54 protein-coding genes, 1 other RNA gene and 1 pseudogene (1 of these 56 cut by a window edge) are annotated in these 54172 nt (G+C 68.4%); 39 read left to right on the top strand and 17 right to left on the bottom strand.

What is annotated here, in order from left to right; translation table 11 throughout:
- Together Q0379_RS12910 and trmFO are read right to left on the bottom strand one after the other, a co-directional pair.
- Window positions 1-1033, bottom strand: partial view of a cyclopropane-fatty-acyl-phospholipid synthase family protein gene (locus Q0379_RS12910; protein ID WP_299009247.1) — the 5' portion only. The gene continues 11 nt to the left of window position 1, outside the view; 1033 of the gene's 1044 nt are visible here — the first part of the coding sequence; the start codon lies at window positions 1031-1033; its stop codon lies off the left edge, out of view.
- A gap of 78 nt (window positions 1034-1111) precedes the next feature.
- A complete protein-coding gene (trmFO, locus tag Q0379_RS12905; RefSeq protein ID WP_299009243.1) occupies window positions 1112-2512 on the bottom strand; it encodes a methylenetetrahydrofolate--tRNA-(uracil(54)-C(5))-methyltransferase (FADH(2)-oxidizing) TrmFO in 1401 nt (466 codons plus the stop codon).
- Between the two features lie 99 nt (window positions 2513-2611).
- Between trmFO and Q0379_RS12900 the strand changes: the two genes are divergently transcribed.
- From Q0379_RS12900 to Q0379_RS12890, 3 genes are all read left to right on the top strand, one after another.
- Window positions 2612-3550: a hypothetical protein gene (locus Q0379_RS12900; RefSeq protein ID WP_299009240.1), complete on the top strand. Its 939-nt coding sequence runs from the start codon at window positions 2612-2614 to the stop codon at window positions 3548-3550.
- Window positions 3551-3617: 67 nt separating this feature from the next.
- Window positions 3618-4373, top strand: a complete 756-nt coding sequence (locus tag Q0379_RS12895; RefSeq protein ID WP_299009237.1) for a hypothetical protein — start codon at window positions 3618-3620, stop codon at window positions 4371-4373.
- Window positions 4374-5258: a hypothetical protein gene (locus Q0379_RS12890; RefSeq protein ID WP_299009234.1), complete on the top strand. Its 885-nt coding sequence runs from the start codon at window positions 4374-4376 to the stop codon at window positions 5256-5258.
- Window positions 5259-5267: 9 nt separating this feature from the next.
- On the opposite strand, the gene Q0379_RS12885 is transcribed toward Q0379_RS12890, so the two are convergent.
- A complete protein-coding gene (locus Q0379_RS12885; RefSeq protein WP_299009232.1) occupies window positions 5268-5882 on the bottom strand; it encodes a glutathione S-transferase in 615 nt (204 codons plus the stop codon).
- Window positions 5883-6029: 147 nt separating this feature from the next.
- On the opposite strand from Q0379_RS12885, the gene Q0379_RS12880 reads away from it, so the two are divergent.
- Window positions 6030-6938, top strand: a complete 909-nt coding sequence (locus tag Q0379_RS12880; RefSeq protein ID WP_299009230.1) for a hypothetical protein — start codon at window positions 6030-6032, stop codon at window positions 6936-6938.
- Between the two features lie 169 nt (window positions 6939-7107).
- Here Q0379_RS12880 and uvrA read toward each other — a convergent pair whose 3' ends face one another.
- A complete protein-coding gene (gene uvrA / locus Q0379_RS12875; RefSeq protein WP_299009228.1) occupies window positions 7108-10014 on the bottom strand; it encodes an excinuclease ABC subunit UvrA in 2907 nt (968 codons plus the stop codon).
- Window positions 10015-10295: 281 nt separating this feature from the next.
- On the opposite strand from uvrA, the gene Q0379_RS12870 reads away from it, so the two are divergent.
- Both Q0379_RS12870 and Q0379_RS12865 read left to right on the top strand, forming a co-directional pair.
- Window positions 10296-10457 (top strand): hypothetical protein, encoded by a 162-nt coding sequence (locus tag Q0379_RS12870; protein WP_082769637.1) that lies wholly within the window; start codon window positions 10296-10298, stop codon window positions 10455-10457.
- Window positions 10458-10834: 377 nt separating this feature from the next.
- The gene (locus tag Q0379_RS12865; RefSeq protein ID WP_299009223.1) at window positions 10835-10984 is read left to right on the top strand and encodes a hypothetical protein; all 150 of its coding nucleotides are present in this window, start codon (window positions 10835-10837) and stop codon (window positions 10982-10984) included.
- A gap of 8 nt (window positions 10985-10992) precedes the next feature.
- On the opposite strand, the gene Q0379_RS12860 is transcribed toward Q0379_RS12865, so the two are convergent.
- Window positions 10993-11457 carry a DUF1203 domain-containing protein gene (locus Q0379_RS12860; RefSeq protein ID WP_299009221.1) on the bottom strand — a complete coding sequence of 155 codons (465 nt, stop codon included), beginning with the start codon at window positions 11455-11457 and terminating at the stop codon, window positions 10993-10995.
- Window positions 11458-11580: 123 nt separating this feature from the next.
- Between Q0379_RS12860 and Q0379_RS12855 the strand changes: the two genes are divergently transcribed.
- The 4 genes from Q0379_RS12855 to Q0379_RS12840 are packed head-to-tail and all read left to right on the top strand — an operon-like array spanning window position 11581 to window position 15237.
- Entirely contained in the window at window positions 11581-11694 is a 114-nt protein-coding gene (locus Q0379_RS12855; RefSeq protein WP_299009317.1) for a hypothetical protein, read from the top strand.
- Window positions 11651-13237, top strand: coding sequence for an ABC-F family ATP-binding cassette domain-containing protein (locus tag Q0379_RS12850; RefSeq protein ID WP_299009219.1), 1587 nt, complete (start codon window positions 11651-11653; stop codon window positions 13235-13237). Before Q0379_RS12855 ends, Q0379_RS12850 begins: the two co-directional genes overlap by 44 nt.
- Window positions 13238-13293: 56 nt before the next feature.
- A complete protein-coding gene (locus Q0379_RS12845; protein ID WP_299009217.1) occupies window positions 13294-14583 on the top strand; it encodes a DUF3422 family protein in 1290 nt (429 codons plus the stop codon).
- A gap of 18 nt (window positions 14584-14601) precedes the next feature.
- Window positions 14602-15237: a 50S ribosomal protein L11 methyltransferase gene (locus tag Q0379_RS12840; protein WP_299009215.1), complete on the top strand. Its 636-nt coding sequence runs from the start codon at window positions 14602-14604 to the stop codon at window positions 15235-15237.
- On the opposite strand, the gene Q0379_RS12835 is transcribed toward Q0379_RS12840, so the two are convergent.
- From Q0379_RS12835 to Q0379_RS12825, 3 genes are read right to left on the bottom strand one after another with little or no spacing between them, the layout of a single operon-like run.
- On the bottom strand, window positions 15234-15683 hold the full coding sequence (locus Q0379_RS12835; protein ID WP_299009213.1) for a flagellar basal body protein: 450 nt from the start codon (window positions 15681-15683) through the stop codon (window positions 15234-15236). The two genes, Q0379_RS12840 and Q0379_RS12835, sit on opposite strands and share 4 nt — an antisense overlap.
- Window positions 15684-15687: 4 nt before the next feature.
- Entirely contained in the window at window positions 15688-16056 is a 369-nt protein-coding gene (locus Q0379_RS12830) for a rod-binding protein (protein WP_299009211.1), read from the bottom strand.
- Entirely contained in the window at window positions 16056-17180 is a 1125-nt protein-coding gene (locus tag Q0379_RS12825; RefSeq protein WP_299009209.1) for a flagellar basal body P-ring protein FlgI, read from the bottom strand. The genes Q0379_RS12830 and Q0379_RS12825 overlap by 1 nt, the downstream gene beginning before the upstream one ends.
- Before the next feature lie 219 nt (window positions 17181-17399).
- Between Q0379_RS12825 and Q0379_RS12820 the strand changes: the two genes are divergently transcribed.
- The 3 genes from Q0379_RS12820 (at window position 17400) to Q0379_RS12810 (ending at window position 21401) form a co-directional block, all read left to right on the top strand.
- Window positions 17400-17834 (top strand): flagellar assembly protein FliX, encoded by a 435-nt coding sequence (locus Q0379_RS12820; RefSeq protein WP_299009207.1) that lies wholly within the window; start codon window positions 17400-17402, stop codon window positions 17832-17834.
- Window positions 17835-18037: 203 nt separating this feature from the next.
- Window positions 18038-18466 (top strand): RNA polymerase-binding protein DksA, encoded by a 429-nt coding sequence (gene dksA / locus Q0379_RS12815; RefSeq protein WP_013078283.1) that lies wholly within the window; start codon window positions 18038-18040, stop codon window positions 18464-18466.
- A gap of 160 nt (window positions 18467-18626) precedes the next feature.
- Window positions 18627-21401, top strand: a complete 2775-nt coding sequence (locus Q0379_RS12810; RefSeq protein ID WP_299009205.1) for a pitrilysin family protein — start codon at window positions 18627-18629, stop codon at window positions 21399-21401.
- 72 nt (window positions 21402-21473) lie between these two features.
- Here Q0379_RS12810 and Q0379_RS12805 read toward each other — a convergent pair whose 3' ends face one another.
- Both Q0379_RS12805 and Q0379_RS12800 read right to left on the bottom strand, forming a co-directional pair.
- The gene (locus Q0379_RS12805; RefSeq protein ID WP_299009204.1) at window positions 21474-22085 is read right to left on the bottom strand and encodes a pyridoxamine 5'-phosphate oxidase family protein; all 612 of its coding nucleotides are present in this window, start codon (window positions 22083-22085) and stop codon (window positions 21474-21476) included.
- 49 nt (window positions 22086-22134) lie between these two features.
- Window positions 22135-22497 carry a response regulator gene (locus Q0379_RS12800; RefSeq protein WP_299009203.1) on the bottom strand — a complete coding sequence of 121 codons (363 nt, stop codon included), beginning with the start codon at window positions 22495-22497 and terminating at the stop codon, window positions 22135-22137.
- Between the two features lie 181 nt (window positions 22498-22678).
- On the opposite strand from Q0379_RS12800, the gene Q0379_RS12795 reads away from it, so the two are divergent.
- From Q0379_RS12795 to Q0379_RS12785, 3 genes are read left to right on the top strand one after another with little or no spacing between them, the layout of a single operon-like run.
- Entirely contained in the window at window positions 22679-23482 is an 804-nt protein-coding gene (locus Q0379_RS12795) for a crotonase/enoyl-CoA hydratase family protein (RefSeq protein WP_299009202.1), read from the top strand.
- A 2-nt stretch (window positions 23483-23484) separates the two neighbouring features.
- The gene (locus Q0379_RS12790; protein WP_299009201.1) at window positions 23485-24081 is read left to right on the top strand and encodes a DUF3052 domain-containing protein; all 597 of its coding nucleotides are present in this window, start codon (window positions 23485-23487) and stop codon (window positions 24079-24081) included.
- Between the two features lie 45 nt (window positions 24082-24126).
- Window positions 24127-24669, top strand: a complete 543-nt coding sequence (locus Q0379_RS12785) for a hypothetical protein (RefSeq protein ID WP_299009200.1) — start codon at window positions 24127-24129, stop codon at window positions 24667-24669.
- A gap of 22 nt (window positions 24670-24691) precedes the next feature.
- Here Q0379_RS12785 and Q0379_RS12780 read toward each other — a convergent pair whose 3' ends face one another.
- Together Q0379_RS12780 and Q0379_RS12775 are read right to left on the bottom strand one after the other, a co-directional pair.
- Window positions 24692-25609 (bottom strand): oxygenase MpaB family protein, encoded by a 918-nt coding sequence (locus Q0379_RS12780; protein WP_299009199.1) that lies wholly within the window; start codon window positions 25607-25609, stop codon window positions 24692-24694.
- 215 nt (window positions 25610-25824) lie between these two features.
- On the bottom strand, window positions 25825-27330 hold the full coding sequence (locus Q0379_RS12775) for an NAD(P)/FAD-dependent oxidoreductase (protein WP_299009196.1): 1506 nt from the start codon (window positions 27328-27330) through the stop codon (window positions 25825-25827).
- Between the two features lie 195 nt (window positions 27331-27525).
- Here Q0379_RS12775 and Q0379_RS12770 point away from each other — a divergent pair, with 195 nt between their 5' ends.
- The 15 genes and pseudogenes from Q0379_RS12770 to Q0379_RS12700 all read left to right on the top strand — a co-directional run bounded on the left by Q0379_RS12770 (window position 27526) and on the right by Q0379_RS12700 (window position 42907).
- Window positions 27526-28419, top strand: coding sequence for a DMT family transporter (locus tag Q0379_RS12770; RefSeq protein WP_299009194.1), 894 nt, complete (start codon window positions 27526-27528; stop codon window positions 28417-28419).
- The gene (locus tag Q0379_RS12765) at window positions 28416-29144 is read left to right on the top strand and encodes an N-acetylmuramoyl-L-alanine amidase (protein WP_299009192.1); all 729 of its coding nucleotides are present in this window, start codon (window positions 28416-28418) and stop codon (window positions 29142-29144) included. The genes Q0379_RS12770 and Q0379_RS12765 overlap by 4 nt, the downstream gene beginning before the upstream one ends.
- Window positions 29144-29746 carry an FMN-binding negative transcriptional regulator gene (locus Q0379_RS12760; protein WP_299009189.1) on the top strand — a complete coding sequence of 201 codons (603 nt, stop codon included), beginning with the start codon at window positions 29144-29146 and terminating at the stop codon, window positions 29744-29746. The genes Q0379_RS12765 and Q0379_RS12760 overlap by 1 nt, the downstream gene beginning before the upstream one ends.
- A 178-nt stretch (window positions 29747-29924) precedes the next feature.
- Window positions 29925-30307, top strand: an RNA gene (rnpB, locus tag Q0379_RS12755) — RNase P RNA component class A.
- An 18-nt stretch (window positions 30308-30325) separates the two neighbouring features.
- Window positions 30326-30509: pseudogene (locus Q0379_RS12750) on the top strand (hypothetical protein); the annotation flags it as partial.
- 185 nt (window positions 30510-30694) lie between these two features.
- Entirely contained in the window at window positions 30695-31162 is a 468-nt protein-coding gene (locus tag Q0379_RS12745; protein WP_299009187.1) for a division/cell wall cluster transcriptional repressor MraZ, read from the top strand.
- Entirely contained in the window at window positions 31159-32094 is a 936-nt protein-coding gene (rsmH, locus tag Q0379_RS12740) for a 16S rRNA (cytosine(1402)-N(4))-methyltransferase RsmH (RefSeq protein WP_299009185.1), read from the top strand. The genes Q0379_RS12745 and rsmH overlap by 4 nt, the downstream gene beginning before the upstream one ends.
- Window positions 32091-32528 carry a cell division protein gene (locus Q0379_RS12735; protein ID WP_299009183.1) on the top strand — a complete coding sequence of 146 codons (438 nt, stop codon included), beginning with the start codon at window positions 32091-32093 and terminating at the stop codon, window positions 32526-32528. Before rsmH ends, Q0379_RS12735 begins: the two co-directional genes overlap by 4 nt.
- Window positions 32525-34297, top strand: a complete 1773-nt coding sequence (locus Q0379_RS12730) for a penicillin-binding protein 2 (protein ID WP_299009181.1) — start codon at window positions 32525-32527, stop codon at window positions 34295-34297. Before Q0379_RS12735 ends, Q0379_RS12730 begins: the two co-directional genes overlap by 4 nt.
- Window positions 34294-35754 carry a UDP-N-acetylmuramoyl-L-alanyl-D-glutamate--2,6-diaminopimelate ligase gene (locus tag Q0379_RS12725; protein WP_299009179.1) on the top strand — a complete coding sequence of 487 codons (1461 nt, stop codon included), beginning with the start codon at window positions 34294-34296 and terminating at the stop codon, window positions 35752-35754. Before Q0379_RS12730 ends, Q0379_RS12725 begins: the two co-directional genes overlap by 4 nt.
- Window positions 35747-37207, top strand: coding sequence for a UDP-N-acetylmuramoyl-tripeptide--D-alanyl-D-alanine ligase (gene murF / locus Q0379_RS12720; RefSeq protein ID WP_299009174.1), 1461 nt, complete (start codon window positions 35747-35749; stop codon window positions 37205-37207). The genes Q0379_RS12725 and murF overlap by 8 nt, the downstream gene beginning before the upstream one ends.
- Window positions 37207-38319, top strand: coding sequence for a phospho-N-acetylmuramoyl-pentapeptide-transferase (gene mraY / locus Q0379_RS12715; RefSeq protein ID WP_299009171.1), 1113 nt, complete (start codon window positions 37207-37209; stop codon window positions 38317-38319). The genes murF and mraY overlap by 1 nt, the downstream gene beginning before the upstream one ends.
- Before the next feature lie 13 nt (window positions 38320-38332).
- Window positions 38333-39745 (top strand): UDP-N-acetylmuramoyl-L-alanine--D-glutamate ligase, encoded by a 1413-nt coding sequence (gene murD, locus Q0379_RS12710; RefSeq protein ID WP_299009168.1) that lies wholly within the window; start codon window positions 38333-38335, stop codon window positions 39743-39745.
- Between the two features lie 6 nt (window positions 39746-39751).
- On the top strand, window positions 39752-41605 hold the full coding sequence (locus Q0379_RS12705; protein WP_299009164.1) for a chloride channel protein: 1854 nt from the start codon (window positions 39752-39754) through the stop codon (window positions 41603-41605).
- 150 nt (window positions 41606-41755) lie between these two features.
- Entirely contained in the window at window positions 41756-42907 is a 1152-nt protein-coding gene (locus Q0379_RS12700) for a surface-adhesin E family protein (RefSeq protein WP_299009161.1), read from the top strand.
- 44 nt (window positions 42908-42951) lie between these two features.
- Here the strand turns inward: Q0379_RS12700 and Q0379_RS12695 are convergent, their stop codons facing one another.
- From Q0379_RS12695 to Q0379_RS12685, 3 genes are all read right to left on the bottom strand, one after another.
- The gene (locus Q0379_RS12695) at window positions 42952-43968 is read right to left on the bottom strand and encodes an HWE histidine kinase domain-containing protein (RefSeq protein ID WP_299009156.1); all 1017 of its coding nucleotides are present in this window, start codon (window positions 43966-43968) and stop codon (window positions 42952-42954) included.
- 84 nt (window positions 43969-44052) lie between these two features.
- Complete coding sequence (locus tag Q0379_RS12690; RefSeq protein ID WP_299009153.1) at window positions 44053-44184, bottom strand: hypothetical protein; 132 nt, start codon at window positions 44182-44184, stop codon at window positions 44053-44055.
- A gap of 3 nt (window positions 44185-44187) precedes the next feature.
- Entirely contained in the window at window positions 44188-44547 is a 360-nt protein-coding gene (locus Q0379_RS12685) for a DUF6481 family protein (protein ID WP_299009150.1), read from the bottom strand.
- A 227-nt stretch (window positions 44548-44774) separates the two neighbouring features.
- On the opposite strand from Q0379_RS12685, the gene Q0379_RS12680 reads away from it, so the two are divergent.
- The 4 genes from Q0379_RS12680 (at window position 44775) to Q0379_RS12665 (ending at window position 47880) form a co-directional block, all read left to right on the top strand.
- Window positions 44775-45050, top strand: a complete 276-nt coding sequence (locus Q0379_RS12680) for a hypothetical protein (protein ID WP_299009147.1) — start codon at window positions 44775-44777, stop codon at window positions 45048-45050.
- Between the two features lie 100 nt (window positions 45051-45150).
- Window positions 45151-46323, top strand: a complete 1173-nt coding sequence (gene ftsW, locus Q0379_RS12675; protein WP_299009144.1) for a putative lipid II flippase FtsW — start codon at window positions 45151-45153, stop codon at window positions 46321-46323.
- 1 nt (window position 46324) lies between these two features.
- Window positions 46325-47410, top strand: coding sequence for an undecaprenyldiphospho-muramoylpentapeptide beta-N-acetylglucosaminyltransferase (murG, locus tag Q0379_RS12670; RefSeq protein ID WP_299009141.1), 1086 nt, complete (start codon window positions 46325-46327; stop codon window positions 47408-47410).
- Between the two features lie 158 nt (window positions 47411-47568).
- Window positions 47569-47880, top strand: a complete 312-nt coding sequence (locus tag Q0379_RS12665; protein WP_099538549.1) for a hypothetical protein — start codon at window positions 47569-47571, stop codon at window positions 47878-47880.
- 105 nt (window positions 47881-47985) lie between these two features.
- Here Q0379_RS12665 and Q0379_RS12660 read toward each other — a convergent pair whose 3' ends face one another.
- Entirely contained in the window at window positions 47986-48510 is a 525-nt protein-coding gene (locus tag Q0379_RS12660) for a hypothetical protein (protein WP_299009136.1), read from the bottom strand.
- On the opposite strand from Q0379_RS12660, the gene murC reads away from it, so the two are divergent.
- From murC to Q0379_RS12645, 3 genes are all read left to right on the top strand, one after another.
- Window positions 48509-49927 carry a UDP-N-acetylmuramate--L-alanine ligase gene (gene murC, locus Q0379_RS12655; protein WP_299009133.1) on the top strand — a complete coding sequence of 473 codons (1419 nt, stop codon included), beginning with the start codon at window positions 48509-48511 and terminating at the stop codon, window positions 49925-49927. The two genes, Q0379_RS12660 and murC, sit on opposite strands and share 2 nt — an antisense overlap.
- Before the next feature lie 151 nt (window positions 49928-50078).
- Window positions 50079-50984: a UDP-N-acetylmuramate dehydrogenase gene (gene murB / locus Q0379_RS12650; protein ID WP_299009130.1), complete on the top strand. Its 906-nt coding sequence runs from the start codon at window positions 50079-50081 to the stop codon at window positions 50982-50984.
- Window positions 50985-51132: 148 nt separating this feature from the next.
- On the top strand, window positions 51133-51429 hold the full coding sequence (locus tag Q0379_RS12645; RefSeq protein WP_299009128.1) for a hypothetical protein: 297 nt from the start codon (window positions 51133-51135) through the stop codon (window positions 51427-51429).
- Window positions 51430-51438: 9 nt separating this feature from the next.
- Here Q0379_RS12645 and bioB read toward each other — a convergent pair whose 3' ends face one another.
- Window positions 51439-52446 (bottom strand): biotin synthase BioB, encoded by a 1008-nt coding sequence (gene bioB, locus Q0379_RS12640; protein ID WP_299009125.1) that lies wholly within the window; start codon window positions 52444-52446, stop codon window positions 51439-51441.
- A gap of 120 nt (window positions 52447-52566) precedes the next feature.
- Between bioB and Q0379_RS12635 the strand changes: the two genes are divergently transcribed.
- Window positions 52567-54060, top strand: a complete 1494-nt coding sequence (locus Q0379_RS12635; protein ID WP_299009122.1) for an inorganic triphosphatase — start codon at window positions 52567-52569, stop codon at window positions 54058-54060.
- The last annotated feature ends 112 nt before the right edge of the window (window positions 54061-54172 follow it).

Raw genomic sequence — 54172 nt, 5'->3', positions numbered from 1 at the left:
TCTCCATGGCGACGGGACGCATGCGGTAGTGGCTGACGCCCCATTCCTCGCCGCCGCGGTGGCCGAACAGGCCGGCCGTGGCCAGGAAGAACAGCCGCCAGCGGCGACGCCAGACGGTGGCGTGGGGGCCGTAGACTTCAGCCAGGATCGGATCGATCGTCGCGCGCTTGGCGTCAAAGTTCTCAAGCCACTGGCGGGCGGTGCGGGCGTAGTGCTCACCGCTCCAGCGCCAGTCGGTCTCGACCGTGAACAGGTCCGGGAACTGGCGCGGCAGGTCGTGGCTGGGCATGACGCCGCCGCTGAAGAAGTACTGGGCGATCCAGTCGGCCGGATCATCGACCTCGAAGCGGTAGGGCGTGTTCCTGTGCGTGAAGACGTGCAGGAACAGCAGGCCGTCCGGCTTCAGCCAACCGCGCACGCGGGTCAGCAAGGCGCGCCAGTTGGACATGTGCTCGAACATCTCGACCGACACCACGCGGTCGAAGCGCTCGCCGGTCTGGAAGTCGTTCATGTCGGCCGTCACGACCGTCAGGTTGTCGAGACCCCGCGCCGCTGCTCGGCCCTCGATGAAGGCGCGCTGCGAGGCCGAGTTCGAGACCGAGGTGATGCGGGCGTTCGGATAGCGCGCCGCCATCCACAGCGACAGCGAGCCCCAGCCGCAGCCCAGCTCCAGGATCTCTTGCCCGTCGCGCAGGTCGGCGTGCTCGGCGGTCTCGCGCAGGGCGGCCGCCTCGCCCTCGGCCAGGGTGGTCACGCCGGGCGGATAGAGGCCGCTGGAATACTTCAGGTTCGGACCCAGCACCGCCTCGAAGAACGGGGCGGGCAGCTCGTAGTGCTGGGCGTTGGCCGCGTCGGTGTGGGTCGCGATCGGCCGCGCCTCCATCTCCCGCGCGAAGGCGGCAGAGGCGCCGGGCGGGGCCTTGCCCAGCCGACGGCGGGCGTCACCGACCAGAAAGTCGATGGCCGCGCGCGAGACCGCGTCCGGCATGGGCGCGTCCTCGAACGCGTGGATCGCCGCCTTCACCAAGCTCATGGGCCATTCTCCCTCGCTAGCCTTCACAGCTACGAGGGGACAACGCCCGCGGATGGGTGGAGGCGGCGGCCTTTTACGTCAGGCCTTGGCCCAGGCGTCCAAGTCGTTCAAAGCCCGGATGCTCATCAGCCGCTTCTTGGCGCGGCCGCGTTCCTTGAGCGGGATCTTCTTGCCGTCCTCATCGACCTTGGGCGCTTCCAGCGGCGGCAGCAGGCCGTAGTTGATGTTCATCGGCTGGAAGCTGCCGCCTTCGAGGTGGCCGCCGGTGATGTGCTCGACGAGAGCCCCCAGGGCGGTGGTCGGCGGCGGCGCGTCCAGCGGCGCGCCCTTGCGGTCGGCGGCCGCGAAGCGGCCGGTCAAGAGGCCCATGGCCGCGCTCTCGACATAGCCCTCGACGCCGGTGACCTGGCCGGCGAAGCGCAGGCGCGGCTGGGCCTTCATCCGCAGCGACTTGTCCAAGAGCTTCGGCGAATTGATGAAAGTGTTGCGGTGCAGGCCGCCCAGGCGCGCGAACTGGGCGTTCTCCAGCCCCGGGATCATGCGGAAGGTCTCGGCCTGGACGCCGTGCTTCAGCTTGGTCTGGAACCCGACCATGTTCCAAAGGGTGCCCAGGGCGTTGTCCTGGCGCAGCTGGACGATGGCGTAGGACTTCACGGTCGGGTCGCGCGGGTTGGTCAGGCCCACCGGCTTCATCGGGCCGTGGCGCAGGGTCTCGCGGCCGCGCTCGGCCATCACCTCGATCGGCAGGCAGCCGTCGAAATAGGGGACGTTCTCCCACTCCTTGAACTCGGACTTGGGGCCGGCCAGCAGGGCGTCGATGAAGGCCTCGTACTGCGCCTTGTTCATCGGGCAGTTGATGTAGGCGGCCGCGTCGCCGCCGGGGCCTTCCTTGTCGTAGCGCGACTGGCGCCAGGCGATGTCCATGTTGATGGACTCGAAGTGGATGATCGGCGCGATGGCGTCGAAGAACGACAGCTGGCCCTCGCCGGTCAGGTCCAGGATGGCCTGGGCCAGGGCGGGCGAGGTCAGCGGGCCCGTGGCGACGATGACGTTGTCCCACTCCGCCGGCGGCAGGCCGGCGATCTCCTCGCGGACGATCGTCACGAGGGGATGTTCGGACAGGCGCTTCGTCACCTCGGCCGAGAAGCCGTCGCGGTCGACGGCCAGGGCGCCGCCGGCCGGCACCTGGTGCTGGTCGGCGCAAGACATGATCAGGCTGTCCAGCTTGCGCATCTCGGCGTGCAGCAGGCCGACGGCGTTGAACTGCCAGTCGTCCGAGCGGAAAGAGTTGGAGCAGACCATCTCGGCCAGGCCGTCGGTCTGGTGCGCGTCGGTGGTGACTTTGCCGCTGGCGTCGTCCTTGCGCATTTCGTGCAGGATCACCGGCACGCCGCTCTGGGCGATCTGCCAGGCGGCTTCGGAGCCGGCCAAGCCCCCGCCGACGACGTGAACGGGCTGATAGGTCGAATTCGTGGTCATGAGGCGCCCTATACCCCCGGCTGTCGCTTGGCGAAACCTCGTGTAGGCTGACTGCTTCGCGGCGCGGGGTTCGCGCGTGGGCCAGCCCGGGGAGGGGACATGGCGAGATTTGCGGTGGGCGAGGCGGCGACGTCGGGCTTTGGCGTGGTCGCGCGACATCCCCTGGCCGTTGGCGGCTGGGCCCTGGCCCTGGTGGTGGGGCTGATCGTTCCGGCCATTGTCGGCCTCTTCTGGCTCGGCCCGGAGTTCGCGCGTCTGATCCAGATGGCGCTGACCCAGAAAACCGGCGCGACCGATCCAGGCATGTTCGACGATTTCATGCGGACTCAGTCGAGCATGACCGCCCTGAACATCCTCTACTGGCTGTGGTCTTCGTTCGTGCGGGCGGTGCTGTGCGGCGCGATTTTCCGCGCGGTGCTGATGCCGGAAGCCTCGGCCTGGGCCTTCCTGCGGATCAGCGGCCGCGAGCTGTGGATGACCCTGCTGTTCGTCGTGGAGCAGGTGCTGGCCATGATCGTCGTCTTCATCGTCGCCCTGCTGGTCATCGTCCTGACGGCGGTGGTCGCGGTCAGCGGCGGCGAGCAGGCGAAGACGACGGCGATCATCGTGGCCAGCTCGGCGACGGCGATCGCGGCGGGGGTCCTGATCTGGGTGGCGCTGCGCCTGTCGCTGGCCGCGCCGATGACCTTCGTCGACGCTCAGTTCCGCCTGTTCGAGTCCTGGACCCTGACCCGCGGCCAGGGCTGGCGCCTGCTGGGCATGGCCCTGCTGGTCGTGATCTTCATCCTGCTGATGGAGATGCTGGTCGGCGCCGCGGCGTTCGGCGTCGTCGTGGCGGCGGGCGGCTCGCTGGAGGCGATCCGCGGGCCCGGCGCGCTGGAAGCCTTCATCTCGCGGCCGCCCATCACGCTGCTGACGGAGCTGTGGCCGTGGCTGCTGGGATTGGGCGCCTTGTCGGCCGTGTTCAGCGCCGTGTTGCAGGCTGTGTTCTGGGCGCCCTGGGCGACCGCGCATAAGGCCTTGACCGCCAAGGCCTAGCCAAGGCCTTAGATTGTCAGGGCTCGCGCGACTCGGCGGTGGGCGGCGCGGAAGGGAACTTGATCGGATGACGGACGGATCGGCGAGCGTCGGAAGCTTGCTGAAGGCGGCGATCTCGCGCATGGGCGCGGCGCAGGCGTCATGCCTGGCCGCCCTGGTCGTGGCGGTGGCCCTGACGGTCTCGACGAACGTCTTGCCGCTCGCGCTTCGCCCGCTGGTCGTCCTGGTCGCCATCGTGATCGCGCAAGGCGCGCTGTATCGCCATGCCTTCGGTCGCAGCCGGGGGATCAACGGGCTGCGCTGGGGGCGCGACGAGTGGCGCCTGCTGGGGGCGCACCTTATGGGACTGGGCCTGTTCCTGCTGATCGGCTCGATCCTGCTGATCGTGATCGGCGCCATCACGCTGGGCGTGGCCCGCGCCAGCGCCCCTCAGCTGGATGTCGGCTCCGCCCAGGCCTGGCGGGCGGCGCTGGCCAACGCCGGACCTGCGGGCTTCGTCGCGGGGCTCGCGCCGCTGGTCGCACTGGCGATCCTGACCTGGCTGGCGCTGCGCCTGTCCTTCACCGCGCCGGCCACGGTCGCCGAGTCCGGGATCCGGGTGCTCAGCGCGTTTCCGCTGACCAAGGGCAAGGTTCCGATTCTGCTGCTTCCGGGCGTCTTTGCGCTGCCCATGGCGGCCAACCTGCTTTACGCCCTCGCGCCGCCGCGGGGAGTTGTCTCGACGGCGGGCTCCGCCATCTTGGCCTATGTCGTGATGGCGCCGATCTGGTCGGTTATGATGGCTCATCTTTACCGCCAAAGCGCGGTTTCGCAGGACGCTTAGATGTCAGTTCGCCCCACCGACGCGGCTCTTGAAGGTCTTCGCATCATGCGGCGCAAGCCGTTGGCGGTGCTGGCCTGGGCGGCGTTCTCCCTGGTCATGCTGCCGATCCTGGGCCTGATCGCCAAGATCGTGCTGGGCGACGAGGGACGCACGGCGCTGGCTGGCCGCGTCGGCTCGGCCGATCCGCGCGAGCTGCTCGATCTGGTCACCCATCTGGGCGGGGCGATGGTGCTGCTGATCGCCCTGGCCCTGGTGCTGGGCGCGGTGCTGCAGGCGGCGATCATCCGCTCCGTGGTCGAGCCCGACAACGACCGCCTGGCCTATCTGCGCCTGGGCCGCGAGGAGGTGCAGCTGCTGATCGTCTCGCTGATCACCTGGGCGGCCGCCCTCGGCGTCACCGTGATTCCGTCCGGCGCGGTCGTGCTGGGCGCGGCGCTTTTGTCGGGAGCCGCCGCCGGCTGGTTCGCCACCCTCGGCGCGCTCGCCGTCATCGGCCTGTCCCTGTGGGTCGCCGTGCGTTTGTCCCTGCTGGGGCCGCACGCCTTCTCGCATCATCACATCGACGTCCGCGCCGCCTGGATCCAGACTCACGGGCAGTTCTTCCGCCTGCTGGCCATGTTCGCCATGACCATCGCCCTGACCGCGCTGGTGTCGGTCCTGGGCGCCATGGTGTCGAGCGTCGTGGGCAACCTGATTAGCGGCGGCGTGGAGCCGGAGGCGGGCGGCGTCGTCGCCAGCCACCCGCGCCTGATCCTGTTCCTGCTGGCCAACATGCTGCTGGCGCCGATTTTCCTCACCCTGCAGACGGTGATCCTGGCCTCGGCGCCCGCCAAGGCCTTCGTCCACCTAAACCAGGACGAGATCGACGCGGGCCTGCACGACTAGTCCGCGGGTCTAGGCACCGGCGGTCGGCCGGGCGGCCATCCGCTCGCGCCAAGCCAGCACGTTCCGCGCCTCGGCCGGCGTCGGCAGGCCGATGAAGTCGGCGAAGTCCAGCGTGGTCTGTCCCACGATGTCGGCCATCGTATAGGTCTCGCCGGCAAGGTAGGGCCGGCCGTCGGACAGCTCGCGGTCCAGCCACATCAGGGTCTTGTCGACGGTCTCGCGATTGGACTCGCCGAAGTCCTTGTACTGTTTGAGCAGATGCGCCGTGAACGGATGGGCGTGGCGCCAGAACATGCTGATCGGGACCATCAGGCGCAGCTCGATGCGGCGGCTCCACATCTCGACCTGAGCCTGCTCCAGCGCGGTGACGCCAAACAGCGGCGGTGTCGGGTGCAGCGCCTCGAAATAGCGGCAGATGGCGACGGTCTCGCTGATCGTGGTCCCGTCGTCGAGCTCCAGCACCGGCACCTGACCAAGGCTATTGCGGGCCAGGTGCTCGGGCTGGCGATGACCGCCCTGGCGCAGGCCGATGTGGACCTCGGGGACCTCCAGTCCCTTCTCGGCCAGAAAGATCCGCACGCGGCGCGGATTGGGCGCGGGCATCGCCTCGCCGTAAAGCTTCATTATCGCGTTTCCTCTCCCGGTTCAAACGAATGTTAGAGGCCCGGGCGCGACCATCGCAAGCTCGTGCGAAAAAGCGTGTCGTCGGCTCTGTCGAAGCGGCGCGAACCTTGTTAGGGCTAGGGCCTGTCCGCAAAGCAAGAGTACGACATGTCCAGGTTCTCGGCCTCCGACGCCGCCTTCTCCGGTTTTCGACTGGTGCGGGAGAACTTGAAGGCCATCGCTGTCTGGGCGGCGGTGATGACGGTGCTGTCGATCATCTCCAATGTGCTGGCGATTCAGTACTTCGGGGTGAAGCTCGAAGCCCTGATGTCGTACCTTTCCGACAACAACAATCCGGACCCGGAGGAGGCCCTGCGGCTTATCGCGGATCTGACGCCGCTGATGCTGTGGTCGCTGCCCTACAGCCTGGTCGTGAACGGGGTGATCTTCGGCGCCCTCAACCGCCTGGTGCTTCGCCCGCAGGACAGCCGCTTCGCCTTTCTGCGCCTCGGGAAGCAGGAGCTCCGCCAAGCCGCCGTCTGGGTGCTGACCAGCTTGGTCCTGATGGGCGTGCTGTTCGCGGGCTCGCTGGTCGCGGGTTTCCTGGGCGGGATGGGCGGACCGACCGGGGCGTTCCTGGCGCTGCTGGGCCTCGTCGGTTCGTTCTGCGCGGTGATCTACCTCGCGGTGCGACTGTCGTTCGCGCCGGCGGTCACGTTCGAGACCCAGAAGATCACGGTCTTCAAGTCGATGCCCGAGACCAAGGGGCTCTTCTGGCCGCTGCTGGGGGCCTATCTGCTGGCGGTGGTGATGAGCATCATCGTCGTGCTGCTGATCTGGACGATCGTCTCGGCCATCGGCCTGATCGCCTCGGGGGATCTCTCGGCCACCGGCAAGATGCTGCGCGCCGACACCAGCTCGCTGCAGGCCTATTTCACGCCGGCGGGCATCGTCCAGGCGCTGTTCTCGGGCCTGATCTCGATCCTGACCACCCTGATCGTCTTCGGCCCCGCGCCGACCATCTATCGCGAGCTGAAGGGCGGGGCGTCCGGCGGGGCGCCGGGCGGCGGCTGGTAGGGTTCAGTCGCCACCACTCCGCATTATCCGTGTCATCCCGGCCGTAGCGCGAAGCGCGGAGAGCCGGGACCCAGGGCAGGCGCACTGCGCTTGGCCCCTGGGTCCCGGATAGCCTCTGCGAGGCTTCCGGGATGACACTTTAGATATGGCTCAAGAAGGTCCGGCTGGCCTAAGCGCGCGCCTTCTTCAGCTCAGCCACCCGCGCCTTGCGGCGTTCCTCGTGGCGATCCAGCAGCTCCTTCAGGTAGCGACCGGTCCAGCTGGCCTCGACCTTGGCGACATCCTGAGGGGATCCGGTCGCGACGATCTCGCCGCCGCCGTCGCCGCCTTCGGGCCCGAAGTCCAGCAGCCAGTCGGCGGTCTTGACCACGTCGAGGTTATGCTCGATCACGACCACGGTGTTGCCCTGGTCGGCCAGCTCGTGCAGCACCTCGAGCAGCTTCTTGGTGTCCTCGAAGTGCAGGCCGGTGGTCGGCTCGTCGAGGATGTACAGCGTCCGGCCGGTGGCCCGGCGCGACAGCTCCTTGGACAGCTTCACCCGCTGCGCCTCGCCGCCCGACAGGGTCGTGGCCTGCTGGCCGACCTTGATGTAGCTGAGGCCGACGCGTTTGAGCGTCTCCATCTTGTCGCGGATCGGCGGCACGGCCTTGAAGAAGTCGGCGGCCTCCTCGACGGTCATGTCCAGGACGTCGGCGATCGTCTTGCCCTTGAACACCACGTCCAGGGTCTCGCGGTTGTAGCGCTTGCCCTTGCAGACGTCGCAGGTGACGTAGACGTCCGGCAGGAAGTGCATCTCGATCTTGATGACGCCGTCGCCCTGGCAGGCCTCGCAGCGGCCGCCCTTGACGTTGAAGCTGAAGCGGCCGGGGCCATAGCCGCGCGCCTTGCTTTCCGGCAGGCCCGCGAACCAGTCGCGGATCGGGCCGAAGGCGCCGGTATAGGTCGCCGGGTTCGAGCGCGGCGTGCGGCCGATCGGCGACTGGTCGATGTCGATGACCTTGTCGAAGTGCTCCAGCCCCTCGATCCGCTCGTGCGGGGCGGGGGCGTCGCTGGCGTTGTTCAGGCGGCGCGCGGCGGCCTTGTAGAGCGTCTCGATCGTGAAGGTCGACTTGCCGCCGCCCGACACGCCGGTGATGCAGGTGAAGGTCCCGACCGGGATCTCGGCCGTGACGCCCTTCAGGTTGTTGCCCGTGGCGCCGACGACCTTCAGCACCTTCTTCTTGCTGATCGGTCGACGCTGTTCGGGCACCTCGATCTCGCGCACGCCGGTCAGGTACTGGCCGGTGACGCTCTTGGGGTTGGCCATGATCTGCTGAGGCGTGCCCTCGGCGACGATCTCACCGCCATGGACGCCCGCCGCCGGACCCATGTCGATCACGTAGTCGGCGGTCAGGATCGCCTCTTCGTCGTGCTCGACGACCAGCACGGAGTTGCCGAGGTCCCGCAGGCCCTGGAGCGAGGTCAGCAGGCGGGTGTTGTCGCGCTGGTGCAGGCCGATCGACGGCTCGTCCAGCACGTAGAGGACTCCCGTAAGACCTGAGCCGATCTGGCTGGCCAGGCGGATACGCTGGCTCTCGCCGCCGGAGAGGGTGCCCGAGCCGCGCGACATGTTCAGATAGTCGAGACCGACATCGACCAGGAACCGCAGGCGGTCGTTGATTTCCTTCAGGATCCGCCGGGCGATCTCCATCTGCTTGTCGGTCAGCCGGCCTTCCAGGGCGGTGAACCAGTCGCGGGCGGGACGGATGGCGAGGTTCGAGACCTCGGCGATATCCTTGCCGTCGACCTTCACGGCCAGGGCTTCGGGCTTCAGGCGCTTGCCGTGACAGGTCTCGCACGGCGTGTCGGACTGGTAGCGGCCCAGCTCCTCGCGGACCCACGAGCTGTCGGTCTCGCGCCAGCGGCGCTCCAGGTTCGGCAGCACGCCCTCGAAGGGCTTCTCGACCTCGTACTTCCGGGCGTTGTCGTCGTAGACGAACTTGATCTTGGTTCCGCGCGAGCCGTTCAGCACGACGTCCTTGGCGTCGGGCGACAGCTTGTGCCACGGCTCGTCCATCGAGAAGCCGTAGTGGCGCGCCAGGGCCTGCAGGGTCTGGGTGTAGAGCGGCGAGGGCCCCTTGGCCCACGGGGCCACCGCGCCCTTGTGCAGGCTCTTGTCCTTGTCGGGCACGACGAGGTCGGCGTCGAAGGCCAGCTTCGCGCCCAGGCCGTCGCAGACCGGGCAGGCGCCCGCCGGATTGTTGAACGAGAACAGCCGCGGCTCGATCTCGGCGATCGTGAAGCCGCTGACCGGACAGGCGAAGCGCTCCGAAAACAGGATGCGCTTGGGCTCCTTCTCGCCTTCCTCGATCGTGGCGAACTCGGCGACCGCCAGACCATCAGCCAGGCGCAGCGCCTGCTCGATGGAGTCGGCCAGGCGCTGCTCCATGTCGGGCTTGGTCACCACGCGGTCCACGACCACGTCGATGTCGTGCTTGAACTTCTTGTCGAGGGCCGGGGCGTCCTCGATCGGATAGAACTCGCCGTCGATCTTCAGCCGCTGGAAGCCGGCCTTCTGCCACTCGGCGATCTCCTTCTTGTACTCGCCCTTGCGGTCGCGGACGACCGGGGCCAGCAGGTAGAGACGCGTGCCCTCGGGCAGGGCGGTGATCTTGTCGACCATCTGGCTGATGGTCTGGCTCTCGATCGGCAGGCCGGTGGCGGGCGAGTAGGGGACCCCGACCCGAGCCCACAGCAGGCGCATGTAGTCGTGGATCTCGGTCACCGTGCCGACGGTCGAGCGCGGGTTGCGCGACGTGGTCTTCTGCTCGATCGAGATCGCGGGCGACAGGCCTTCGATCAGGTCGACGTCGGGCTTGCTCATCAGCTCCAGAAACTGACGCGCATAGGCCGACAGGCTCTCCACGTAGCGGCGCTGGCCCTCGGCGTAGATCGTGTCGAAGGCGAGCGACGACTTGCCCGAGCCCGACAGGCCGGTCAGGACGACCAGCTCGCCGCGGGGGATGTCGACGCTGACGTCCTTCAGATTGTGCTCACGGGCGCCGCGAACGCGGATGAAGTTCAGTTGCTCGGCCATGTTTTCCGGAACGTTGGGCCGCCCGATTGGTGGCGGCGCAGCGGCTATATGTAGGGCTCGATCCGGGAATTAACACAAGAACAAGATGCGAACAAATGTCGCGCGCGCGAGGCCAAGCTTCTGCTGACAGCGGATGTCAGCATGAAGCGCGCGGGGCGCCCGTTTTCGCGTCTGGCCGTTCGTCTTTCCTAAACCCTGTTTGGAAGCGGGTTCTTCAAGGGGCGGTGCTTTACAGCTCGATCTTGGGTCGAGTTGGGGCCCGCCGGAGAGGGACCGGAACCATGGCCAAGGCAGAGGCCGAGAGCGTCAAGCAGGCCGCCAAGCACGGCGCGTTCAACAGCATGCGTCCGCCGAAGCCGCGCTCGGTGGTCATCGATGGCCTGGTGTTCATCGGCGGCGTCGGGGCGCTGCTTTGGGTCCTCTGCAACATGGCCCCGACCTAGAGACGCGCTTTGCGTTTGCCTGCCCCGCGGGACAAGCGTCCATCGCCCGCCTTCGTCGGTCCCATCGACGAAATCCCGTGGCGAACGCCGACCCGCGACAGCAAGTCGCGGTACGAGGACGAAGGCTCGCGCAAGCAGCGTTGTCGCGACTATCATCGTGGGCGGGCGCCAGGATTTTCTGAACGAAATCTGAGCTCTACGGGCGCGCCGCCACCTAGCCTTCGCGAGGGCGGCTGCTTCTAGAGGAGAACGCCGTTGGCCCATCTCGGGGGCGTTCGCTTTTGCTCAACCTTCTTTCGAAGCCCCGTGTTCAGCGTGATTTTTGAAAACGTTTGCGACCGGGCCTGGGGCTCGAGGCAATCGGAACCACTCTCGTCATGTCGCAGGACACCGCCAAACAGGACGCCAAGCGCGAGGCGTTCAAAGCCTTGAACGCGGGCAAGCCGCGTTCCGTGATCATCGACGGGCTGGTGTTCATCGGCGGCGTCGGATCGCTGCTCTGGGTCCTGCGCCACATGACGCCCTAGGCGCCGCACTAGGCCCTGTCGATACGCGCCGCGTAGCAGCCCCACTTGGCGTAGTGGGCGTGCAGATAGGCGATTTCCGGATCCTCGAATAACGTCTCGATCAGGGCATCCGCCGCCGCGCCCTCGGTCACGTCGGCGGCGCGCATCATCCCATGAATGTCGAACGCCCTGAGCGACAGCAGGCGACGCCTTAGCGCGGGCGGCATTTCGTCGACGGTCGAGACCGCCTCTACGCCCTCGCGCACGAAGATCGCATGACTGGCGCGGAAGGGCGTCGGCGCGGGCTGATGCTCGTAGTTCACCAGGATCAGCGTCTCGCCCGGCCGCGCGTCGTCAAGGCTGACGCGGCAGGGAAAGCCCAGCGGCGCGTCGGCGATCACGCGTCGGGCGCCGCGCGCGGCCAAGGCCTCGTCATCCAGCTGGAACAGGGGTGCGAAGGGCGCGGGCGATAGGCTGGTCACGGCGTAGGACATGTCTTGAACTCCCTTGTGGCCAGGTTTTTCGTCTTGGCCGGCCGCGCGCGACACCCGATCCTTGCGGTCCGGCTCCGCTTGCCGCTTTCCGGCGGCGGGCGTAGACACATCGCCATCCCACCGATGGAGGCCCCCATGATCAGCAAGACGGAAGATCGCTTCGCCCTTTCCGTTTCCCTGACCGTGGGGTCGCATGTCCTTCGTCACCCTGGATTCCGTTTCCGCCGCCACGCCTGACGGCCGGCCTCTCTTCGAAAATCTAAACCTGTCCGTCGGGGCCGAGCGCATCGGCCTAGTGGGCCGCAATGGCGCGGGCAAGTCGACCCTGCTGGCTCTGATTGCGGGCGACCGCGCGCCGACGAGCGGCGCCGTTTCGCGCGCGGGCGCCGTCGCCATGCTCGACCAGACGCCCGATCTCTCCGCCGGAGCGCGGCTGGTCGACCTGCTGGGCGTCGGCGCGGCCTGGGACCGCCTGGCGCGCATCGAACTTGGCGAGGGCGACGATGTCGACCTCGTCGAGGCGGACTGGGATCTGCCGGCGCGGCTGGAGCAGGCCTTGGCCGAGGTCGGCCTGAACGACTTTGAGCCCGAGCGTCCGGCGACCGCGCTGTCGGGCGGCCAGGCGACCCGCGCCGGCCTCGCGCGCCTGCTGCTCGCGCGGCCGGACGTGTTGCTGCTGGACGAGCCGACCAACAACCTCGACGCCGAGGCGCGGGCGTTCGTGCTCCAGGCGCTGAAACGCTGGCGGCGCGGCGCGGTGGTGGTCAGCCACGACCGCTCCCTGCTTCGCGAGATGGATAGGATCGTCGAGCTGTCGCCCTTGGGCGCGCGGTCCTATGGCGGCGGCTACGACCTCTATGCCGAGCGCAAGGCGCTGGAGGCGGAGGCCGCCCAGCGCGATCTCGACCACGCCGAGCGCGAGGTCCGTCGCGTCGCGCGCGAGGCCCAGGTGGCCCGCGAGCGCAAGGACCGCCGCGACGCCGCCGGTCGCCGCTTCGCCGACCGAGGCGGGACGCCGAAGATCCTGCTGGGCATGATGGCCGAGCGCGCCGAGACCAGCGGGGCCAAGGAGGGCAAGCTCGCGGGGAAGCTCGCCGCTCAGGCCGAGGAGGCCCGCGCCGCCGCCGAGACGCGGGTGGAGCGGGCCCGCCTGCTGGGCTTCGACCTGCCCTCCAGCGGCCTGCCGGACGGGCGCATGGTCCTGGTGTTCGAGGCGGTCGGCTTCGCCTGGCCGGACGGCCGCCGGGTCTTCGAGGACCTGTCCTTCCGGATCACCGGTCCCGAGCGCCTGGCGGTGCTGGGACCGAACGGCGCCGGCAAGACCACCCTGATCCGCCTGGCGACCGGCCAGCTGGCGCCGACGGCGGGCGAGGTTCGGCTTCAGGCGCCGTTCGCCCTGCTGGATCAGCGCGCGGCCGTGCTCGACGACAGCCAGACGATCCTGGAGAACTTCCGCCGCCTGAACCCGGGCGCCAGCGTCAATGACGCCCACGCGGCCCTGGCGCGGTTCCTGTTCCGCAACGCCGCCGCCTTGCAGAGGGCGGGGACGCTCAGCGGAGGAGAGCGCCTCCGCGCCGCCCTGGCCTGCGTCCTCTGCGCCGCGATCCCGCCGCAGCTGCTGATCCTGGACGAGCCGACCAACCACCTGGATCTCGACTCCGTGCGGGCGGTCGAGGCGGCGCTGGCCGGTTATGACGGCGCTCTGCTGGTGGTCAGCCACGACGAGGATTTCCTGGCGGCGATCGGTGTCGATCGGTCGATCACGCTGAAAAGCCCGTGACGCGCCGCCGAGCGGGCGTTATCACTATGTGACCGGTAACATCGGACATCGATCCGATGACCCGCGCGCAGGGCGAGGACGAGATGGACGAGCATCGGGACCACCCCCTCAGGGTGACATTGAGCGAGCTGATGCACCTGCGGGCTCTGCCTCTAGACGGCGCGCCAGTCCGGTTGCGCCAGTGGGTGTTCCTGGTCGAGCCTTCCGAGCGGGAGGCCGAGGCGGCCTTCGTCGGGTTATTCGCGCCGGGCCAGGACCCGGCCCTGGGACGCGCGGTCAGCGTGAGCGAGACCGGCGGCTGGCTGTGGGAGCGGCATCAGGAGTTCTCGACCTGGACCTGGTTCGCCTATGGCCCGCTGGGTGACGAGCTTGGCTTCCAGGCCGAGGCGGACGAACGCTTCTTTTGGCTGCATGGCGCGCCGGGCCAGGTGTTCCGCGGCGTCGAGATCTCGGTCGGGGCCGCCGGCGATCCGCCGCCCGGGGAAGCCGCGCTCAGTCGCCACATCGACCTTCGCCGCTGCGTCTCGTGCGAGGTGTTCGATGGCGCGGCGCGGATCTGGACCGACTTTCGCCTGCGCGAGGGCGGGGCGGGGCGCATCCACGTCCATAACCAGGGCCTGGCCAATGACGAGGTCTCGCGGCTGGTCCAGACGCTGCTGGAGATCGGCAACTACCGGAAGCTCGCCCTGCTGGGTTTCGCGCCGGCCCGCGAGACCCTGGCCTGGCTGGACGGCGCCGAGGCGCGACTGGCCGCCATCACCGGCGACCTGGCGGCGGGCGAGGACAGCCAGGGCGTGCTGGACGATCTGCTGAGACTCTCGGCCGAGGTGGAGGCGCGGGCGGCCACCAGCCGCTTCCGGCGGGGCGCGACGGAATCCTATCACCAGCTGACGCTGGACCGGCTTGAAGCCCTGCGCGAGCGGCGGCTGCCGGGCCACTCGACCATGAGCGAGTTCATCGCCCGCCGCCTGCTGCCGGCCATGCGCACGCGCGAGGCGGCGGATCGGCGGTTGGACGATTTGTCCCAGCGGGTGGCGCGTTGCGGTGATTTGCTGCGCGCCAAGCTGGGCCTGGCTCAGGATCGCCAGAACCAGGAGACCTTGCGCGGCATGGACGCCAGCTTGCAACTGCAGACCAAGCTGCAGGGCCTGGTCGAGGGGCTGTCGATCTTCGCCGTCGGCTACTACGTGCTGGGCCTGCTGGGCTATCTGCTGAAGCCCTGGCTGCACGGCTGGCCGGGTGGGGGAGAGCGGGTGCTGTCGGCCCTGGTCCCGCTCGTGTTGATCGCCGTGGCCGCCAGTCTGCAACGACGCAAGAAGCGCTTGATCGGCGACGAGCGGTCCTGAGCGCCCTATAGGGACGGCATGGACCTCGAGGCCTTCATCCAGGCGAACCTCCCCGTTGAGCCTGTCCCTGGCGTTCCGGAGGTCCGCTTGCATCGGGCCGGTCCGCGCAGCGGACTGATGCGCCTGGCCGAGGCCGATCCCGATTTCGGCTCGCCGTACTGGGCGCGGTGCTGGGGCGGCGGGCTGGCTCTGGCGCGGCATGTGCTGGACCATCCGGAGACGGTCGCCGGCCGGCGCGTGCTCGATCTCGGCGCGGGTTCGGGGCTGGTCGCGATCGCGGCGATGAAGGCCGGGGCGGCGAGCGCCCTGGCGGTCGATGTCGATCCCTACGCGGTCGCCGCCACGCGCCTCAACGCCGAGGCCAATGCGGTGGCCTTGGAAACTCGGCTGGCGGACCTCACCAACGGCGCGCCGCCTTCGGACATCGATCTGATGCTGGTCGGCGATCTCTTTTATGACGCCGATCTGGCCAGCGCGGTCCTGCCGTTCCTGCGGCGCTGCGCGGCGCCGGGCGTCGCGGTGCTGATCGGCGATCCGTGGCGCGCGCATCTGCCGGGCGAGCGGCTGAGCGTCCTCGCCGAATATCCGGTCGCCGACTTCGGCGATCCGGGCGGCGTCTTGCGAAACGCCGCCGTGTTCTCGCTCTCGGCCTAGGCCCGGCGGTTCAAGGTGATGGCCGCGCCCATCGACGGACGGTCGTTGACCATGCCGCCGGCGCCATAGGTGGTGGCCGGGGCGGCGCGCTGGTTGGCGATCTCTTCGGCCACGGCGCGGACCAGACCCTCGGTGACCGTGCGGGCGGCGTCGACCGCGCGAGCCTGGCGGGCCAGCACCGCGTCGAAGGCCTCGGTGGCGCGCTTCAGGCGCTGGCGTAGTTCCGGACGCGCCGTTTCGATCAGGGCGACATTGGCGCGCACCCGCATCGATTCGTGCCGATAGACATTGGCCAGCTTGGCGGTCTCTTCGACGTATTGCGCCGCCTCGTGCGGGCGGCGGTTCTCGAAGGCCTGGGCCTCCTTGGCGATCAGGTCGGTCAAGCGTTCGGTCAGCAGGATCAGCTGGTTGACGCGATCGTCGGCGTCGACGGCGGCGATGGCCATGGGGTTACTCCTTCAGACCTTGAAGCTTCAGCATCTCGCGTTCGACGGTCGGGGCCAGGCCGACGCCGCCGGCCTTGGCGACCTGCTTGGCCATGGCTTCGGCCATCACCGACTTGAACATCTCCTCGCCCTGGCCGCCGCCGAAGGGCTCGGAGGTTTTCACGCCCTCGAACATCTGCTGCATCATCACCGACAGGAACGAGGCCTCGAAGTTCTGGGCCGTGTCCTTGATCTTGGCGCGTTTGGCGGTGTCCTTGGCCATATCCTCGATGGAGGCGGCCGCGCCCTTGACCGCCTGGGCGGCGGTCTTCACGGCGGCGGTCGTCGCGCCGAACTGCGGAACGAAGGTCGAGATCGTCGAGAAGGCGCTCATCACATCACCTCGATGTCGGCTTGCAGGGCGCCGGCGGCCTTAACGGCCTGCAGGATCGAGATCATGTCGCGCGGCGTGACGCCCAAGGCGTTCAGGCCGCCGACCAGGCTCTTCAGCGACGGCGCGCCGCCCAGGGTGAGCAGCTGCTTGCCCTTTTCCTCCTCGACGCTGACGGTCGACTGGGGAACGACCGCCGTGCGGCCCTGGCTGAACGGCGCCGGCTGGCTGACGGCCGGGGTCTCCTGCACCGTGATCGTCAGGTTGCCCTGGGCGATCGCCACCTGGCTGATGCGGACGTCGTCGCCCATGACGATGACGCCAGCCACCTCGTCGATCACCACCTTGGCCGGGAAGTCGGGCTCGACCTCCAGGTTCTCGATGTTGGTCACGAAGCTGATCATGTCCATGCCGGGCGGGGCGCGGACGGCGACGATGGTCGGGTTCTGCGCCTGGGCGCAGCCGGGGAACTTCTTGTTGACGGCGTCGGCGATGCGGCGGGCGGTGGTGAAGTCCGGATTGCGCAGGGTCATGCGCAGGATGTCCATGTTCACCATCTGGAAGCCGGTCTCGCGCTCGATGATGCCGCCCGAGGCGATGCGGCCCGCGGTCGGCACGCCCTTGGTGACAGAGCTGCCCGAGGCGCCGCCGGCGGAGACCGAACCGGTCTGCACCGTGCCCTGGGCGACCGCGTAGGTCTGGCCGTCGGCGCCCTGCAGGCTGGTGACCAGCAGGGTCCCGCCCAGCAGGCTCTTGGCGTCGCCCAGCGCCGAGACGTTGACGTCCAGCTTCGAACCGGCGGCCGAGAAGGGCGGCAGGCTGGCGGTCACCATGACCGTGGCGTTGTTCTTGGTGTTCAGGGTCGCGTCGCGGACGTTGACGCCCTGTCGCTCCAGCATCGCCTCCAGGCTCTGCTTGGTCATCGGCGCGTTGCGCAGGGAGTCGCCGGTGCCGTTCAGGCCGACGACGACGCCGTAGCCGACCAGCTGGTTCTCGCGGACGCCTTCGAAGGCGACGATGTCCTTGATGCGCGACTTGGCGAACGCCGGCGCCGCCATCAGGGCGGAAGCGGCGACCAGGGCGGTCAGAACCGGGCGAAGAACGGTGCGAAAGAATGAACGCGGCATGGCAGTCCCGTGGCGGGGAGACGTCCCCGTGTCCCGTCATGCCAAAAACGGGCCAGTTTCAAGGTGTTGTGAATCAAGGGATTCTTGGCGCGCCTGGGGTTCCGGCGGCGCCTCCAGGCAGATTCTGCCCGGCATTAACCATACTTCAAGCGCGCAAACCGACTATGATTGTGCGACGAGACAAGTGACTCGCGTGTCTGAGCTTTTGGAGCTTGTCGGATGAAGGTTTCCAGCACGGGGGGCGTGGGGGCGGCGGGACCGTCTCGGGCCAAGTCCTCTGGCGGGGCTTCGGGCTTCTCCCTGCCATCGGTGAACGCCGCCAGCGGCGCGGCCAGCACGGCTTCGGTCGGCGGCCTGTCGGGCGTCGGCTCGGTCGATGCGCTTCTGGCCCTGCAGGCGGCCGGCGCGGTCGGCGATCCCCTGGAACGCAAGAAGCGCGCGGTGCGCCGCGCCGACCATATCCTCGACATCCTGGGCGAGGTCCGCATCGCCCTGATCGACGGCGACATCGCCCCTTCGACGCTGGCCAACCTGCAGCGCGCCATTCGCGAGCAGCGCGACCAGACCGACGATCCGCGTCTGGAGGGCGTGCTCAATGAGATCGAGACTCGAGCGGCCGTCGAGTTGGCCAAGCTTCAGGCTCGGGGCGGCTGACATGGGGTGGGCCGGACGCGCAAATGATCGCCGGTCCCGCAGCGCTTGGCGCTCCCGCGCGTTTTACATCTGTCCATGCCGTCGTTCGACGGGCTCGCGCGAAGAGCTTTTCGCTCTTCATGCGAGGTTCATTGAACGCGGCTCACCTTTTGGTATAAGCGCTCGGCCCTTGAGGGCTGAGTTCATTGGGGCGTGAGGCGTTGATGCAGACGGCCACTGTTCTAGTCGAGAAATCCGATTATCGTCCTTCCGAGGACGAGCCTTTTATGAACGACCGGCAGCTTGAGTACTTCAAGAACAAGTTGCTGGCCTGGAAGGAAGAGATCCTCCGCGAATCTCGCGAGACGGTGACCCACCTCCAGAAAGAAACCGAGAACCACGCCGATCTCGCCGATCGTGCGTCCTCGGAAACTGACCGAGCCCTTGAGCTCCGCACCCGCGACCGCCAACGAAAGCTGATCTCCAAAATCGACCAGGCCCTGCGCCGAGTCGAGGATGGCTCCTACGGCTACTGCGAGGAGACGGGCGAGCCGATCGGCCTCGCTCGCCTGGAAGCCCGTCCGACGGCGACCATGAGCGTGGAAGCCCAGGAGCGTCACGAACGCCGCGAACGCGTCCACCGCGACGACTAAGCCGGATCATCGGATGCGCGATCGGGCGACGCTCGATCGCGCGTTTTTCCAGGCGTGAGCTGTTTCGCCACGGAAGCGATAAACCTGCTCTTGTCAGGAATCGAGCGCGCAACCTAGGGTGCTCGGCGTCACCGTATGGTGACGCTAGCCTGGAAAGCCCATGAAGACGCTGCTCGCTTCCGCCGCCGTGGCGGTTCTTGTCGCCGCCACCCCCGCGCTCGCCGCCGCTCCCGCGAAGGCGCCGCCCGCCAAGGCGGCCAAGGTCACCGGCGCATCGGCCGTGAACCTGCCGGTCGTCGACATCCCCCACACGACGTTCAAGCTGGCGAACGGCCTGACCGTGATCGTGCACGAGGACCACAAGGCGCCGATCGTCGCGGTTAACGTCTGGTACCACGTCGGCTCCAAGAACGAGCCCGCGGGCAAGACCGGCTTCGCCCACCTGTTCGAGCACCTGATGTTCAACGGCTCGGAGCATTTCAACGACGATTGGTTCAAGGCGCTGGAAAAGCTGGGCGCCACCGACATGAACGGGACGACGAACCAGGATCGCACCAACTATTTCCAGAACGTCCCGACCTCGGCCCTGGACCAGGTGCTGTGGCTGGAAAGCGACCGGATGGGCTGGCTGGTCAACGCCATCGACAAGGCCAAGCTCGATGAGCAGCGCGGCGTCGTCCAGAACGAGAAGCGCCAGGGCGAGAACCAGCCCTACGGCCAGGTCTGGGACGTCATCACCGACAGCACCTATGCCAAGGACCATCCGTATGGCCACAGCGTCATCGGGTCGATGGCCGATCTGGACGGCGCGTCGCTGGACGACGTGAAGACCTGGTTCAAGAACTATTACGGCCCCGCCAACGCCACGCTCGTCCTGGCCGGCGACATCACCGTGGCCGAGGCCAAGGCCAAGGTCGAGAAGTACTTTGGCGACATTCCGTCGGGACCGCCGGTCGTGCGCCAGAAGGCCTGGGTCGCCAAGCGGACCGGCTCGCAGCGCGCCGAGATGCAGGACCGCGTACCGCAGGCGCGGATCTACAAGGTCTGGAATGTCCCGGGCTTCGGGACCGCCGAGGCGGACTATCTGACCCTGCTGAGCGACGTGCTGGTCTCGGACAAGACCTCGCGCCTCTACAAGCGCTTGGTGTTCACCGACCAGAGCGCGACCGCGGTCGGCGCCAGCGTCGACGACAGCGAGATCGGCGGGCAGTTCATGGTCACGCTGACGGTCAAGCCGGGCGGCGATCCGGCGGCGGTCGAGAAGGCGTTCGACGAGGAATTCCAACGCCTGCTCCGCGATGGGCCGACGCCGGAGGAAGTGGCCAAGGTCCGCACCAACAATCTCGCCAATTTCGTACGGGGCGCCGAACGCATCGGCGGCTTCGGCGGCAAGTCCGACATCCTGGCCCAGAACCAGGTCTTCCTGGGCGACGCGGCCGCCTATAAGCAAAAGCTGCAGCGCATACGCGACGCCAAGCCCGCCGATCTGGTCGGGGCGGGGCGCAAGTGGCTGACCGATGGCGACTTCACCCTGACGGTCACGCCGTTCCCGGCCTACAAGACCGCCGCCGTCGGCGCCGATCGCAAGGCGATGCCGGAGGTCGGCGCTCTGAAGGCGCCAGCCTTCGTGAAGCTGCATCGGGGCGTGCTGTCCAACGGTCTGAAGGTCGTGCTGGCCGAGCGCCATGACACGCCGCAGGTCCAGTTCAGCTTGCAGTTCGACGCGGGGCAGGCGGCCGAAGCCGCGGGCAAGGCCGGCGTCTCGAGCCTCGCGGTCGGCATGCTGACCGAGGGCACCACCAAGCGCGACAACCTGACTCTCAGCCGCGAACTGGCCCAGCTGGGCGTTTCGGTTTCGACCCGCAACGGCCTGGATTACTCGGCCGTGACCATGAACACGCTGACGGCGACCCTGGATCCGGCCCTGGCGCTCTACGCGGATATCCTCGGCAATCCGGCCTACACGCCCGAGGACCTGGCGCGCCGCAAGCGTCTGTCGATCGCCAGCATCCAGCAGGCCAAGCAGAGCCCGAACGCCATGGCTTCGCGCATCCTGCCGGTCCTGGCGTACGGCCCCGACAGTCCGTACGGCGTCCTCGCCACCGAGGCCAGCGTCGGCGCGATCACCCGCGAGGACCTCGTCGCCTACCAGAAGGCCTGGCTGAAGCCCAAGGACGCCACTCTGATCATCGTCGGCGACACCACGCTGGATCAGATCATGCCCAAGCTGGAGGCCCAGCTGGGCGGTTGGACCGGCGCGCCGGCCAAGACCAAGCCTTCCGTGACGGCGTCTCCCAGCAAGGGGGCGGTCTATCTGATCGACAAGCCCGGCGCTCAGCAGTCGATGCTGATGGTCGGCGACGTGATCCCGTCGCGAGATCCGACGGATGAGGCGGCGATCGACGTCATGAACACCCTGTTCGGCGGCGACTTCGTCTCGCGCCTGAACATGAACCTGCGCGAGGATAAGCACTGGTCGTATGGAGCCACCAGCTTCGTCCGGCCCGCGCGCGGCGCGCGCCTGTTCCAGGCCTATGCCCCGGTGCAGACCGACAAGACCGCCGAGTCTTTCGTGGAGGCCCGCAAGGAGCTGATGGGGATCATCGGCGACAAGCCGATCACGGCCGCCGAACTGGCCAAGGCCCAGAACAGCCTGACCTTGTCGCTGCCGGGCAACTGGGAAACCGGCGCGGGCGTCAGCGGATCGATCGCCGAGCTGGTCAACTACAACCTGCCGGACGGCTACTTCGACGCCTATCCCGGCGACGTGCGGGCGGTCACGCTGGACAGCGCGACGGCGGCCGCCAAGAAGGTGATCAAGCCGGACGAACTGATCTGGGTCGTGGTCGGCGACCGCGCGGTGATCGAGCCCAAGCTGAAGGCTCTGGGTCTTGATCTGCGCTTCATCGACGCCGACGGCAAGCCGGTCAAATAGCCTTAGTATCCAGGCTCGGATCGAGCGCTTCGCCAAGTCTTGGCGGGGCGCTCATCCAGCTGGCCGGGACAATCACCACAGCGTCTTGGCGGCGCGCTCGGGCCAGCCTTGGTCGTAGGCCTCGCCGCCGACCTCGCCCGCGGTGACGGCGGCCAGCATGGCGCCGGGGGAGGGGATGGTCTTCGGATCGATCTGGCTTTCAGCCTTCCAGAGACCCGAGCGCACGATGGCGCGAGCGCATTGGAAATAGGCCTCGTCGACCGTGACGATGGTCACCGTGCGGGGCGTCTTGCCGTCGACGGCGAAGCTGTCCAGCAGAGCCGGGTCGGCGCTAAGTTTGGCGCGGCCGTTGACGCGGAAGGTCGTGCCCGAGCCCGGGATCAGGAACAGCAGGGCCACGCGGGGATCGCGGACGATGTTGCGCAGACTGTCGAGGCGGTTGTTGCCGCGCCGGTCGGGCAGCATCAGCGTCTTGGGATCGGCGATGCGAACGAAGCCGGGCAGGTCGCCGCGCGGGCTGCAGTCCAGGCCTTCAGGGCCGACGGTGGCGAGGGCGACGAACGGCGAGGCCTGGATCAGGGCGGCGTAGTGCGGGGTGATGTGGTCGCTCACCTTGACGGTCGCGGCCGGCAGCGGGGCGGGCTGGTACAGCGCCTCCAGCGCCTCGATCGTGGTGATGTCCATGCCGCGTCCTCCCCGCTCGAGCTTACGGATGACGGGCGCGGCGGGCAAATCAGTTGGCGAAAGCGCGGGCGCAGGCCTCGGCGAGATGGCGCGGCGAGATCGGCTTGTCGACGACGGGCTTGAAGCGGCCCTTCAGCTGGTCGGCGTTGCCGGTGACATAGACGACCGGGATATGGCCCAACTGGTTCTGGATCGCCTCGACCGCCTCGACCCCGGTGCCGCCGACAATGCGATAGTCAGCCGTGATCAAGTCCGGAGGATGCGCGACAGCCATCGCCAAGGCGTCGGCGGGGCAATCGGCGATATCGAAACTGGTGAACCCTTGCTCCGCAAGCAGAGCCTCAACCTCAAAGGCCACGAGGATTTCATCCTCGATGATCAATACATGTCGGGCCTGTGCGTGCACGGTCATTGCCGCTGCTTTCTATCGAGTCCCAAGACATATCAATGACGCCCCGCGCTCGCGCGCCAGTCGCGTTTTCGTGATCGTGGATATCGCGCGGGTTGAGTGACTTCCAGCGCGTGGCTGCGCGGACGTGCGAACCACGCTATGGAAAGTCAAACAGACAAGAACCGCAGGAGAGCCTTCACCCATGTCCCAGCCGTTGATCCTCACCGAGAAGCGCGGCCATGTCGCCATCCTCACCCTGAACCGTCCGGAGGCGATGAACGCCCTGGGCGCGCCGGGCGACGGCGACCAGGTGGCGGCGGCCTGCGAGGCGATCAACGACGACCAGGACATCCGTTGCGTGATCCTGACGGGCGCGGGCAAGGCCTTCTCGGCCGGCGGCGACGTCAAGGCGATGAAGGCGCGCGAGGGCGCCTTCGCCGGCAATGGGGTGGCCGTGCGCGACGGCTATCGCAAGAACATCCACCGCATCGTCCGCGCCATCTACGGCCTCGAGGTCCCGTCGATCGCGGCGGTGAACGGCGCGGCGATCGGCCTGGGCTGCGACGTGGCCTGCATGACCGACATCCGCATCGCCGCCGATACGGCCAAGTTCGGCGTCACCTTCCTGAAGCTCGGTTTGATCCCCGGCGATGGCGGCGCCTGGCTGATGCCGCGCACGATCGGCATGAGCCGCGCGGCCGAGCTCTTGTTCACCGGCGATGTCATCGACGCGGCCAAGGCGGCCGAGTGGGGCCTGGTCAGCAAGGCCGTGCCGCACGCCGACCTGATGGGCGAGGCCCTGGCCCTGGCCGAGCGGATCGCGCAGCAGCCGCCGCACGCCCTGCGCATGGCCAAGAGCCTGCTCAAGCACGGCCAGACCGCCAGCTACGACACCCTGATGGAGATGAGCGCCGCCGCCCAGGCGATCGCCCACCACACCGAGGACCACATGGAAGGCGTCGAGGCGATCCTCGAAAAGCGCGCCCCGGTTTTCAAGGGCGCCTGAGCATGGGCAAGGAAGCCAGCGGCGTCTGGGGTCAGCTCTCCGACGGCGAGAGCGAGGGCAAGCTCTTGTGGGAGCCGCCGAAGCTGATCTTCCGCGGCGCCTATCGCGGCATCTACCAGGGCCACGCCCTGAAGAACGTCCGCGCCGAAGGTGACGACCTGGTGCTCAGCGACGGTACGCGCTTCACCCTGGATCCGGGCCAGGCCGACAAGTGGGTCCACGCGATCCTCAACCCGCCCTCGCGCCTCGACAAGCTGGGGGTGAAGCCGGGCATGACCGTCGTGATCGACGGCGTCGAGGACGAAGCCTTCCTCGACGAACTGGCGACGCGCGTGGAGCCGGTCGAGGCCGAGGAGGGGATCGATCTCCTGTTCCTGGCCGCCGAGGACCTAGCCGACCTCGACCGCATGGAAGACTGGAAAGGCGCCCTGGCCGACAAAGGCGCGATCTGGGTCGTCGCTCAGAAGGGCAAGGGCGCGCCGCTGAAGGACGTCGAGATTCTCGAGGCCGTGCGCGGGCTGGGTTTCACGGACACCAAGGTGTGCGCCTTCTCGGCGACCCACACGGCGCTGCGGTTCGTCAAGCGCAAGGGCGGCTAGGCTTCGCGAGGACAGGTCGCCCCTTCAATCCAGAGAGGCTCCGCGGTGGGCGATATCCGAACATTCTGGGACTGGCTTGTCGCAAACCTCGCCCGCCTGGACGAGGACGAGGTCCAGGAAGCGCTGGCGCAACGTCTGAAGGAGCTCGGCGTATCGGGCTGGGAGATGGGCGGCGGGGAAACGGATCGCTTCCTGGCCTTGTCGATAGGCTCAGCGGACGAGCTCGCAAGGGCGCGCGCCATCCTCGCGGACGCGCCGAACATGCCTGGGTGGCGGTTTCTGGCGGGCAAGCCCAGGAAGGATTGGTTCGGCTACTTCACGTGGAATGGCGTTGAGATCGACGCGAGCGCGTGGCGTTGTGTCGTCTTCGCCTATGACGACGGCATGGCGGAGATTGTCTTCATCGATCCGGCCATCCCTGATCCGCTGAAGGACGCGACACAGCAGATCCTGGAATTTGTCGTCGAGTCCGAGCTTGGACAGCTGCGCGCCCTGGAAAAGGTGTGCGGCGTCGCCGCTGAATCGGTCTCTGACGAGGTTCGCGCCGAAGACGCCATTCCCGTCTTGCGGCTGTCGGCGGCCCTTTAGGTTTTCTCGCCGCGCCGCATTCTCATTCCAAGGCCGGGATCATCGCGTGCTGCCAGCTCGCCAGCAGGCGTTTCTGCTCGGCCTCGCCGCGATAGAGGAAGTCGTACGGCAGTCCCAGTCGCACGCTGGCCTGGCAAGGGGGCGAGCTTCGGATCGCGATCCGATCGGCCAGCTTGCCGGCCGCCTTCAGCGCCAGGCCGTCGGCGAGGCCAAGGTCGTATTCGCGGCCCAGCGCCAGCTTGCGCCGGACCACTGGCGGCAACAGGGAGACCGACGCGCGCGCCAGGGCGCGGTGCAAGACCTTGGGCGCGCCGGGCGCGGCCTTGCCCGACTGGATGATCCCTAAGAACTCCTCGACGATCGGATGCGGCTCGAAGCGCGGCGCGAGCTTGTCCATCATCGCCATGAAGTCGGCCTGGGAGCTTGGCGAATGGCGCACGCCATAGAGTCGGGCGATCGGGTGGGCCTCGAGATAGAACCGCGTCTTCTCGGCCTCGCTCAGCGGCGTGACGAAGCGGTCATAGGCGTTGAGAAAGCCATAGGCGGCCGTGGCGCTGACCCAGTCCAGCAGCTCGGGGTCCAGCGCCCGATAGGCCTCGCCCTTGGGGGTGTCGCCCGACACCCGCGCGTGCATGTTGGTCACGCCCTGGATGACCCGGCGGGCGGCGGCCTGCGGGCCATAGACCCCGACCATGGCCGCGATGCCGGTCCGCTTTGAGCGTCCGATCGGATCGGCCTTGTAGCTCGAGTGGTCCCAGACGCCCGAACGGATCCGCGCGTCGGCGAACTCCAGCAGCACGGCGGCCACCCCGCCGACCGCCAGGGCGATCGGGTTCTTGTAGACGCGCCAGTGCATCGAGCCGGGCTCGAGATAGGCGGGCGCGCCCTTCGGATTGGCGTAGTCGATCTTCCAGCCCAGGTACGAGGATGGGGTGTTCATGATCTTTCTCCACTCCCGAAGAAAGGTCGGCGTTCGCGTCTTCGCAAGCAAACTGTCAGAAGCGATAGGGCGAGAGGCCCTTGGAACCCCGCCTTCCTCGCCCTCGTGGCGAGGACCCATGGCGCCGCTAGGTTCGGCGACGATCCTTCCGCGCGACGCAAGCGGAACGCTGGGCCCTAGGCACAAGGCCTAGGGAGGCTGAATGGACCGGCTGGCTAGGCTGCATTGGCGGTCAAAGGCGCGGCCTTGATCCCCGTCTTCCGCCCAAATTCCATCACCCCGTCGTCCACCTTGCCAAAGCGCAGGGTCATCAGGTCGAGGGCGTAGTTCTGGTGAGCCTTCCAGGGGGCTTTCGGCCCCTGCTTGGGGAACATGCCGATCGAGCGTGTGACGTAGCCCGACGAGAAGTCCAGCCAGGGCGCGATCGGCATGTTCGGATCGTCCGCGCGCGGGACGCAGTAGTCCGTGCGCGTGCGGTCCATGTGCTTGAGCAGGCGGCAGATGTATTCGCTGGTCAGGTCCGCCTTCAGCGTCCAGCTGGCGTTGGTGTAGCCGAACGCCGAGGCCAGGTTCGGTACGTCGCTGAACATCATGCCCTTGTAGCTGAAGGCCTTGGAGAGGTCGGCGACCTTGCCGTCGACCACGACCTCCATGCCGCCCAGCAGCTGCAGCTGCAGGCCGGTGGCGGTGACGACGACGTCGGCCTTCAGGGTCTTGCCCGACTTCAGCAAGAGGCCGTCCTCGGTGAAGGTCGCGATCTCGTCGGTGACGACCGAGCTCTGGCCGGCCTTGATCGAGTCGAAGAGGTCGGCGTCGGGCACCAAGCACAGCCGCTGGTCCCAGGGATTGTACTTCGGGGTGAAGTGGGTCGCGACGTCGTAGTCCGGGCCCAGGTGTTCGCGGACCAGGTCCAGCAGGCGCTCCTTGGTCTTTTCCGGCTTCTTGCGGGCCAGGTTGAAGAACAGCAGCTGCAGGATGACGTTCTTCCAGCGGGTGATGCCGTATGCCGTCATCGCCGGGAGCTTGGAGCGCAGCCAGTTGGCGATGCCATCCTCGGCGGGCCGCGAGACCACGTAGGTCGGCGAGCGCTGCAGCATGACGACATGGGCGGCGGTCTTGGCCATCTCCGGCACCAGGGTGACGGCGGTCGCGCCGCTGCCGATCACCACGACCTGCTTGCCGGCGTAATCGAGATCTTCGGGCCAGTGCTGCGGATGGACGATCCGGCCCTTGAAGCGCTCGGTCCCCGCGAACTCCGGCGTGTAGCCCGCCGAATAGCGGTAGTAGCCCGAGCACATGTAGAGGAAGCCGCAGGAGAACTTGACGACCTGGCCGTCACGTTCGGCCTCGACGGTCCAGGTCGCGGTCTCGCTGGACCAGCTGGCGCGCTTGACCTTGTGGTTGAAGCGGATGTGGCGGTCGACGTCGTGCTCGCGCGCGGTCTCGCGCACATAGGACAGGATCGACGGCCCGTCGGCGATCGCCTTGGCCGCCTTCCACGGCTTGAAGCTGTAGCCAAGCGTGTACATGTCGCTGTCGGAGCGGATGCCGGGATAGCGGAACAGGTCCCAGGTGCCGCCGATCGCCTCGCGGCCTTCCAGGATCGCGTAGCGCTTGCCGGGGCAGTGCTTGCGAAGGTGATAGGCCGCGCCGATCCCAGAGAGGCCGGCGCCGACAATCAGCACGTCAACGTGTTCCATCAGATTTCCGCCCCGGCTCAACGCCCGGCGGTTGATCCGACGTGGCGATAGGTGAACATTGTTCAGGAACAAAACGACCGTTTTGACCGAACGTCAACCGCCTTAGCGTCTTAGCTTGGGCGTCTCAGCTTGGGCGCCTCAGCCTGGGCGGGCCAGCGTGAGCCTCACGCGGGTTTTGATTGCGTACGGAAGGAGCGGGGGCTTAAGCGGTAACCTATGTCTCTGCGCGACTTCGGCCTTTTGGTCCTGATCTGCCTGGCCTGGGCCGGGAGCAACATCGTCTCGAAACTGGTCGTGGCGCACTGGGGCGTGCCGCCCTTGTATTACGCGGCGGTGCGTTTCGCGCTGGTGGCGGCCATCACGCTGCCCTGGCTGCTGCCCGCGCCCCGGCCGACCTGGCGGATGGTGCTGGTGGGTCTCTTGATGGGCGGCGGCAATTTCGCCCTGCTGTTCATGGGCCTGACCACCGCCTCGCCCTCGGCGGCGGCGGTCGTGATTCAACTGGGCGTGCCGTTCACGACCGTGCTGTCGGTGCTGATGCTGGGCGAGCGCATCCGCTGGCGACGCGGCGTCGGCATCGCCCTGACCCTGCTGGGCGCGGTGGTCGTGATGTGGAGCCCGCACGGCTTCGAGCTGTCGCCGGGCCTCTGGCTGATCGTGGCGGCGGCCTTCACCGGCTCGCTGGGCGCGGTGATGATGAAGCAGATCGAGGGCGTCAAACCGCTGCAGTTCCAGGCCTGGGTAGGCTTTTCCTCCCTTTGGCCGCTGGGGCTGATGAGCGCGGTCATGGAGCCCGGCCAAGTGGCGGCGGGCCTGCAGGCGGGTTGGCCGTTCATCGCGGCGGTGGTGTTTTCGGCCCTGGTGGTTTCGGTCCTGGCCCATACGGCCTATTACGGGCTGATCCAGCGCTATGAGGCCAATCTGATCGCGCCGCTGACCCTGATGACGCCGCTCTTCACGATCGGCATGGGCGTGGTGGTCACCCACGACCACTTCGATCTGCGGATGGGGGTCGGGGCGGCCCTGGCGCTGCTCGGCGTTCTGATCATCGCGCTTCGGCGGAATCAGGTCATGCCGCTGCTGATGTCGATCCGGAACCGCGTCCAATGAGCCTGTCCTTCATCGAGGCCCCGTCGCCCAACTTCGACGCCCGCAAGGCGGTGCCCGACACGGTGGTGCTGCACTACACGGGCATGGAGAGCGGCGAGGGCGCGATCGAGCGGCTGCGCGATCCCGAGGCCAAGGTCTCGGCGCACTACTGCGTCGAGGAGGACGGCCAGATCTTCCGTCTGGTGCCCGAGGAGCGCCGGGCTTGGCACGCCGGCGCGGCCTTCTGGAAGGGCGTCAAGGACATCAACTCGGCCTCGATCGGCATCGAGATCGTCAATCCCGGCCACGAGTTCGGCTACCGTCCGTTCCCCGAAGCCCAGATCGCCGCGGTGATCAACCTGCTGGCCGACGTGCGCTCGCGCTGGATGATCCCCGACAGCCGCATTCTCGGCCACTCGGATGTCGCCCCCGCGCGCAAGGTCGATCCGGGCGAGCTCTTCCCGTGGAAGCGCCTCGCCGAAAGCGGCCACGGCCTGTGGATCGAGCCGCCCCCGTCGCCCGGCGCGCCGCTGGGCCAGGGCGAGGAGGGGACCGGCGTCTTCGCGCTGCAAGCCGGGCTGACGCGCCTTGGCTTCGACTGCGCCCCGACCGGCAAGTACGACGAGTGGACCACGACCGTGGTCGCCGCCTTCCAGCGCCATTGGCTGCAGAGCCGCTTCGACGGCATCGCCGACGGCGAGACCCGGGCTCGGCTCGTGGGGCTGCTGCGCGCGGCGGCGGACTGATGCATCCGGCCAAAGCCTTCCACGTCGAGGATCGCGCGGTCCTGCTGGACTTTCTGCGGGCCCATCCGTTCGTGACCATCGCCGCCAGCGTCGGCGGCCGGCCGATGGTCGCGCAGTCGCCGGTGGTGATCCGCGAGCTGGACGGGGAGATCGCGCTCGACTTCCACCTGTCGCGCGGCAACGTCCTGACGCCGCACCTGACCCAGGGCTTCCGCGCGGTGGTCCTGGCGACCGGCCTCGACGCCTATGTCAGCCCCGACTGGTACGAGAGCGCCGACCAGGTGCCGACCTGGAACTACCAGTCCGTCGAGGCCGAGGGCTCGGTCGCCCCGCTGGATGAGGCGGAACTGATCGCGCTGCTCGACGACCTGTCGGCCCAGGAAGAAGCGCGCCTTCTGCCGAAAAAGCCCTGGACCCGCGACAAGATGAAGGCCGGCAAGTTCGAGGCCCTGCTGCGCGGGATCATGGGCGGGCGCCTGTTCGTCGAGCGGCTGGAGGGGACCTTCAAGCTGTCGCAGAACAAGGCCGACGCCGACCGTCTGGGCGCGGCGAAGGGGCTGGGCAAGCATCCGATCGCCAAGCTGATGCGGAATATCCCCTGAACCCGACTTCCCCGGCGAATGCCGGGGCCCAGATCGAACCCACGGACCGCCGCGATTTGGGCGCCGGCGATTGGCGCAAACACCCCAAACTCTCGGAATGAATCTGGGCCCCGGCATTCGCCGGGGAGGTCGGATGTTTGTTGACCTCGTGGGCGAGCGAGGCCATTGAACCCCCGGACCAGATGGTCGGGCGGTCGCGTCGTCTTCGGACGCCGAGGAAAGTCCGGGCTCCACGGTGACAAGGCGGTGGGTAACGCCCACCGGGAGCGATCCCAGGGATAGCGCCACAGAAAGCAAACCGCCTTCCTTTCGAGGACGGTAAGGGTGAAAGGGTGGGGTAAGAGCCCACCGCGGACCTGGTGACAGGGACGGCATGGCAAGCCCCGCCTGGAGCAAGACCGAATAGGGATCCCGCGTCGGCCTCGCGTCGACTAGGCCGTCACTGGCCGAGAGGATCCGGGTAGGTCGCGAGAGCCGTCCAGCAATGGCCGGCCTAGAGGAATGATCGTCGCCGTCTCTTCGGAGGCGGAACAGAACCCGGCTTACAGATCATCTGGTCCGTTTTACGCGGAGGTGGGCAGCGCCCCCTCCGTCTCGCCGCGCATCGCGGCGATCCACCTCCCACGCGAGCGGGGGAGGATGAGCGGCTTCCTCCTCACCCGTGCAACGGGGGAGGTGGCGCGCGGCCAAGCCGCGTGACGGAGGGGCGTTCTTCCCTTGCCTCCCAATGGGTTCAACTGACACCGCGGACGCCGTTCACTGAATAGTTCTGTGTATGTTCTGTTGATTAACTTCCGCTCCCAGTGGAGCGGTGGTCGGACACCTTTGAAATCTCGATGAAATGGCATTCGGTGTCATTGTGTCCCAATTCATCCCATGTTAACCCAATTGCGTCGGGGCGATGTGGCGGGTCGCCGACCGACGCGGATCTGGCGGGGTTCAACGGTCTTGTTTCTCTCGACCTTCGAGAAACAGCTCGACAGCAAGCGGCGCATCGTTGTGCCGCAGGAATTCCGCGCGGCCGTGTCCGGGATGTTCGATGGGATCTTCTGCTTTCCCTCCATCGAGGCCGACTGCCTGGAGGCGGGCGGCAAGGCCCTGTTCGACCGCTACATGGGCGTGATCGAGGAACTGCCGTTCGGCGATCCCACGCGCTCGGCGCTGGAGATCAGCGTGCTGGGCGGCATGGCCAAGCTGTCGTTTGATACAGCCGGTCGCATTACCTTGCCCGACCATTTGTGCGAAATGTGCGGCCTCACGGATTGGGTTGCTGTCGTCGGTATGGGTGAGCGTTTCCAGATTTGGTCCCGCGAGGCCTTCCAGGCCCATCGCGCGGCGCAGCGCGACCTGGCGCGCGAAGGTCTGGCCGCCCTGCGCGCCCAGCAGCGCGCCGCTCGACTGGGCGTCGTGTCGTGAGCGCCGCACCGCACATCTCGGTCCTGCTTGACGAAGTGGTTGAGGCGCTGGGCGCCGGTCCCGGTGACGTCGTCGTGGACGGCACCTTCGGCGCGGGCGGCTACACCCGCGCGGTGCTGGCCACCGGGGCCAGCGTCGTCGGCTTCGACCGCGACCCGACCGTCCGCCAATTCACCGAAGGCCTGCCCGCCGACCGCTTCCGCCTGGTCCAGGCCCGCTTCTCGGAAATGCTGGACGAGCTGGGTCCGGAGTCGGTCGACGGCGTGATGCTGGACCTCGGCGTCTCGTCGATGCAGCTCGATCAGGCCGAGCGCGGCTTCTCGTTCATGCGCGACGGTCCGCTGGACATGCGGATGGGCGACACCGGTCCGACCGCCGCCGATCTAGTCAACACCCTGGACCACGCCGAGCTGGCGAAGATCCTCTACGTCTACGGCGAGGAGCACGCCTCGCGCCGTATCGCCAGCTTCATCATCCGCCGCCGCGAGGAGAAGCCGTTCGAGCGCACGCTGGACCTGGCCGAGGTGATCGAGCGCGCCGTCGGTGGCCGCAAGGGCGCAAAGGTTCATCCGGCCACCCGCTCGTTCCAGGGCCTGCGGATCGCGGTCAATGACGAGCTGGGCGAGCTGGAGGCCGGTCTCGTCGCCGCCGAGAAGGTGCTCAAGCCGGGCGGCCGCCTGGTGGTCGTGACCTTCCACTCGCTGGAGGACCGGATCGTCAAGGCGTTCCTGGCCGAGCGGGCGGGGAAGACGCCCGGCGGCTCGCGCCACGCGCCGCCGGTCCAGGCCGGCGCGGCGCCCAGCTTCCAGCTGATCTCGAACAAGGCGATCGCGCCGGGCGAGGTCGAACTGGCCGTCAATCCGCGCGCGCGCTCGTCCAAGCTGCGCGCGGCCGTGCGCACGGCCGCTCCCGTCTGGGAGACCGCCGCATGAGCTTCATGGAGCTCTTCAATAAGCGGGTGCGGGGCTTCCGGGTCGTCGAGGTCGTGGGGCTCGGCATCCTGCTGACCCTGGTCACCGGCGTCTATCTGGCCAAGACCTTCGCCGGTCGCGAGCGCCAGGAGATCGCCCGCATCCAGCAGGAGATCGACGAAGAGGCCGTGCGAAAGCGCCTGCTGGAGGCCGAGGTCGCCCACCTGGAGCAGCCGCGCCGTATCGAGCAACTGGCGCAGATGATGCAGCTGCAACCGATCGCGGCCGACCACGAGATCACCGAAGACGCCTTGATCGACGTCGCGCGCCGTCGCGAATTGCCGCGCGCGCCGGTTACGGCGGTCCCCGAAGCCACCGACGCCTTGGCCGCCGACGCGCCCGAAGCCGTGCCGGAAGACGTTCCGCCGCCGCCTCCCGCGGGAGGCCCGCGATGAGCCTCTCGAACCTTGGCCCCGGCGGGTTCCATTCTCCGGCCTGGCGCTGGCTGGTCGAGCGCGTCTGGCGGCTGGAGCACGCCTTCGAGCGCTCGCGCGCGGCGGCCAAGCCGCAGGACGACACGCGCATCCGCATCTTCCTGGTGATGGTGTTCTTCGGCCTGTGCTTTGTCGGCGTGGGCCTGGGCGCGGGGTGGGCGGCGCTGTTCTCGAACGCCGGTCGCGGCAACGGCTACGCCCAGGGCGCCGAGGGCGCGCGCGGCGACCTGGTCGACCGCAACGGCAAGCTGCTGGCCGTCGACCTGGCCCACTACGCCCTCTATGTCGATCCGCGCGAGGTCTGGGACGCCAAGGAGACCCGCCGGGCCCTCGGGCGCGCCCTGCCGCAGGTGCCGTCCAAGCGGCTGGACAAGATCGTGTTCGGCGACCATCGCACCTTCGTCGTCGGCGGCCTGACGCCCGACGAGAAGGACGCCATCTTCAACCTCGGCCTGCCGGGCGTCTCGTTCGAGGAGCAGGAGCGGCGGATGTATCCGCTGGGCCCGACGGCCGCCCACCTGATCGGCTTCGTCGACAGCGGCGGCAAGGGCCTAGCCGGCGCCGAGCGCGCGCTGGACGATCCGATCCGCATGGCCGTCGGCGGCGACGGCGGTGGTCCGGTCCAGCTGTCGATCGACGTGCGCGTGCAGGCCGCGCTCGAGGACGAGTTGCGCAAGGCCGCCGCCGAGTTCACGCCGAAGGGCGCGGTCGGCCTGGTCACCAACGTCCACACCGGCGAGATCCTGGGCCTGGCCAGCCTGCCCGACTTCGACCCGAACAAGGCGGGCGAGGCGACCAATGAGCAGCGCCTGAACCGCGCCGCGGCCTCGGTCTACGAGATGGGCTCGACCTTCAAGGCGTTCACGGTCGCGATCGGCCTGGACACCGGCGTGGCGACTCCCGCCTCGACCTTCGACGCGCGCGAGCCGTTCAAGCTGGGCTACCGCACGATCCATGACTACCACGCGGCCAAGGCCATCCTGACCCTGGTCGAGGTGTTCAAGCACTCGTCGAACATCGGCACGGCCATGCTGGCCGAGAAGATCGGCGGCGAGCGGCTGTCGCGCTACTTCACGGCGCTGGGCCTGACCAAGCCGGCCAAGGTCGAGCTGATGGAATCCGCTCGCCCGCTGACGCCGCGCAAGTGGGACATGGACGCGGTGGCCTCCACCTCGTTCGGCCACGGCATGAACGTCAGCCCGCTCGCCCTCGCTCAAGCCATGGGCGCGCTGCTGAACGGCGGAAAGATGCTGCCGCTGACCATCAAGAAGATGCCCGACGGCGTGCGTCCGGAAGGCGCGCGGGTGCTGTCGGAAGCCACCTCGGCCGAGATGCTGAAGATCATGCGCGCCAACGTCATCCCGGGCGAGGGCGGCAGCGGCGGCAAGGCCGACGTGCCGGGCCTGTCGGTCGGCGGCAAGACCGGCACGGGCGAGAAGTACGACCCTTCGATCCGCGGCTACAACCACCAGCGCCAGGTCTCGTCATTCGCGGCGACGTTCCCGACCGACGGCCCGCTGGAGGCCGACCGCTACTTCGTCCTGATCCTGATGGACGAGCCGCATGGCACGGCCGCCTCGTACGGCTTCTCGACCGGCGGCTGGGTCGGGGCGCCGGCGGCCGGCAAGGTCATCGAACGCATCGCGCCGTTCCTCGGCGTGCAGAGAAAGCAGGACCTGGTGACCATCGCCGCTCCTACAAAGAACGCCGCTCCGGAGGCGGGCCTATGACCAAGCGTCTGTCCGAACTGTTCAACCGTCCCTTCGCCAATGACCCGGTGATCGCCGGCGTCACGGCCGACAGCCGCAAGGTCACCGCCGGCTGGCTGTTCGCGGCCCTGCCGGGCACCAAGGTCGACGGCCGCGACTTCGCGCCGGGCGCGGTCTCGCAAGGCGCGGCCGCCGTTCTCGCGCCCGAGGGCGGGCTGGAAGGTCTCGGCGTGCCGGTGGTGCGCTCGGAGGACGCCCGCCGCGCCTACGCCCTGGCCTCGGCGGCGTTCTGGGGCAAGCAGCCTGACATGTGCGTGGCCGTCACCGGCACCAACGGCAAGACCTCGGTCGCCGGCTTCTGCCGCCAGATCTTCGCCAAGCTGGGCCACAAGGCCGCCAGCATGGGCACGCTGGGCGTGGTGGTCAGCGAGGCGGGCCAACCCGACCAGCAGCTGACGCCGCCTGGCCTGACCACGCCGGATGCCGGCGACGTCGCCGAGATGATCGCGCGTCTCGCCGACATGGGCGTCACCCACCTGGCGCTGGAGGCCAGCTCGCACGGCGTCGACCAGCGCCGCGTGGACGGCGTGAAGCTGCGCGCCGCCGGCTTCACCAACTTCACCCAGGACCACCTCGACTATCACGGCTCCATGGAGGCCTACCGCGCCGCCAAGCTGCGCCTGTTCGACACGCTGACCCCCGCCGGCGCGATGGCCGTGCTGAACGCCGACAGCGAGGCCTTCCCGACCTTCGCCTCGACAGCCGTGACCTCGGGGCAAAGCGTGTTCTCGGTCGGCGAGGACGGCCAGGGCCTGCGCCTGGTCTCGCGCACCCCGACACCGGCCGGCCAGGACCTGGTGGTCGAAGCCGATGGCGTGACCTACGAGATCCGCCTGCCGCTGGCCGGCGCCTTCCAAGCCTCGAACGTGCTGGTCGCCGCCGGCCTGTGCGTCGCCGCCGGCGAGGACGTCGGCAAGGTCCTCAAGGCGCTGGAGAGCCTGGAAGGCGCCGCTGGGCGTCTGCAGCGCGTCGGGCGCGGCCCCAAGGGCGGCGAGGCCTATGTCGATTACGCCCATACGCCGGACGGCCTGCAGACCGTGCTCGAAGCCCTGCGTCCGCACACGCGCGGCAAGCTGATCGCCGTGTTCGGCGCGGGCGGCGACCGCGACCGGGGCAAGCGCCCGCTGATGGGCGCGATCGGCGCCAAGCTCGCGGACATCGCCATCGTCACCGACGACAATCCGCGCTCGGAGGACCCGGCCTCGATCCGCGCCGCCATTCTCGAAGCCGCCCCGGGCGCGCGCGAGATCGGCGACCGCCGCGCCGCCATCCGCGCCGCCGTCGACCTGCTGGCCGAAGGCGACGTGCTGGTCGTGGCCGGCAAGGGGCACGAACAAGGCCAGATCGTCGCCGGCGTCGTGCATCCGTTCGACGACGTCGCCGAGACCCTCGCGGCTCTGGAGGGCGAGCATGTCTGACGCCCTCTGGACCGCTGACGAGATCGCCCAGGCGGTCGGCGGCCAGGTCGCCGGCGACTTCATCGCGACCGGCGTCTCGATCGACACGCGCAGCGTGGAGAAGGGCGACCTTTTCGTGCCGCTGGTCGGCGCGCGCGACGGTCACGACTTCGTGCCGCAAGCCGTGGTCAACGGCGCGGCTGGCGTCTTGGCCGCCAAGCCGGTCGACGCCCCGGCCGTCATGGTCGCCGACACCTTCAAGGCGCTGGAGGCCCTGGGCGTCGCCGCCCGCGATCGTGCGCCCCAGTGCAAGCGCGGCGCGGTGACCGGCTCGGTCGGCAAGACCAGCGTCACCCGCGCGGTCGAGGCGGGCCTGCGCCTGGCCGGCAAGGCCCACGCCTCGGTCAAGAGCTACAACAACCACATTGGCGTGCCGCTGACCCTGGCGCGGATGCCGCGCGACACCCAGCGGGCGGTGTTCGAGATCGGCATGAACCACGCCGACGAGATCGTCCCGCTGTCGGGCTTCGTTCAGCCGCACGCGGTGGCGATCACCACGGTCGGCCCGGTGCACATCGAGAACTTCCCGGACGGCGAGGCGGGCGTCGCCCGCGCCAAGGCCGAGATCTTCGCGGGCCTCCAGCCTGGCGGGATCGCGGTGCTGAACGCCGACAACCGCTGGTTCGAGTTCCTGAAGGGCGAGGCCGAGAAGGTCGGCGCCACCGTCTGGAGCTTCGGGTCTTCCCCCGACTGCACGGCCCAGTTGGTCTCTTTTTCCTCCGACCTTCCCGGCGAAGGCCGGGATCCAGATGACAAGGCGGCGAGCGCTCAGGATGGATCTGGGCCCCGGCATTCGCCGGGGAAGTCGGTGGTTAAAGCCGTGATCAAGGGCGAGCCCGTCGAGTTCTCCTTGCTCCAGACCGGAGTCCACTGGGGTCCCAACAGCCTGTGCGTGCTGCTGATGCTCGAAGCGTTGGACGTGCCGCGCCAGACGGCTCTGGCGGCCCTGGCCGCCTTCGCGCCGATCGAGGGGCGCGGGGCCGAAAAGACCGTCCGGATCGGCGGCGGGACGTTCACCCTGGTCGACGAGAGCTACAACGCCAACCCCGTCTCCATGCAGGCGGCGCTGAAGACGCTGGGCGCGCGCAAGGTCGCCGGGCGCCGGATCGTCGTCCTGACCGACATGCTCGAATTGGGCGAGGACTCCGCGCGCTTTCACGCGGAGCTTGCGGCGCCGATCGCGGCTGCAAACGTTGACATGGTTTTTCTCGCGGGCGTCCACATGAAATCGCTGTGGGAGCAGCTTCCGCCGACTCGGCGAGGCGGCTACGCGGTGGTTACCGAAAAGTTAACGGCTGAGCTGGCGGGGGCGATCCGGCCTGGCGACGTGGTGATGGTGAAGGGGTCGAACGGCTCCAAGGCGGGGCTTTTGGCCCAGGCCCTGGCGGCGCTCGATCTCGGAGAACGGGTCTGATGCTGTACTTCCTCTATGAATGGCTGGCGCGCTCGCAAGAGCATGTGCCGATGCTCAACCTGTTGAAGTACCTGACCTTCCGGTCCGGGATGGCCATGCTGACGGCCTATATCGTCGCGGTGGCCATGGGCTCGCGCTTCATCCGCTGGATGAAGACCAAGCAGGGCAAGGGTCAGCCGATCCGCACCGACGGCATCGCCCGCCACGTCACCGAAAAGGCCGGCACGCCCACCATGGGCGGCTTCATGATCCTGGCCGGCCTGTTCGCCGGCGCCCTGCTGTGGGCCGACCTGCGCAACGTCCACGTCTGGGTCGTGCTGCTGGTCACCGGCAGCTACGGCGTGCTGGGCTTCATGGACGACTACGCCAAGGTCACCAAGCAGACCACGGCCGGCCTCTCCAGCGTGCAGAAGCTGATCGCCCAGTTCATCGTGGCGATCGCGGCCACCGTGATCCTGATCCTGTTCGCGCCGAAGTCGCCGATGACGCCCGGCATGGAAACCAGCCTGATCTTCCCGATCTTCAAGGCGCTGGTGATCAATCTGGGCTGGTTCTACGTGGTCTTCGCCGCGATCACGATCGCCGGCTTCTCCAACGCCGTGAACCTGACCGACGGCCTGGACGGCCTGGCCATCGTGCCGGTGATGTTCGCCGCCTCGACCTTCGGCCTGATCGCCTACCTCGTTGGCAACTACAAGTTCGCCGACTATCTGAACCTGCACTTCGCGCCGGGCGTCGGCGAGCTGGCGGTGCTGTGCGGCGCCATCATCGGCGGGGGCATGGGCTTCCTCTGGTACAACGCCCCGCCGGCCAAGATCTTCATGGGCGACACCGGCTCGCTGGCCCTGGGCGGCGCGCTGGGCGCGATCGCCGTCTGCGCCAAGCACGAACTGGTCCTGGGCATCGTCGGCGGCCTGTTCGTCGCCGAGGCGCTGAGCGTGATGATCCAGGTCGCCTACTTCAAGAAGACCGGCAAGCGGGTCTTCCTGATGGCGCCGATCCACCACCATTTCGAGAAGCTGGGCTGGCCGGAGTCCACCGTCGTGATCCGCTTCTGGATTGTGTCGATGATCCTGGCCTTCGTCGGCCTCGCCACCCTGAAGCTGCGGTAGGGGAGGCGCGTCGATGATCCCGGTCCGTGGTTTCGAAGGCAAGACCGTCGCGGTGTTCGGCCTGGGCCGCACCGGGCTTACGGCGGCGCGCGCCTTGATCGCGGGCGGGGCGAAGGTCGCCCTGTGGGACGAGAAGATCGCCAGTCGCGAGGCCGCGGCGGCCGAAGGCTTCCCGGTCGTCGATCTCGAAGCCGCCGACTGGCGCCAGTTCGACGCGCTGATGCTGTCGCCGGGCGTGCCGCTGACCCATCCCAAGCCGCACTGGACCGTGCAGAAGGCCAAGGCCGCCGGCGTCGAGATTCTGGGCGACATCGAGCTCTTCGCGCGCACGGTCGCCGCTGCTCCGGTCCACAAGCGCCCCAAGATCATCGCCATCACCGGCACCAACGGCAAGTCGACGACCACCGCCCTGATCGGCCACCTGTGCGCCTCGGCCGGCCGCGACACGCGGATCGGCGGCAACATCGGCCAGGGCGTCCTGGGCCTTGAGGACATGCACGGCGGCGCGGTCTATGTGCTGGAGCTGTCGTCCTACCAGCTGGACCTGACCTCCAGCCTGCACCCGGACGCCGTGGTGCTGCTGAACATCTCGCCCGACCACCTGGACCGCCACGGCGGCATGGACGGCTACATCGCCGCCAAGCGCCGGATCTTCCTGAACCAGGGCAAGGGCGACACGGCGATCATCGGGGTCGACGATCCCTGGTGCCAGCAGATCTGCACCGAGATCACCGCCGCCAACCGCCGCACCATCTGGCCGATCAGCGCCGGCAAGGCGATGGGCCGGGGCGTCTACGCCCTGCAGGGGGTGCTCTATGACGCCACCGGCGAGCGCGTGATCGAGGTCGCCGATCTCTTGCGCGCCCGCAGCCTGCCGGGCCGCCACAACTGGCAGAACGCCGCCGCCGCCTACGCCGCCGCGCGGGCGATCGGCATTCCGATGCAGGAGGCGGTTGACGGCCTGATGACCTTCCCGGGCCTGGCGCACCGGATGGAGACCGTCGGCAAGATCGGCAAGGTCCGCTTCGTCAACGACAGCAAGGCCACCAACGCCGACGCCGCCCGCCAGGCGATGTCCAGCTATCCGAAGTTCTACTGGATCGCCGGGGGCGTCGCGAAGGCCGGCGGCATCGACGACCTGAAGGATCTCTTCCCGCGCATCGCCAAGGCCTATCTGATCGGCGAGGCGGCCGAGCCGTTCTCGTGGACCCTGGCTGGCAAGGCCGAGGTCGCGATGAGCGGGACCCTGGAGCGCGCCGTCCAGCAGGCCTATGCCGACGCCGCCGCCAGCGACGAAGAGGCGATCGTCCTGCTGTCGCCGGCCTGCGCCTCGTTCGACCAGTTCAGTGATTTCGAGGCGCGGGGCGAGGCGTTCCGGGCCGCCGTCAACGGCCTGGTGGCCGGCGGCAAGGCCGCCGTGGCCTAGACGCCCATGACCGAGCCGGCGGAGACGACCCAGCCCGACCCCGCCGCAGAGACCCGTCATTGGCGGCAGGTGCTGCGCACCGCCCTGACCGAGCGCGCGTCCTTCCGCGACGCCCGACGCCAGGCCTTGCCCTGGCTGGCCTGGCTGCGCCGCCGCACGCGCTCGTCGGAACTCTGGCTGATCGCCGTCGCCACCGTCGTGGGCATGACCGCCGGCGCCCTGGCGGTGCTGCTGGAGAAGGTCGCCCACGCCACCCAGGTCTGGCTGTTCGCCTTCGATCCGAACGAACGCCTGTCGGCCCAGGCCATGATCGAGCCCTGGCGGCTCCTGGCCATCCCGCTGGGCGGACTGCTGCTGGGTCTGTTTACCGCCCTCGTCCTGCGCTTCCGGCCCAGTCCCGCCGTCGACCCCGTAGAGGCCAACGCCCTGCACGGCGGGCGGCTGTCCGTCCGCGACAGCGCCTTCATCTGCGGCCAGACCCTGATCTCCAACGGCTGCGGCGCCTCGGTGGGCCTGGAGGCCGCCTACGCCCAGGCCGGCGGGGCGGCGGCCTCCTGGGTGGGGCAGAAACTGAGCCTGCGCCGGGGCGACCTGCGCATCCTGGTCGGCGCCGGGGCCGGGGCGGCGATCGCGGCGGCGTTCGGCGCGCCGCTGACGGGCGCCTTCTACGCGTTCGAGATCGTCATCGGCGCCTACACCGTCGCCAACATCGCCCCCGTCGCGGCGGCCGCTCTGGCCGGCGTGCTGGTCGCCAAGGCGCTGGGCTCGACGCCCTATCTGATCAAGACCTCGGTCGTCGCCATCTCGTCCTGGACCGACTACCTGCTCTACGGCCTGCTGGGCTTGGTCGCGGCCCTGTTCGGCGTGGCCCTGATGCGCGCGGTGGCGGTGGCCGACCGCTGGGTCGCCAAGGCCGCGCCGCCGCGCTGGGCGCGGCCGGCGATCGGCGGCCTGGCGCTGGCGGCCATGGCGATGGTCACGCCCCAGACCCTGTCCGGCGGCCATGGCGCGCTGCACCTGGATCTCAACGGCGACCTGCCGCTGAAGATGCTGCTGATCCTGATCCTGATGAAGTCGGTGGCCTCGATCATCTCGCTGAGTTCCGGCTTCCGGGGCGGTCTGTTCTTCGCGGCCCTGTTCCTGGGCGCGCTGATGGGCCAGTCGTTCTCGGACCTCGTGAACCTCGTGGGCGGGGAGGGGCGGCTCGACCCGATCGCCGCCTCGCTGGTCGGCATGGGCGCGCTGGGCGTCGCCATTGTCGGCGGGCCCTTCACCATGTCGTTCCTGGTGCTGGAGGCCACGGGCGACTTCACCATCACCGCCGCGACCCTGGCCGCCTCGCTGATCGCCAGCGCCGTGGTCCGCGAGACCTTCGGCTATTCGTTCTCGACCTGGCGTCTGCACCTGCGCGGCGAGACGATCCGCAGCGCCCACGACGTGTCGTGGATGAGAAGCCTGACCGCCGGCAGGATGATGCGCCGCGACGTCAAGACGATCCCCGCCGCCACCACCCTGGCCGAGTTCCGCCGCCGCTTCCCGCTGGGCTCAACCAAGCGCGCCGTTCTGACCGGCGAGACCGGCCGCTACGCCGGCATTGTCGCGACGGCCGCCGTCTACGCCCAGCCGCCCGAGAGCGAGGCGCCCCTGGCCTCGCTGGCCGCCAACGCCGACATCGCCCTGACGCCCGAGCTGTCGATCAAGGCGATCATGACCGCCTTCGACGAGACCGGCGCGGATGAGCTCGCGGTGGTCGACGAAGGCGGCGAGGTGATCGGCCTGATCACCGAAGCCCACGTCACGCGGCGGTATGCGGAAGAGCTGGAGAAGGCGCGGCGTGAGCTGACGGGGGATACGGGGTAGGAGAGGCGGACTTGGGTCCTGCTGGACATCTCAAATAGACTGACCTAGCCGGCGAACGCCTGGGCCCCGATTCATCTGGAGCGGCTGGGGCCGATCCATCGCGGAGGTTCTGCTCAATCTGTAGCGGCGGATAGGCCAGGGGGCTACTCGATGAAGTTTCTCGCCATAGGCGCATTCGCCTCGGTTTTGACTGGGGCAGCGGTTGCCGCGCAGACGTCGCCACCCGCGACAATCGACGACGCGGGGGTCACTGCATGGATCAAGACGTATCTCAAGACTGACAGCTGGACGGTGATCGCGGCAGATGGCGCAGCGGTCGTTTTGGGCAGTCCCGACGGCGTTGGCCAAGCGCCCCACGGGACCATCACGGCGCAAATCCGCCACGAGTTCTACCGTCCGGTCCAATTCGGAGACCTTGCCGCGCGCTCCAATTTTCAGACGTGGAACGTGGACTGCGCCAGCCTCAGGATGCGGATCCTCGACATTACGATCTTCGAAGACAACAACCTGGCGGGCCGCTCTCAAGCGCGTAGTTCGCCAAGCGCGCAATGGACGCCGGTTGATATGGCTTCGACCAGAGGACGCACGGTCAAACGCATCTGCGAAGCGCCCACCACCGGTCAGCGGCCGGAGCGCCCCGCGGCGGTCCCGGCAATCGGCGTCACGGAGCCGACCAGGGCGCACCCCGATTTGGCTGCGGCGACGCCGTTTCGGTTCGAGGCGGTGGTCAGTTACGACGACATGGCAACCATCGTAGCGCGTACGTTCACGACCGCCTCGACACGAGGCCAGGTGCGGGCGGTTTTCGTGGAGGATGGCGGCGCGACACTTATCGTTCACCCCCGCGAGGCCGATGTTGAGAAGTACATCTACGACATCAACCTCTGCAGCTACTACGTGTGGCGTTGGAACGTATCGGCTGACTACGGTCGCGACGGCAGGCTCGCGCAGATCTACATTAACGGGACGCCGCAACTTGGAGCCGCGCTGCAGCCGGCGTTACCGAAGAAGGGGCCGTTCTACGAGATTACGCGCCCACGGCCGCAGGCCTACAAGGGCGAGAAGGCCCTCAAGGCCATCGTGGCGGACCGCGATGGCAATCTTCAGACGACCGACGACATGGAAATCCTGACCGGAGTCGGACCTACGCGCGCCGATCCACTGGACATGGGTCATGCGGTCAACGAGCCGGGCGTCGTTTGGCGCTCCATCTTCGACTTTGATGAAGCCAAGTTGGTCGCGCCTTATCCTGGGGACTGCGCGGCCGTGGACGCCAAGCTCAATGCGCAGCAAGCACGATAGCGTCCGCAATCCACTCTCAGCGGATTTATATCCTGTTCGCTTGCTCACCCCAGCGGCATGAACGCGTCCGCCTTGTCCAGCGCTGACAGGGGCGCGTCGATCGCGCAGCGCAGGCCGTCGGGCCGGTAGTCGACCTGGACCGTGCCGGCCAGCTCCCCAGGCAGCGCCGCCTCGACGATGCGCGAGCCGAAGCCTCGACGCTCGGGCGGACGGACGGCCGGACCGCCGCTTTCACGCCACTCGATGTGCAGGCGGTCTTCCGGCTCGATCGTCCAGGTGACGTCCACGTGGCCTCCCGCCGCCGACAGCGCCCCGTACTTCAGCGCGTTGATCGCCAGCTCGTGGAAGGCCAGGGCCATGACCACGGCGGTCTTGGGCGAGACCTTCAAGTCGGGGCCCGCCACGGTCAATTGGTCAGGGTTCGAACGGTACGGGATCACCGAGCCGTCGACGATCTGGCGCAGGCTGGCGGCCGACCAGTTCTGGTCCGTGAGCACATTGTGGGTGGCGGCGATCGCCATCAGCCGGCCCTCCAGCGCGTCGCGCACGGCGGTGTCGACGCCGGCGTTGCGCAGGGACTGCTTGGTGATCGACTGGATGGTGGCGAGGGTGTTCTTGACCCGGTGGTTCAGCTCGTTGACCAGCAGCTGGCGATGGCTTTCGGCCAGGCGCGCGCCGGTGATGTCGCGCGAGGTGGCCAGCACGCGCACCACCTTGCCCTCGACGACGATGGGCGAGACCGTGGTGTCCCACCAGCGCGGCGCGCCCTTGGCGGTGGGGTTGAAGGCCTGGAACGAGACCGCCCGGCCCGCCAGCGCCGCGCACAGGGCGTCTTCGACGGCCTGGCGGCTCTCGGGCGGCCACATGTCCGGCCAGTAGCGATTGCGATTGCGCCCCTCGAAATCCTCGATCTCGAGCAGCTGCTTGCCGCGGGCGTTCATGTATTCCACGTGACCATCGGCGCTGATCACGCGGATGCAGTCCTGGCTGGCCTCAATGACGCTTAGAAAGTAAGCGCCCGCGCCCTCGAGGACTGTCTCGTCAGATCCGCCGTCGGCCACAAATCGCTCCCGCTATGAGAGCATGATTACCTTCCCGTGTGGGAATTCAAGCGGAGCCTTGCGCGGGCGTCGTAGCGTGTCGTGTCAGGCGCTGTCGCTCGGCGCCTCGCCGTCGTCGGCGCGAGCCTGTTTGGCGGCGGCCTTCTCGGCGGCCTTGGCCGCCTTCTGGCGCTCGCGTTCCTTGCGCTCGAAATCGTAGTTCGGCTTGCGGGCCATCGATCAGCTCCTCGCCTTGCGCGCGGCGTAGCGGGCGTCGCGCTTGGCCTTGGCTTCGGCGGCGGAGAGGGCCTTGCGTTCCTTGCGCTCGCCACGCTTGGCCGCGAGGGCGTCGGCGGCCTGGGCGTCGGCGGCGTCGACCAGAGCCTGGGCGGCGTCGGCCACGGCCTGACGGTGCGAGGCCTTGGCGGCGGCGCGGTCCTGGCGAACCTGGTTCAGCGCGGCGGTCCTTAGGGCCGCCCGTTCCTCGAAGCGCGGATCGACGCTGGCCTCGCGCGGCTTGAACTTGGCCAGAAGCGCCGCCTTGGCGTCGGCGGCGGTTTTCTGGCGCTGGGCGTGGCCGATGTCTTGCGATGAGTACATGAAATCTTTCGTGAAAAGCGACGCGGTGGCGTCGATCGAATATCTATGGAGCGATAAAAAAATCGGCCGCGAAAATAGATAAATCGGCGCGGTTCGATTTCATAAATCTAGATATTTTGCGTGTCGATTATGGGTATCTGGCTCGACGGTGGCAATGTTTTTTGGGGGTTTATTTTTGCTTATGCGGCGTTTCGCCCTAAATACTCTCCTCGTATCGAGGAAATTGCATGGCTATGGTCAAGGTCTTGAAGGCCCCTCGAACGGGGCTCGGCGCGTTGGGGCTCTCAGGCGAGGAGCGGGCGGTATCCTTCTCGATCCTGTTCGCCGACGGCCAGAGCGCCAAGCGGGGCGGCAAGGGTAGCGTGGTGGCCGATCCCGACCTGCTGCGCCGCGCCTTCCGCGCGGGCGAGTGCAGGTTGACCCTGGATGACGGCCTCGTGCTGCGCGTGTCGGTGATCGCCCACACCGAGGGCGGCGATACCGCTTATTTCGAGTTGCGCTGAAGCCGGCGCGGGCGGAGTCTCCCGCCTATCCGCCGCTTTTCCACCGCATGACTCTGGTCAAGCAAGGTTTGATTAACCCTGCGATCCGACTCTCCGCCCCATGGCCTCCAACGCGACACACGCCTTCGCCCGCACCGACCGCACCGCGCTCGGCCTGTGGTGGTGGACGACGGACCGCTGGCTGCTGGGGGCGACGGCGATCCTGGCGACGCTGGGCATGCTGCTGTCGTTCGCGTCCAGCCCGGCCGCGGCGCAGCGGATCGGCATCGACGACCAGTTCCACTTCGCGATCCGCATGTGCTTCTTCGCCAGCGCCTCGTCGGTGCTGATGCTGCTGGTGTCGATGCTGTCGCCCAAGGGAATCCGGCGCGCGGCCTTCTTTATCTATATCGGCGCGATCGCGATCATGATCGCCCTGCCGTTCATCGGCCACAACGCCAAGGGCGCGACCCGCTGGCTGCAGTTCGGCGGCTTCACCCTGCAACCCTCCGAGTTCATGAAGCCGGCCCTGATCGTGCTGGTCTCGTGGATGTTCGCCGAGGGGCAGAAGGGCGAGGGCGTGCCGGGCGTCTCGATCGCCTTCCTGCTCTACTTCATCGCCGTGGCCCTGCTGTTGGTGCAGCCGGACGTCGGCCAGACCGTGCTGATTACCGTGGCGTTCGGCGCGGCGTTCTGGATGGCCGGCGTGCCGATCTCCTGGATCATGGGGCTGGGCGGCGTCGCGATCGCGGGCCTGTGCTCGACCTACTTCCTGTTCGACCACGTGCACGCCCGCGTGCAGAAGTTCCTCAGCCCCGACCAGGCCGACACCCACCAGATCACCCGCGCCGCCGAGGCGATCCGCGCCGGCGGCCTGTTCGGTCGGGGACCGGGCGAGGGGGTGATGAAGCGCCACGTGCCCGATCTGCACACCGACTTCATCTATTCGGTGGCCGCCGAGGAATATGGCCTGGTGTTTTCCTGGGCCCTGATCGCGCTTTTCGCCTTCGTGGTGGTGCGCGGCCTCTATAAGGCCATGAAGCTGAACGACCCCTTCGAACAGGTCGCGGCGGCCGGACTTTTCGTGCTTTTGGGTCAGCAGGCCATCATCAATATCGCGGTGAACTTGAACATGATCCCGACGAAGGGCATGACGCTCCCGTTCATCAGTTACGGGGGCTCTTCGATGCTCGCGATGGGTTTGACGCTGGGCATGGCCCTGGCCTTGGTGCGGAAGCGTCCCGGCGCTTACGGCGTGACGGGCGAGCTCGCCCCGCAGGGCGCTTACGCCTGACATGAACAAGCTGGCTGTCGTCGCCGCCGGTGGGACCGGCGGACACCTTTTCCCCGCCCAGGCCCTGGCCGAGGCGCTCGCCGCCCGCGGCTGGCGCATCGTGCTGGCCACCGACGAGCGCGGCGCGCTCTATGCGGACAAGTTCCCGGCGCAGGAGCGCCTGGCGCTCTCGGCCGCCACCGCCAAGGCCAATGACCCGCTGGGCATGGTCAAGGCCGGCGTCGTCGTGCTGCAGGGCGTGATGGAGGCCCGGGCGGCCTTCAAGCGCCTGGATCCGGCGGTCGTCGTCGGGTTCGGCGGCTATCCCGCCTTGCCCGCGCTGCTCGGCGCGCTGAGCCAGGGCCGGCGCACCGTTATTCATGAACAGAACGCGGTCCTGGGCCGGGTTAACCGCTTCCTGGCGCCCAAGGTCGACGAGGTCGCCTGCGCCTTCCCGACCCTGGAGATGGCCAAGCCGGCCGTGAAGTCCCGCGCCCATGTGGTCGGCAACCCGGTCCGCCCCCCGGTCCGCGCGCTGTACGACGTTCCGTATATGCCGCCCGAGGTGCAGCTGCGCATCCTGGTCACCGGCGGCAGCCAGGGCGCGCGCCTGCTGTCGGAGCTGATCCCCGAGGCCGTGGCCAAGCTGCCCGAGGACCTGCGCTCGCGTCTGAAGGTCTTCCAGCAGGCTCGGCCTGAGAGCATGGAGCAGGCCCGCAAGACCTATCGCAACGCCATGGTCGATTGCGAGGTCGCGCCGTTCTTCCGCGACATGGCCGGCTATCTGCGCCAGTCGCACCTGGTCATCGGCCGTTCGGGCGCCTCGACCTGCACCGAGCTGGCGGTCGCCGGCCGGCCTTCGATCCTGGTGCCGCTGAAGATCGCCGCCGACGACCACCAGCGCTTGAACGCCAAGCTCCTGGAAGAGGCGGGCGGCGCCGCCGTGTGCCTTGAGGACGAGTTGACGGTCGACGCCATGGCCGGCGCCCTGAACGCCCTGCTCAAGGATCCGGAGCGTCTGGGTCGGATGGCGGCGGGCGCCCGCTCGGTGGCCAAGCCGGACGCGGCCGAGGCGCTGGCGGATCTGGTGGAGCGGACCGCCCGCTAGAGGCGGACAAGCGCGCGCGGCGGGTAAGCCTAACGCCCCGCGCGCCGTTCACCATATTGGCAAACGATTAACCGCGATGCTTGGGCGTTCATTAGCTCTTCTCTGCGACAAACCGCGCATCAAGTTTGTTTGCCGCACACAAGGGATGGGCGCCTCTTATGAAATTCTCGATCGCGATCGCCGCGGGTCTCGCGGGTAGCTTCTTCGTGGCTCAGGCCGCTTCGGCCGCCGGTGGCTTTGAAGACCAAATGGGCCGCTGCCTGCAGCAGTTCGCCAACACCCGCGACGCGGCTCAGGTGATGCTGGAATGCAACGCCGCCGACGGCAAGCTGTCGGACTGCAAGGTCGTCGACAACAGCGCCGCCGGCAAGGGCTTCGACAAGGCCGCCATGTGCATCGCTGAAAAGCTGCCGATGGGCGCCAAGACCGGTTCGGTGAAGGTTCCGTTCCGCTTCCCGGGCGGCGCGTAAGCCTCGCTTAGGTCAGCAAGCCGACGCGTCGGCTGGACCACAAGACAGAAGAGCCCCCGCCAGGACCGCTGGCGGGGGCTTTTTCGTGTTCAGGGCCTATTCTGCTCAGGGCTCGGCGCCGGTTTCGATCAGCGGCCGGCCAAGGTCGACCGCCCGCTCGACGCTGGTCGCGACCGGGACCTTGGCGAACGGCCGCCAGCCGTCGCAGACGACCTTGGCCACGGCCTCGTCCGTGCTGCCCGCCGGCAAGGGCTGGGCCGGGCGCTGGTCGCCGGTCAGCGGGCCTTCGCGGCCCCCCGCCCGGACGCTGGAAAAGCCCGCGTGGGCGATCGTGCGGGCCTGGCAGTCGATGACCTCGTGACGCCAACCGCCCCAGAACTCTTCCGTCCCCGCCTTGAAGCCGCCTTCGGCGACCTGCAGCACGCGAAGCTTGGCTGCGCGGCCCGTCCACTGGACGCCGCCCATGTCGACAAAGGTCGCAAAGCGCCCCACGTCCGCCAGCCGAAGCTCAAGCGGCGCTGAAGGGGAGGGCGGCGCGGATGGGGTTTGAGCCATCACCGGCCCTGTCCACAAACTGAAGGCTAAGAGGGCGTTTCGCGCCGCGCGGAATTGGTCTAATCGGCTCGTCATGATCCAGCGTCGACGTCCCGTCCCCTTCGAACTCGGCCCCGTGCACTTCATCGGCATCGGCGGCATTGGCATGTCCGGCATCGCCGAGATCATGCTGCGCATCGGCTACACCGTTCAGGGCAGCGACGCCAAGGCCAGCGCCAACACCGAGCGGCTCGAAAAGCTGGGCGCGCGCATCTTCATCGGCCATGACGCCGCCCACGTCGAGGGCGCTTCGGCCATCGTCTATTCGACGGCCGTGAAGGCGGATAACCCCGAGATGGTCGCCGGCCGCGACAAGCGGCTGCCGCTGGTCCGCCGGGCCGAGATGCTGGCCGAGCTGATGCGCCTGCAGTTCTCGGTGGCCGTGGGCGGCACGCATGGCAAGACCACCACCACCTCGATGGTCGCCACCCTGCTCGACGCCGGCGGTCTGGACCCAACCGTCGTCAACGGCGGCATCATCAACGCCTATGGCACCAACGCCAAGGTCGGCGAGGGCGACTGGATCGTCGTCGAGGCCGACGAGAGCGACGGCTCGTTCCTCCGCCTGAAGTCGACGGTGGCGATCGTCACCAACATCGACGCCGAGCACCTGGACCACTGGGGCGACTTCGACGCGGTGAAGAAGGGCTTCCAGGACTTCATCCAGAACATCCCGTTCTACGGCTTCGCCGCCGTCTGCATCGACCATCCGGAAGTGCAGGCCCTGACCTCGCGGATCGAGAACCGTCGCCTGGTCACCTACGGCACGAACCCGCAAGCCGAGGTGCGGGTCTCCAACATCGAGATGGGCCCCGACGGCGCCAAGTTCGACATCGTGGTTTCGCCGCGCGACGGCGAGGTCGTCCGCTATGACGGCCTGAAGATGCCGATGGCCGGCCACCACAACGTGCTGAACGCCGCCGCCGCCGTCGCCGTGGCGCGCGAGCTGGGCGTCGACGCCGAGGCGATCCGCAAGGGCCTGGCCGGCTTTGGCGGGGTCAAGCGCCGCTTCACCACGACCGGCGTCGCCAATGGCGTCCGCGTAGTTGACGACTACGGCCACCACCCGGTCGAGATCGCCGCCGTGCTGAAGGCCGCTCGCGCGGTGTCGACCGGCAAGGTGATCGCCGTCGTCCAGCCGCACCGCTATACGCGCCTGCGCGACCTGATGACCGAGTTCTCCAGCTGCTTCAACGACGCCGACACCGTGATCGTCGCTGACGTCTATTCGGCCGGCGAACAGCCGATCGAGGGGGTCAATCGCGACGCCCTGGTGGAAGGCCTCAAGAAGTTCGGCCACCGCCGCGCCATCCCGCTGGAAAGCCCGACGGCCCTGCCGCGCCTGATCGCCGCCGAGGCGACCAGCGGCGACCTCGTCGTGCTGCTGGGCGCCGGCGACATCACCACCTGGGCCTACGCCCTGCCGGGGCAGTTGGAAGCGCTGTCGAAGTGAAGTCGACCTCGATCCCTCCCTTCTCCCCTTGCGGGAGAAGGTGGCCGCGCAGCGGCCGGATGAGGGGTCGCGTGGCGACGCCGAGAAACCCCTCATCCGTCAGCCCGCGGCTGACACCTTCTCCCGCAAGGGGAGAAGGGGAGATCTATCGATGACTTGGAAAAATCATCTCCCGACCGTCCGCGGCAAGCTGCTGATCGACGAGCCGCTGGCGCCGTTCACCTGGTTCCGGGTCGGCGGTCCAGCCGACGTCGTGTTCCTGCCCGCCGACGAGCAGGACCTGTCGGACTTCCTGAAGGCCCTGGATCCGTCCGTACCAGTGATGGCGATCGGCGTGGGGTCGAACCTGCTGGTCCGCGACGCCGGCGTCGACGGCGTGATCATCCGCCTGGGCAAGGGCTTCAACGGGGTCGAGCCGCTCGGCGATAACCGCATCAAGGCCGGTAGCGCCGTCCCCGACGCCATCCTGGCCCGCAAGGCGGCGGAAGCCGGCATCGCGGGGCTGGAGTTCTACGCCGGCATTCCCGGCACGATCGGCGGCGCGGTGATCATGAACGCCGGCTGCTACGGCTCCGAGACCGTCAATGTGGTCAAGTCGGTCCGGGTGATGGACCGCGCCGGCGTCGTCCGCGAGCTCTCGGTCGAAGACCTCCACTACACCTATCGCCACAGCGCCCTACAGGACGGCGACACCGTGATCGTGCTGGACGCGACCTTCGAAGGAACGGCCGACGCGCCCGAGGCGATCAAGGCCCGCATGGCCGAGATCACCGCCCGTCGCGAGACCACCCAGCCGATCCGCGAGAAGACCGGCGGCTCGACCTTCAAGAACCCGCCGGGGCGCTCGTCCTGGAAGCTGGTCGACGAGGCCGGATGGCGCGGCAAGCCGTTTGGCGGGGCGATGTTCAGCCCGCTGCACAGCAACTTCCTGATCAACACCGGCGAGGCGACGGCGGCGGATCTGGAGGGGCTCGGCGAGGCCGTGCGCGCCGATGTGAAAGCCAAGACGGGCGTCCAGCTGGACTGGGAAATCAAGCGGATCGGACGGCCGGGGTAGGGCGGCTTTCAGTTCCTCCCCCGCGATGCGGGGGAGGTGGCCCAGAGGGCCGGAGGGGGCGTTCTCGGCGCCGCCCAGCTCGCCCCCTCCGTCGCTCCGCGACACCTCCCCCGTGTCACGGGGGAGGAACCCAAGGAAAGAGAACCCCATGCCCAAGTCCAAGCCGCCCCGTCGCAAGCGCCCCCGCCACGCGAACAGCCATGAGCGCGGGCTGGTCGACTTCTTCGATCGTCTGGAGCGGATCACCGATCGGGCCGAGCGCGAAGCCGAGGCCCTGGCCGATCGCGTGCCGCCCGAGGAGCTGGCGCGCATGCGAGCGACCTGCGCCGAGAACCGGCGGATCTTCGCCGAGGCGCGGGCCGAGATGCTGGCGCCCAGCCGCACGCCGGTGCTGGACCGCCTGGTCGGCGAGATGCGACAGCGCGAGCGCCGGATGAACCGTTAGCGCTCCGCCCTACTCCGCCGCGGCCACGAACTCGGCCCGGACCGAGCCCATCGGCTTCAGGTCCAGGTCCTGGAACAGGCGGCTGTCCTCGTCCATGTCGGGCAGCGGGGTGGTCAAGAGCTTGCCGCCGACGAAGATCGAGTTGGCGCCGGCCATGAAGCACAGGGCCTGCAGCTCGCGGCTCATGCCCTCGCGGCCGGCCGACAGGCGGACCATCGACTTGGGGCAGACCAGGCGGGCGACGGCGATGGTGCGGACGAACTCGATCGCGTCGATCTGCCTTGAGCCGTCGGCCAGGATCTTGTCGCCCAGCGGCGTGCCGCTGACCGGCACCAGGCCGTTGATCGGCAGGCTGTCGGGATGGGCCGGCAGGGTGGCCAGCTGGTGCAGCAGGCCCGCGCGGTCGCGGCGCGTCTCGCCCATGCCGACGATGCCGCCGCAGCAGGTGCTCATGCCGGCGTCGCGGACGTGGGCCAGGGTGTCGAGCCGCTCCTGGTAGGTGCGGGTGGTGACGACGTCCTTGTAGTAGTCTGGGCCGGTGTCGAGGTTGTGGTTGTAGTAGTCGAGGCCGGCGGCCTTCAGGGCCTTGGCCTGGTCGGCGGTCAGCATGCCCAGGGTGGCGCAGGTCTCCATGCCCAGGGCCTTCACCTCGGCGATCATGGTGGCGAGCTTGGGCAGGTCGCGGTCCTTCAGCTCGCGCCAGGCCGCGCCCATGCAGAAGCGCTGGGCGCCGCCGTCGCGGGCGGCGCGGGCCTTGGCGACGACGTCGTCGGCCTCCATCAGCTTCTCGGCCTTGAGGCCGGTCTTGAAGTGGGCGGACTGGCTGCAATAGCCGCAGTTTTCGGCGCAGCCGCCGGTCTTGACCGACAGCAGCTGCGAGAGCTGGATTTCGGAGGGATCGAACCAGGCGCGGTGGACGTTGGCGGCTTGGTGGACCAGGTCCATGAAGGGCAGGTCGAAGAGGGCCTCGACCTCGGCCAGGGTCCAGTCGTGACGGGGCGCGTTGATCTTGCTCATGGCGCGCACGTTTGGACCGGCGCCATGGTGTTTGCAAGGCCTTGCCAAGGCGCGTGTTCGTCACCATAGCGCTACGGGGCTCGGCGTCGTCGGCGCCCGCGCGCGGGAGTGGATCAGGTCATGGATCGCGAGATCGAGCTGAAGTTCCTGCTGCCGCCCGAGGCCGCTGGCCTGGCCTTGGCCGAGCTGAAGGCCGTGCAGGCGGGCGAGGGCGCGGTGCGCCAGCTGGACGCCACCTATTTCGACACCCCCGACCACGCCCTGCGCCGCGCCGGCTACGGCCTGCGGGTGCGCGACGGCGAAGGCGGCCGCAAGCAGACCCTGAAGTCGGCCTCGGCGGGCGGGGTCTTCTCGCGCGGCGAATGGGAGACGGTGGTCGAGGGCCCGGAGCCCGACCGCGACGCCCTGGCCCTGACGCCCGCCGCCGCGATGCTGGAGGACCGACCGCTGGCGCCGGTCTTCACGACCCATGTCGAGCGCGTGGTGCGGCTGATCCAGGTCGGCGACGCGATCATCGAGACCGCTCTGGATCGGGGCGAGCTCAGCGCCGCCGATCGGCGCGCGCCGGTCTGCGAGCTGGAGCTGGAATTGAAGGCCGGACCGCCGCGGGCGCTCTTCGACCTGGCCCGCACCCTGGCCGACCGCGTGCCGCTGCGCCTGTCGCTGGTCAGCAAGGCCGAGCGCGGCTACGGCCTCGCCGCCGGCGAGGACGGCCTGCCCCCGCGCCGGCATGCGGCGGGCTTGAGCGGCAAGGCGACCGTCAGCGAGGCGCTGCAGGCCTTGGGCCGCGCCGATCTCGGCCACCTCTGCGCCGCCCTGGAGGCGCTGCGCGAGCGCCCCGAGGCGGAAGCCGTGCACCAGGCCCGGGTCGCCACGCGGCGGCTGCGGGCCCTGCTGAAGATCTTCAAGCCCCTGGCCCGCGATGAGGCGGCCCACCGGCTGGACGAGGCGCTCTCGTGGCTGGCCGGCGAGTTCGACAACGCCCGCGACCTCGACGTCTTCGTCGGCGAGGTCTGGCGCGACGCCGCGCCGGGCGCGGAATTCACCGGCAAGGACGCCTTCGAGCGCGGCCTGAAGGCGGTCCACGCCAACGCCTATCTGCGGATGGAGGCGGCGCTGGAAAGCCCGCGCGCCCGCGCCGTGCTGCTGGAAGCGGCCGCCTGGCTCGAGGCCGGCGACTGGACGACGGATCCGGCCCTGGCCGAGGTCCGCGACGGCTCCGCCAAGACCTACGCCGCCGAGGTGCTCAAGCATCGCCGCAAGGCGGTGAAGAAACGCGCAAAGCGCTTCGACGACCTCGACGCCCACGCCCGCCACCGACTGCGCCTGAAGGGCAAGACTTTGCGCTACGCCGCCGAGGACCTCGCGCCGCTGTTTCCGGACCATGCCGAGCGCGCCGACCGCTTCGTGAAGGCCGCCAAGGCCGCGCAGGATACGCTGGGCGCGCTGAACGATCGCTCGGTCCGCGAGGGCCTCGTCGATCTCGCGGCCCACGGCGACGCCGACCTCGCCAGCGCGGCGCAACGGGTGGTGCTGGGCGATGAGGAAGACGACCTGATCGCCGCCGCTCGCGAAGCCCTGAAGGACCTCGTCGACGCCAAGACGTTCTGGTGAGCCGGAGATCCGGAAACGAAAAAAGCCGCCCGAAGGCGGCTTCTTGTCGATCTAGACCCTTGGGTGCGGGGACAGGATTTGAACCTGTGACCTTCAGGTTATGAGCCTGACG

The sequence above is a fragment of the uncultured Caulobacter sp. genome (assembly GCF_937900395.1).
Classification (GTDB): Bacteria; Pseudomonadota; Alphaproteobacteria; order Caulobacterales; family Caulobacteraceae; genus Caulobacter.
The sequence above is the reverse complement of the archived record's forward strand: the minus strand, read 5'-3'. Positions and strand labels throughout refer to the sequence as shown.

What these genes read in the sequence shown, in the direction of transcription:
- trmFO (WP_299009243.1), bottom strand. Translation starts at nt 2,512, where the DNA reads ATGACCACGAATTCGACCTATCAGCCCGTTCACGTCGTCGGCGGGGGC.
- Q0379_RS12900 (WP_299009240.1), top strand. Translation starts at nt 2,612, where the DNA reads ATGGCGAGATTTGCGGTGGGCGAGGCGGCGACGTCGGGCTTTGGCGTG.
- Q0379_RS12895 (WP_299009237.1), top strand. Translation starts at nt 3,618, where the DNA reads ATGACGGACGGATCGGCGAGCGTCGGAAGCTTGCTGAAGGCGGCGATC.
- Q0379_RS12890 (WP_299009234.1), top strand. Translation starts at nt 4,374, where the DNA reads ATGTCAGTTCGCCCCACCGACGCGGCTCTTGAAGGTCTTCGCATCATG.
- Q0379_RS12885 (WP_299009232.1), bottom strand. Translation starts at nt 5,882, where the DNA reads ATGAAGCTTTACGGCGAGGCGATGCCCGCGCCCAATCCGCGCCGCGTG.
- Q0379_RS12880 (WP_299009230.1), top strand. Translation starts at nt 6,030, where the DNA reads ATGTCCAGGTTCTCGGCCTCCGACGCCGCCTTCTCCGGTTTTCGACTG.
- uvrA (WP_299009228.1), bottom strand. Translation starts at nt 10,014, where the DNA reads ATGGCCGAGCAACTGAACTTCATCCGCGTTCGCGGCGCCCGTGAGCAC.
- Q0379_RS12870 (WP_082769637.1), top strand. Translation starts at nt 10,296, where the DNA reads ATGGCCAAGGCAGAGGCCGAGAGCGTCAAGCAGGCCGCCAAGCACGGC.
- Q0379_RS12865 (WP_299009223.1), top strand. Translation starts at nt 10,835, where the DNA reads ATGTCGCAGGACACCGCCAAACAGGACGCCAAGCGCGAGGCGTTCAAA.
- Q0379_RS12860 (WP_299009221.1), bottom strand. Translation starts at nt 11,457, where the DNA reads ATGTCCTACGCCGTGACCAGCCTATCGCCCGCGCCCTTCGCACCCCTG.
- Q0379_RS12855 (WP_299009317.1), top strand. Translation starts at nt 11,581, where the DNA reads ATGGAGGCCCCCATGATCAGCAAGACGGAAGATCGCTTCGCCCTTTCC.
- Q0379_RS12850 (WP_299009219.1), top strand. Translation starts at nt 11,651, where the DNA reads ATGTCCTTCGTCACCCTGGATTCCGTTTCCGCCGCCACGCCTGACGGC.
- Q0379_RS12845 (WP_299009217.1), top strand. Translation starts at nt 13,294, where the DNA reads ATGACCCGCGCGCAGGGCGAGGACGAGATGGACGAGCATCGGGACCAC.
- Q0379_RS12840 (WP_299009215.1), top strand. Translation starts at nt 14,602, where the DNA reads ATGGACCTCGAGGCCTTCATCCAGGCGAACCTCCCCGTTGAGCCTGTC.
- Q0379_RS12835 (WP_299009213.1), bottom strand. Translation starts at nt 15,683, where the DNA reads ATGGCCATCGCCGCCGTCGACGCCGACGATCGCGTCAACCAGCTGATC.
- Q0379_RS12830 (WP_299009211.1), bottom strand. Translation starts at nt 16,056, where the DNA reads ATGAGCGCCTTCTCGACGATCTCGACCTTCGTTCCGCAGTTCGGCGCG.
- Q0379_RS12825 (WP_299009209.1), bottom strand. Translation starts at nt 17,180, where the DNA reads ATGCCGCGTTCATTCTTTCGCACCGTTCTTCGCCCGGTTCTGACCGCC.
- Q0379_RS12820 (WP_299009207.1), top strand. Translation starts at nt 17,400, where the DNA reads ATGAAGGTTTCCAGCACGGGGGGCGTGGGGGCGGCGGGACCGTCTCGG.
- dksA (WP_013078283.1), top strand. Translation starts at nt 18,038, where the DNA reads ATGCAGACGGCCACTGTTCTAGTCGAGAAATCCGATTATCGTCCTTCC.
- Q0379_RS12810 (WP_299009205.1), top strand. Translation starts at nt 18,627, where the DNA reads ATGAAGACGCTGCTCGCTTCCGCCGCCGTGGCGGTTCTTGTCGCCGCC.
- Q0379_RS12805 (WP_299009204.1), bottom strand. Translation starts at nt 22,085, where the DNA reads ATGGACATCACCACGATCGAGGCGCTGGAGGCGCTGTACCAGCCCGCC.
- Q0379_RS12800 (WP_299009203.1), bottom strand. Translation starts at nt 22,497, where the DNA reads ATGACCGTGCACGCACAGGCCCGACATGTATTGATCATCGAGGATGAA.
- Q0379_RS12795 (WP_299009202.1), top strand. Translation starts at nt 22,679, where the DNA reads ATGTCCCAGCCGTTGATCCTCACCGAGAAGCGCGGCCATGTCGCCATC.
- Q0379_RS12790 (WP_299009201.1), top strand. Translation starts at nt 23,485, where the DNA reads ATGGGCAAGGAAGCCAGCGGCGTCTGGGGTCAGCTCTCCGACGGCGAG.
- Q0379_RS12780 (WP_299009199.1), bottom strand. Translation starts at nt 25,609, where the DNA reads ATGAACACCCCATCCTCGTACCTGGGCTGGAAGATCGACTACGCCAAT.
- Q0379_RS12770 (WP_299009194.1), top strand. Translation starts at nt 27,526, where the DNA reads ATGTCTCTGCGCGACTTCGGCCTTTTGGTCCTGATCTGCCTGGCCTGG.
- Q0379_RS12765 (WP_299009192.1), top strand. Translation starts at nt 28,416, where the DNA reads ATGAGCCTGTCCTTCATCGAGGCCCCGTCGCCCAACTTCGACGCCCGC.
- Q0379_RS12760 (WP_299009189.1), top strand. Translation starts at nt 29,144, where the DNA reads ATGCATCCGGCCAAAGCCTTCCACGTCGAGGATCGCGCGGTCCTGCTG.
- Q0379_RS12735 (WP_299009183.1), top strand. Translation starts at nt 32,091, where the DNA reads ATGAGCTTCATGGAGCTCTTCAATAAGCGGGTGCGGGGCTTCCGGGTC.
- Q0379_RS12730 (WP_299009181.1), top strand. Translation starts at nt 32,525, where the DNA reads ATGAGCCTCTCGAACCTTGGCCCCGGCGGGTTCCATTCTCCGGCCTGG.
- Q0379_RS12725 (WP_299009179.1), top strand. Translation starts at nt 34,294, where the DNA reads ATGACCAAGCGTCTGTCCGAACTGTTCAACCGTCCCTTCGCCAATGAC.
- murF (WP_299009174.1), top strand. Translation starts at nt 35,747, where the DNA reads ATGTCTGACGCCCTCTGGACCGCTGACGAGATCGCCCAGGCGGTCGGC.
- mraY (WP_299009171.1), top strand. Translation starts at nt 37,207, where the DNA reads ATGCTGTACTTCCTCTATGAATGGCTGGCGCGCTCGCAAGAGCATGTG.
- murD (WP_299009168.1), top strand. Translation starts at nt 38,333, where the DNA reads ATGATCCCGGTCCGTGGTTTCGAAGGCAAGACCGTCGCGGTGTTCGGC.
- Q0379_RS12705 (WP_299009164.1), top strand. Translation starts at nt 39,752, where the DNA reads ATGACCGAGCCGGCGGAGACGACCCAGCCCGACCCCGCCGCAGAGACC.
- Q0379_RS12700 (WP_299009161.1), top strand. Translation starts at nt 41,756, where the DNA reads ATGAAGTTTCTCGCCATAGGCGCATTCGCCTCGGTTTTGACTGGGGCA.
- Q0379_RS12690 (WP_299009153.1), bottom strand. Translation starts at nt 44,184, where the DNA reads ATGGCCCGCAAGCCGAACTACGATTTCGAGCGCAAGGAACGCGAGCGC.
- Q0379_RS12685 (WP_299009150.1), bottom strand. Translation starts at nt 44,547, where the DNA reads ATGTACTCATCGCAAGACATCGGCCACGCCCAGCGCCAGAAAACCGCC.
- Q0379_RS12680 (WP_299009147.1), top strand. Translation starts at nt 44,775, where the DNA reads ATGGCTATGGTCAAGGTCTTGAAGGCCCCTCGAACGGGGCTCGGCGCG.
- ftsW (WP_299009144.1), top strand. Translation starts at nt 45,151, where the DNA reads ATGGCCTCCAACGCGACACACGCCTTCGCCCGCACCGACCGCACCGCG.
- murG (WP_299009141.1), top strand. Translation starts at nt 46,325, where the DNA reads ATGAACAAGCTGGCTGTCGTCGCCGCCGGTGGGACCGGCGGACACCTT.
- Q0379_RS12665 (WP_099538549.1), top strand. Translation starts at nt 47,569, where the DNA reads ATGAAATTCTCGATCGCGATCGCCGCGGGTCTCGCGGGTAGCTTCTTC.
- murC (WP_299009133.1), top strand. Translation starts at nt 48,509, where the DNA reads ATGATCCAGCGTCGACGTCCCGTCCCCTTCGAACTCGGCCCCGTGCAC.
- Q0379_RS12660 (WP_299009136.1), bottom strand. Translation starts at nt 48,510, where the DNA reads ATGACGAGCCGATTAGACCAATTCCGCGCGGCGCGAAACGCCCTCTTA.
- murB (WP_299009130.1), top strand. Translation starts at nt 50,079, where the DNA reads ATGACTTGGAAAAATCATCTCCCGACCGTCCGCGGCAAGCTGCTGATC.
- Q0379_RS12645 (WP_299009128.1), top strand. Translation starts at nt 51,133, where the DNA reads ATGCCCAAGTCCAAGCCGCCCCGTCGCAAGCGCCCCCGCCACGCGAAC.
- bioB (WP_299009125.1), bottom strand. Translation starts at nt 52,446, where the DNA reads ATGAGCAAGATCAACGCGCCCCGTCACGACTGGACCCTGGCCGAGGTC.
- Q0379_RS12635 (WP_299009122.1), top strand. Translation starts at nt 52,567, where the DNA reads ATGGATCGCGAGATCGAGCTGAAGTTCCTGCTGCCGCCCGAGGCCGCT.